The organism is Aliiglaciecola sp. M165, assembly GCF_007197995.1.
Taxonomy (GTDB): domain Bacteria; phylum Pseudomonadota; class Gammaproteobacteria; order Enterobacterales; family Alteromonadaceae; genus Aliiglaciecola.
In genome coordinates, this window is sequence record NZ_VKKH01000005.1 from 230,687 (window position 1) to 288,357 (window position 57,671).

Below are 57,671 nucleotides of genomic sequence, written 5' to 3' on the forward strand. Positions count from 1 at the left end.
CACTCATATTTAATTGATCCCTTGATTGGAGGCTAGATCAATCATCACTCTTGCGGTGACAGGAGACTCAACGGCTTCGACGAGTTGTCCAGGAACTAAACGTTGAGCACCGTTCACTATCATCCAATCTTCTGCACTGATAGCCCCACGAACAAAACTGTGGGTTTCGCCAGAATAAAGCACTTCAACAGAGCGAGACGTGACCGTCTTTTGACCTTTTCCGTTAACGGTAAAAAGTGTCCATAAACCACGAATGCCGCTGCTTAATGCTTGTTTAGGCACCCAAACTCCCTCTTCATTAACCTGTTTGCTGTAGGTTAATGCGACCAGATCACCAGGTAGTAAATGAAGACCGTTAGGCTCCAATGAAAAAATCACATCAATAGTACGAGTATCAAGCTGACGCGTGGTGGCGATGGATTTGATTCGACCACTTAACAATACGTCATTGGCGCTTAGGGTGTGTTGTTGACCGACGGCCAAATCTTTTATGTGATCACTTGATAGTGCAATTCGTGCATCATAAGCAGACTTTTGTTGTGCGACGAGAACCGCTTGTCCTGCAGACACGACTGTGCCTGCATCGACCGGACGCGACACTATGGTGCCATCAAAAGAAGCTCGTAATTGGGATTTGTCCAACTCCACTTTTAATGTGTTGATCCTGGCTTGAGTTTCTTCGACCAACGCCAGTGTAGCTTGTGCGCTTTCGTTAACTTCATCCAGGCGTTGTGTCGATTCTAATTTTTTCTCCACCAGCTCTTTGACTCTGTCTTGAGATTGCTTAGCTAGCCTGGCATCAGCTCGCGCACGCTGGAGTGCAGCTTCAAGCTCTTTCATACTGGCATCAATACGCTGTGTATCCAGACTTGCAACAAGTTGACCCGCAACGATAGTGTCACCTTCGTCTACAAGGATTGTCTGCAATTTACCGGATAATTCGAAGCCAAGATTTGACAAATTGGCCGCTTCGACTCGGCCATAGGCGAGTTGTTGCTGTTGATATGCTTGTTCGGGGGTAAGTTGAATAATCTCCACACGGTGCACTTTTGCATGACTAGGCGGCGTCGCCACTTGTCCTGATCCTGCAGCGACCATCAACCCAACCACGGCTAGCATGGGAATGATAATGGCGATAGCAATAACCGCAGGCCTTGATAAATTCGTATTCACAACCTTTTCCACTCTATAATGTTCAAAAAATAACGGCGTTATTTGTATTTGTTGATAGGTTAGTATATAAATACTGGACCGTCTAGTATGATAATGTAAATAATTATTAAAACGTGTTGTATAAGTGAAAAGATCAATGTCTGTTGAAAATAAGTTGTGTAGTAAAAATCAGCCTAAAGCTGGACGCCCAAAAAGCGAGGAAAAGCGCGCCAATATTCTGTTTGCGGCGAGTGAGATTTTTTTAAGTCAAGGGTTTTCCGCGACGTCAATGGACTTGGTGGCTAACCGTGCAGGGGTGTCAAAACAAACCGTCTATTCGCACTTCAGCAACAAAGATGCCCTATTTACGGCTGTCATTGATTATAAATGTGAGCAATATCAGCTCGATGAAGAGCATATGGGCAAGTTTACCGATCATCCGCGTAACGCAATGATCACCTTTGGTAATCAGATCATGAGTTTGCTTCAAGACGAACAAGCCATCGCCATGCACCGTGTAGTCATTGGTGAATTAGCCACAAACCCTCATGTTGCTGAACTATTTTACATTGCTGGCCCGCAAAACGGTATGCAGCTGTTCAGTCGATACTTACAAAGAAACACTCATCTGCAATTGAATGAAGAACAAGCCCAATACTGGTCGTGCGCGTTTTTCAATATGCTCAAAGGCGACTTCCATTTAAAAAGTTTATTGGGGCTACCGTACAGTATGTCTGAAGAAAAACAGCTGAATCTTGTCTCGAAGGTGACCGACCACGTACTAGCAATGATCGCGGTTGAGGCTAAGTAGCCTCAACTTTCGTGTTCTTTTAAGGGGCGATGTGTTTGCTTAAACCTTGACGATTCAAGCCTTAATCCCATACGAGTCGATATGCAGAAAGCGTGTTACCTACTCTAGGTAAAAACAATAAATTGCTCTGGGGCACAAAGTGCATGTCGATGCCTTTAACTTCATCCTCTGTTAATGGTTTTGGATTTGCGCCTTTTTTGAGGGACCACAACCTGTGATCGTCGATAAGAGAAACAATAAACCCGCCTGTTCCATCGGCCGTGATGCCATCAATATCAACTAACCCCTCGCCCATTTCAATGAGCGATTTGACAGGTCTCCTGGTTTCAAGATCAAATGCTGTCCACGCATTGCCACCGTGATAAAGGATGTTTTGATAGACTAACAGCCCATTGGCGGTTTTCAAAAGCTCATCGTCTTTGACCCAAACTTCCAGCTTATTCTCTACCAATTTGTATATTGTGCGACTGCGGCTACCGGAAACATACACATCACCATTTTCTGCCAATGCGACGTCATTCAATACAGGGATTTGCTCGGCGTCGACGGCGGGTGCTCGCATAATTATTTTGTTATTGTGTAGATCGATAACCACTAACGCATCATAGTCCACCGCATACAGCTTATCGCCTTTGACAGCCAAACCTGTTGGGCTGTGTAGCCCTGTCATCCACTCAACTTCGAGATGCTCGCCCCTTGCTGAGACTCGCGAGATAAAGCCGTTGCTGTCTTTAGCATATTCGTTGACATTGGACACATAAATCATCTGTCGTTGCGCATCATAGGCAGCAGATTCGGGCATGTTAAATTTGCCTTCTAGACGCCATAACTCTTGTAGTTTTGCGCTGGATGATGGTGCGCTGAACGTTGCAAGGGTTGGTACACTCAGCGCACATATGATTAAAAGCTGTTTTATGCTGGTTTTCATCGATTTAGCCTAATTGTCATGCCATCCTCAGCAAATTCGACCGGACCAGAATAACGGGCCCTAATATGTTTTAAGCTTAATTGCTGTGTTGGCAAAGTGCGTTGCATGAAATGAGATAGCAACAGCTTTCTAACTTGCGCACTATTAGCAATTTCGCCAATTTCTGAAGGTGTCATGTGCAAGTTTTTTGCAACCTCTCCTGCGGTTTCTGGTACGGCATTATTTGCAATCAACAAATCTGCCCCTTTGGCAAAAGTTGCCAAAACCTTTTTGTTATTACTCATGTCACCACTGAACACTAATGTACAACCTAAAACCTGAATCTTCCATGCGACTGCGGCAACTGGTCCATGGTGCACGGTGACTGCACTGGCGGTTATCTCCGCATCAATGTTTAACTGGTTCTCGTAGCCCGTTTTGTTTGAGTCTGATTTATCGATATCAACTACGTTAATCTTGTAGTCGGCATCAGTTGTCTTGTCGACATAGTCTTTTAGGTAGGCAAAGGCTCCTTTGGGTCCCATCAGTCGTTGCACGTAGTCTGAAGTAGAGGGCATCAGAGCGTTTTGAGTAGGGCCGGCGACAATCAAGACGTTTTGTCGCGGCGTGAAAAAGCTTCCTTTGATATAGGCTGGCAGATCTGAACTATGATCGACGTGTAAATGCGTGAGCAAAAGCGCACTAACATGTTCGAACTTACCTCCAGCCGCACCAAAGGCAACACTGGTTCCTGGCCCCGCATCGACAATCAGCTTACTGTTTCCATCCACCCAAATAATATACCCAGAAGAATTTCTTCCATCATCCAATTCGGGGCCACCTGACCCAAGCACCTGCAGGTTAACCCGCTGTGCGTCACAGGTTCGAGCAGCCGCTTCGATGGCGATAGTCACTGGCAAAAATGACATGGAAATAAAAAACAACAGCATATTATTTAAAGTAAAAAGTTTGTTCATTGTTTTTGGGGCCTGTTTATCTTTGTTGATGCTTATCTCGAGTTGAGGTTATTTATGCAACCTTTTTATGGTTTGCCACGTAAGATTTATACATGTGTACAAAAGGGAATGCCCCTAAATGGGAATTATTCATCTGCATTCAGTGTCTTATCAGTTAGCATAGACAAATATAAATTAATTCAAACTAATAAATTGGGCGATTTATGAAAATACTCAATCCGCTTCGCACCGCTATATTGCTCAGTTGCGTAAGCATCGCCAGCACTAACGCACTTGCAAATAATTCGCCGCTTTCGGAACCACTTTGGTTGCAACAAGCCAGCAAAAATGCCAGTTCAACCGGTTATTCGTCCAAACTCATAGCTGGTCAAAAAATGCTGGTCAACCCAGCGATGTTAGAAATTTTAATTACTAATGATTCAGCGCAGTTTGAAATTCCTGTGGCCTTTCCCGATGGCAATGAAAGCATTTTTTTGCTTAAGCAAGTGAAAGTCATGGACGAAGCGCTCGCCGCAAAATTTCCACAAATTCGCTCTTTTATCGGAATCGATACGCTAAATCCATCAAACAAAGGTCGATTCGACCTTTCGCCTGCCGGGTTGTCTGGCATGTTCAAATATCAGAATGAATGGGTTTTTCTCACATTCGACAAATTTAACGATAACCAATCCTATGTCAGTTACTTTGCGAAAGACGAAATCGTTCCAAAAGGGTTAATTGACCAACAACAAGACTACCTACGCATTCCCGAGAACCTAGTACCCACAAACTTAGATAATGGCAATGCGTTAGCTAAACCGCTGGCTGCGCGGCCCAACGGCGATTCAGTAACGACCTATCGACTGGCTGTTAGTACCAGTGCAGAATATACTCGAGAAAATGGTGGTGAAGCAGGGGCATTGGCAGAAATCGCCCGCTTGGTGAATCGAATGAATCAGGTTTTATTGGTAGATTTATCCATTCAGTTTGAATTGGTTGCCAACAACGACCGGTTGATTTTTACCAACGCTGAAACCGATCCTTTTATCAACGATTCAAGCGAAGATCTTGCTGCCAATCAAACCACTATCGACAATTTAATTGGCTCTGCCAATTACGATATTGGCCATTTGCTGAGCACCGACCCGGGAGGGTTAGCGACACTTAATAGTATCTGTTTTGATGGTTTTAAGGCACGTGGTTATTCTGGTAGCAGTCGCCCTTTTGGTGAAAACTTTTACATTCAACTGGTGATCCATGAATTTGGTCATCAATTGGCAGCCGATCATTCGTTTAATGCTTTGGGCACTGGCTCCTGCACAAGTGATCAGCGTAGTGATGACGCGTCGGTGGAACCCGGAAGTGGCACAACAATTATGTCTTATGCAGGCTTGTGCTCAAGTCAAGACGTCGAAAATACCGCAGATGCGTATTTTCACAGCTTTTCAGTTGAGCAAATTCAAGATCATTTGGCTAGTCTCAGTTGCGGTACAGTTGCGTCTAACGGCAACGCAATTCCTGTCATCAGTACGGCGGAGATTGCCCACACAATCCCAGCCAATACCCCATTTATGCTCACTGCAGCGGTGACTGATGCAGACAACGATGAGCTGACTTATATTTGGGATCAAGTCAACCCAGGCGGTATAGCTGGCGCAACAGGTTCCGCTGCAGAAATTCGTGCTGATAATGGCGCCAATCCACTTTTTCGGTCTTTTCCACCAACAAGTCAACCAACCCGTTACTTTCCGCAATTGAGTAACGTTTTAACTAATACCATTGATTTTGGTGAGGCGTACCCAACGACTGCCAGAACATTGAATTTTGAACTATTAGTCAGAGATGGCAATGGCGGTGCAAACACGCTTCAAGCCAGTCTGGATGTTGCACCTACCGGTGAAGTGTTTTCTGTAAGCGAACCTTTGGCATCGGTGCGCTGGTTAGGCGGTCAGAATCAGAGTGTTGTTTGGAATGTAGCCGGAACAGATCAAGCGCCGATTTCTTGTGCAAACGTAGATATTCTTCTCGACGCTGATGGCAATCAAACTTTCGAATCGACATTGCTTGCAAACACCCCCAACGATGGCCAACAAAATATATTGGCACCCAGTACCAACGCGTCATCGGCGCGTTTGATGGTGAAATGCAGTGATAATGTCTTTTTTGCGGTTAACTCTGGGTCTTTTGAAATTTTACCGGGAAACAATCCTGTTGCACCATTAATCACCGACCAGGATGCCAGAGCCGAAGCTGAGGACAGTACGTTTAATATCGATTTTACCGATTTGATTGTCGACGATCCTGATTCTGATTATCCGTCTAATTTTACCTTAAGTATTCAACCCGGTGCGAGCTACACGGCAACAGGCTCTACGGTGGTTCCCTCGGCAAATTTCGCGGGAACGTTACAAGTTAACGTGGTGGTAAATGATGGCATCAGTGACAGCAACATTTTTGCTTTTGAAGTGACTATTTTGCCGGTAAATGATGCCCCGGTGGCCGTCGATGACAATGAAACCGTTTTGCAAGGCGCAGGTACTAGTACATTTGACGTGTTAGCCAATGATTCAGATGTTGACCAAGATCAAATCAGCTTGGCTGAAATCACCTACCTTGGCAATGCGCAGGTAAGTATCGTAAACGGCCAAATAAGTTACACACCAGCAGCGAGTTTTTTTGGCACAGACACTGTGCAATACCGCATAGAAGACCCTTCATTTGAAACAGATACCGGCACCTTGACTATTGAAGTGACCCAAAGAGACCCCGATCCTGTGCCATTACCCACCCCACCAGTAACCACAGATTCAGGTGGCGGCAGTGCTGGATTTGGACTTTTGTTACTTGCGTTGTTGGGATTACGAAGTCGTTCAATTAGCAGGTCAGCACCTGAGGTACAGCAATGTTAAAGGTTCAATTACTAGGTTATTTTTTGGCTGCGTTTCTCTTAATGGGCTGCGAGAATCTAACCATTCGAGAGGCATCAGAGGTGAAGGCATCAGATGAACAAAACAGTGACGTCAAAGACGTCACCGAACAACAAGCACAAATTGATGCGCGCGAAGCAGTTGATAAGCAGGATTTCCGTTTGTTGGCTTTTGCCAATAAAGTGATTGCATTACCTGGAATTGGCACAACAGAACAATCATTAAAACTGCTTGAAAAACAGTGCGGATTTCGATTTTTGTCTGGCACAGGCGATACCGTCAATATAGGTGACGATTTGAGCCGCCGCAAAGCACTTAAGCGTTATGCAGAGGTTTATAATCCTATTGTATTAAAAGGTTGTCAGACGTTTCAAAAACAATATCAATAGACTGCACGTTTAGGCCTTTCTTTTTGTGTTCATCTTTGCTGTTTTTTTGATAGACTCTCTGGCCAGCAAATGGCGGGTTGTCTATCAATTTTGACAGCAATTAATTTCCCAGCATTCTCTTTCTTTGATACACACATAAGGGTGTACGATGAACTTTAAAGGTCAGCATATTCTTTCGGTTAATCAATTTGACCGAGACTCCATTCAGACGGTTTTTAATGTTGCCGATCAAATGACTCCTTATGCACTAAGGCAAAAACGCACCAAAGTGCTTGATGGCGCCATTTTAGGAAACTTGTTTTTTGAAGCCAGTACTCGTACCCGAGTCAGTTTTGGTACTGCATTTAATTTGTTAGGTGGCGAGGTTAGAGAAACAACCGGCATGTCGAGCTCCGCTTTGGCCAAAGGTGAATCCTTATTTGATACAGCCAGAGTATTGAGCGGTTATTCCGATATTATTGCCATGCGTCATCCCCACTCGGGCTCTGTTAGTGAGTTTGCCGAAGGAAGTCGGGTGCCGGTTATCAATGGTGGAGATGGTCCAAACGAACACCCAACCCAAGCACTTCTCGATTTGTACACGATAAATAAAGAACAACAATCATTGGGTGGGTCAATAGATGGGATCCACATTGCGATGATTGGCGATCTTAAATATGGTCGAACAGTACATTCGCTTTCCAAGTTATTAAGCCTGTTTAAAAATGTGCGCTTTACACTGATTTCACCAAAGGAATTGGCAATGCCCGATAGTGTATTAGACGTTATTGAGGACGCTGGGCACACTGTGATCCAAACAGACCAACTGGAAGGTAGCGTAGACGCCGATATTTGTTATCAGACAAGGATCCAGGAAGAGCGCTTTGAGTCACAAGAAGAAGCGAACAAGTATCGAGGAAAATTTCGACTCAATCAGCTCATTTATACCAAGCATTTTCAATCCAAAACCGTCATTATGCATCCCTTACCTCGTGATTCTCGAGCTGATGCAAACGAATTGGACAACGATTTAAATCTACACCCCAATTTGGCCATATTTAGACAAACAGACAATGGAGTACTAGTAAGAATGGCGTTATTCGCTTTAACGTTGGGCGTTGAAGAACTGGTCTCAAAATACGATCGTGACGTACATTGGTATAGTGCTAAACAATAAAGTGTGACGTCGACAATATTAGGCTCATACCAAACACTTCTAAAAGGTTTAAACTAAAAGAATTTCTATGCAAAAATCTGAACAACTCTTTGCTCAAGCTCAAAAACATATTCCTGGCGGCGTAAATTCTCCAGTCCGCGCGTTTAAAGCAGTGGGAGGTACACCACCATTTATCGTCAAGGCCGATGGTCCATATCTCTATGACGCTGATGGCAAGCAATACATTGATTATGTGCAATCTTGGGGTCCCATGGTACTGGGTCATAACAACCCGTTAATCCGACAGGCAGTGATCGATGCGGCGCAAAACGGCTTAAGTTTTGGTGCGCCGACAGAATCTGAAGTCACCATGGCAGAACTCGTCAACTCATTGGTTCCATCTATGGATATGTTGCGAATGGTTAATTCTGGAACCGAAGCAACCATGAGCGCGATTCGTTTAGCGCGAGGCGTGACAGGTAAAGACAAAATCTTAAAGTTTGAAGGCTGTTATCATGGCCATGCCGACGCCTTGTTAGTGAAAGCGGGTTCTGGAGCATTGACCTTAGGCGTGCCAAGCTCGCCTGGGATCCCAGAGGATTTTGCAAAACATACACTCACCATGGAATTTAACAACCTATCTAGTGTTGAACAGGCGTTTGAACAATTTGGTGATGATATTGCCTGCATTATCGTGGAGCCTGTAGCCGGCAATATGAATTGTATTCCCCCCGTAGATGGCTTTTTGCAAGGGTTAAGAGATATCTGCGACAAATATCAAAGCGTTTTAATCTTTGACGAAGTGATGACTGGATTCAGAGTAGCAAGAGGTGGTGCACAAGAGCATTATCAGGTTAAACCTGATTTGACTTGTCTTGGTAAGGTTATTGGCGGTGGTATGCCAGTTGGAGCGTTTGGCGGAAAAGCAGAGATCATGCAACAAATCGCTCCCAGCGGTCCAATTTACCAAGCTGGTACTTTATCTGGTAATCCCGTGGCCATGGCCGCAGGCATAGCCGCACTTAGTCAAATAAAAGCTCCGGGGTTATACGAACAGCTTTCTGAGACAACAAAAGCCATTGCTGAAGGTATCAAACAGCGGGCTATCGCTTGCGGGATCCCAATGACAGTAAATTATGCCGGCAGTATGTTTGGCATATTCTTTACGGACATCGAGCGGGTGACCAACTATCAACAGGCTATCAATTGCGATACAGAGACCTTTAACCGTTTTTATCATGGTATGTTAACCAATGGTGTTTATATGGCTCCAGCTTCCTATGAAGCAGGGTTCGTATCGGCAGCCCATGACGAAGCCATTGTGAGGAGAACTTTGGATATCGCAGAAAAAGTTTTATCTGAGATCGCCGGTAAATAAAGCATATTTTACCCATTCACATTAAGAAGTGATCAGTCGGAATGCGGATGGGTATGATTAACAAGACAAAAATGCCAGCAGCATAGGAATTTTTAGAATTCATTGTTAAGCTGTTGAAATAACAACATTAGCGAAAAGTAAAAGCGGCTGTAATGTTCGAACAATTGACACAACCCATCTCGCTCATCCTGCTAACGATTATTGTCGTTTTGGCGTTGGCGTTGGTGCGTATGAGTCAGCGATTGAAAAATCATCAACGACAACAGCTCGCTACGCGAGAACAAAGTCAAAGCGCTCTTGCACTTAGCGAGAGCGAAGATCAGGACAAACGCTTTCTCAGCAAGGCCGATGAAGCATTGCGGCTGACACAAACCTTTCAGAAATTTGTGCCGCGGCAATTTGTTGAGCACTTTGCCAAACACGGCTCCAATACGTTGGAGCTTGGTAGAGCAGATGAAGACGATGTGGCGATATTGTTTTGCGACATTCGAGGGTTCACCGGGTTATCTGAAAAAATGACTCCTCAGGAACTTATGAAATTTTTAAACTCGTATTTTCTGAGAATGAACGATCCGATTCACCAAAATAATGGGTTTATCGATAAGTTCATCGGTGACGCCATCATGGCCTTATTCGATCATCCAGATGGTACTGACCAAGACAAAGCCATCGATGCCATTAATGCAGCGATTGATTTGCGCTACGCCCTTAACATTTACAATCAGCACCGGAGCAACAGTGGCTACCCACCCGTTAATATCGGTGTAGGTGTGCACTTTGGACCAGTTATCATTGGAACTGTTGGCTCTGATGACAGAATGGATACGACGGTTATTGGTGACAGCGTAAACATTGCGTATCGCATTGAGTCACTTGCACCAAAACTAGGTGCAGACATTATTGTCAGCGCACAAACGCTTGATACCGTCGGCGATCCGGAAAAATATACCTATAGAATACTCGATTGGGTAAGAGTCAAAGGTCGAAATACCCCTTTAGAAGTTTACGAAATTCTTGATCATCTGCCTGAAGAAGAGCAAGAACTAAAATTAGCAACGGCTGAGCTGATAAACAAAGGTATAAAAATTAGGATAGAAAAAGACTGGGACGCAGCACTAGCGTTATTTCAGCAAGCACTTGTTATTAGTCCAGAGGATCCATTGATAATTCATCATATGGAACAATGTCATAGAGCCAGAGATGCCGATTATTCTCATGACTGGGATGGTGCTTTAACCCTGCAATAAGCATTCTGAAAATCCTTTTAAAAGGTACAAAATCCAATAACCTTCCAAAAAAGTTATACGTTGAGCGGCAATTTACATACCCAAAAGTGTCGCTAATTCGATGCATTCGACAAATCACTGACATATATTGAGGTTAAGTTTTTAACCAGGAAGTAATGTATGGTGCCTTTAGATTTCATCGTCCCTTTGGCCTTGATGCTGTTAGTACTAGTGGTACTTTGGAGGACCCAAGTCAGTGACATTGAGCAGCAGGACCGCAACACCCTTATCAAGTTGCGCAAAACTCGTGGAGCGCCGATGGAAAAGCAAATTGTTTTCCCCGATGTCAGCAAACTCCCGTCAGATCCAACGCCTGCTATAGATGTGACCAAGCTTGTCACTATCACCGATGAATTTAAATCCTTTAGACTTCATCACAAGTTAGATGAACAAAAGCAAATTCAGGCCGTGGAACGGGCGACAAAATTGCGTCGACCTCACCCAATGTTGTTGTCATTAACAAAGAATATCGTCGACCCTAAAGAGCTTTTTAATATTATCAGGACCGACCCAGAGCTCGTTGCTAAGGTCCTTAAAATTGTTAATTCTCCTCTTTTCGCACTACGAAAACCCATCACAACGATCAACCACGCAGTTATTTTTTTGGGCGTAAGCCAAGTAAAAAACATAGCTTTGCAGTTTATCTTGCAGCAAAACGCGCACTTTAGTAGTGAAAAGCAAAAGCTGGCCTATCAAAAAATATGGTCGGCGAGCTTTGTCGCAAGTTCGTTAAGTGTGTTGTTGGCAAAAGAGATGAAAATGCCCGATGTCGCTCAGATGTCGACGCTGTGTTTGCTACAATACCTTGGCGATATAGCCGTATTATCTGCACACCCTGAACTTGCGAAATTCTATTTGGATAGCTCATCTACTTACACTCGTGTAAAGGCCGTTCAGGAAAAAATCGGTACTCATCCTGCGAAATTGGGCGCATTGCTTGCGCAAAAGTGGCAATTACCCGGTGACATATCACAAAATATTAGTGAGAGTTTGCTGCCTATGACCAATCAGTTAGGGGAGCACTTATTAAACATGGACAAGAGCCAAGAAATGATCTTCTGCTATTACGCCTGCCGCTTGGCGGATTTACTCGTTTTTGAAGAAAACAGCGATATGCTCAATTTCGAAGGACTCAAGTTCGAACAAGTTGGCAAACTTGAGTTTTACTATGCACAGGAGCAAATTGAAAAGGTTCGCCTTGAAGCCTTGCATGATGCACTTTGCGCCCGCCAATTTAAACATAAAGCGGCGCAACTGATCGCCCAATTTGCCGCAACACAATGAACGAACGACGCCATTGCTAGGGTGGCCTACGACTCAAGTCTTATTGTGCGCCGACGTTTTTCTAGCCACACTGATCAATATTGTCAGAGAAACCAATTTAAGAACAAGTATTGTGGCGAGATACTGAGGCGCACTATGAACATCAAGATGAACATTCGTTTGGTCGGCATCCTAACCTATTTACTGGCCATGATAGCGCTACAGCAAGTTATTGTTATTCCACTTATTGCCTTGGCGCTGGTTATTGCCGTTTACAAGGCAAAATCAGATGTACTCAAGGCTCATGCAAAGTATATTCTTAGCGTTTTTGCAGCCGTAAGTGTGGTGATGCTAATCGTCAGTCGTGTTTTTGCACCAAGCGAGGCTGTCGTTGCCGCCACTTTCGCGGTTGCCGTTGCCTTTATGATGCTCGCCTACGGCGGACTAAAGGCATCTTTAGTTCGCAAGCCCTTCGCTTAATCTTTATTTCGTTTGATAAAAGTCAGTGATGGGGCAAAAAATGCTGCGCCGGTTTCAGGGACCGTATAATCTAAAAGCTTGTCGTACACTCCGTTTTCATCACCATACATCATACTTTTTAACATCAGTGTAAAAGGTTTAGGGCTTTTCGCAAAAGACAGAAACATCAAGCCTTTTACGGTCATATCACCATAAGGCATGCTTTGCCTTAGTATTTCTATACTGTTGCCATTTTCATCTTTAAGGCTTGAACGTTTAGTGTGTGCAAATGCGGCTTTGTCTTCACTGGCGTACTCCACATTGTCTTCTTTAGTACGCCCAATAATGTCTTCTTGCTGTTTGACTGGAACGCGCTGCCAGCGGTCCATGTTGGTGCGATAACGCTGCATGTGAATATAACTCCCACCAACAAAATCGGGGTCGTCATCACCAACAACAGCCACATCAAATTTATGCATCCCTTTAGGGTTTTCGGTTCCGTCGACAAAACCTATGAGATCACGCCCATCCAAATAGCGGAAGCCCTTAACTTCTTCAAACAATTCCACATGACCTTTGAGTAATTCGCACACTTCGCTGCCAATGGCAAAACACACGTCAGCGCGGTCGGCGCGGATTTGAATAAATATGTCGCATGGCGTTGCCGGAGCGTGTCGGTCATCACACTCCATATCAGGGAAAGGTGCCAATTCCATTGGAATTAGTCCCGGATATAAATCAGACCAATAGCTGCTGCCAATGGCAATAACGCCAGACACCATGGCTTCGTAATGCTCCTCATCATAATGTTCAAAAACATTGAGAATATGTGCGAGTTTGGCGCGGATCACCTGGGCGTCATCGTCAATAACATTAAACATTAAATACTGGGCGTGAAGATTTGGTTCTGCACAAATGCCTTTTTGAACTTGGGCCATGGTTAACCTGTCACCTTTTTATTTTTCAAACATAGCATCTGTTAATATCCAGATGCCTGACCGTCTTTGCGAGTCTCTGAGGCCCCAAAGTATACACCAGTTTTTAAGTCCCGCATGATGGCCTGATATCCACCGTAACTGCCTGAAACATCCCTTAATACATGGCCCATTTGTACCAATTGTCGGCGGGTTTCGTAATCGTATCCACTTTCTAAGCTCACAAAGCCACCATCGATCATGATCTCATCGGTTGGCTCGCTGGAACCAGTATGCAACATTCGTGGCGCGTCGCCGGCTTCTTGAAGGTTCATGCCAAAATCGATGAGATTAACAATTATCTGTGCATGCATTTGCGGCTGTGTACCACCACCCATGACGCCAAAACTCAACCAAGGTTTTCCACTGCGGGTAACAAAAGCCGGAATGATAGTATGAAATGGCCGTTTTTCCGGCGCATACACGTTAAAATGGCCTTCTTGTAGCGAAAACATCTCTCCACGGTCTTGCAAAATAAACCCTAACCCCGTGGGCGTCATGCCTGACCCCATTCCGCGATAATTGGACTGGATTAGAGACACCATATTCCCTTCTTTGTCGGCGGTTGTCAGATAAATGGTGTCGCCTTCATTAATACCCGCATCATAACGCTTAGCGGCTTTTTTCATGTCAATGAGCTTGGCCCGTTGCTGTGCGTACTCTTTTGAGATCAACCAGTCTACTGGGATCTCATTAAATTCAGGATCAGCATAATATTTAGCACGATCCTCAAAGGCTAGCTTTTTGGCTTCAACAAAGGTATGGATATATTCTGGAGAACCAAACCCCATCCCTTCGATATCATACTGCTCAAGAATGTTCAGGATCTGCAGTGCAGCAATACCCTGACCATTGGGAGGTAACTCCCAGACGTCGTACCCACGGTAGTTACTCGATACCGGTTCTACCCAGGTTGAGGTATGCTCTGCCAAGTCCTCATAGCTAAGGAAACCACCCTGCTCCTTCATGTATGCGGCGATTGTCCTTGCTATGTCACCTTTGTAAAAGGCATCTCGCCCACCTGTTGCGATTTTTTCTAGCGTCGCCGCCAGATTCTGATTAACAAAAATCTCGCCTTTTTTGGGTGTTGCGCCATTGGGCATATAGGTTTCTTTAAACCCATCAAATTTGCTCAAAATTGGCACACTACGATTCATATACCATGCGATTAGTTCTGAAACAGGAAAGCCTTTTTTCGCGTAGTCGATGGTAGGTGCAAGGATGTTAGTCATTGGAATTGAGCCGAACCTGTTGTGCAATTCAAACCAACCATCAACAGCGCCTGGCACTGAAACCGGGAGTGGGCCATGAGAAGGGATCTTGCTCATGCCCTGCTCTTTAAAATACGCTAAGGTTAACGATTTGGGAGAGCGGCCTGACGCATTCAATCCGTATAGCCGCTGGGTTTTGGCGTCCCAGACTATGGCAAATAAATCGCCACCGATTCCATTTCCTGTTGGCTCAACCAACCCTAGCATGGCATTGGCGGCTATTGCTGCATCAATGGCGTTGCCACCTTGTTTAAGAATATCCAGCCCCACTTGCGTTGCCAAAGGTTGACTAGTTGCCACCATACCGTTGGTGGCGATAACTTCTGAGCGCGATGCAAAGGGCTCGCCCGTTATACGGTCATAAGCATGACTACCAGAGCTAAATACAATTACAAGAAGACTTAAGTAAATTAAGCGCATGATTCTTTTCACCTTTTATGCAGATGGTTAAAGGATACGCTTTGCCAGAAGTGCTTTAAAGGAAAATCATTCACTCAATGGACGCTTTGTTGATTTGCCAAGAGTAATAGCAATCCACATACAGAACTGATCCAATAGAATGCGTCCCACGGTTAGGTATAAGGAAAGGCTTTGTGTTTCAGTGAGCCGCCACTCTATAATGATATTACGCTTTTTTGAACGAGAAGAGTCAGTACGTCACTCATGTCCAATGATATTCAAATCGGTATCCCCTGCGTTTACGAGGACTTATGTTTCTGGTTAGGTGTAGGGTTTGGTGTGCTGGTAATCGTTGCCATCGCAACGTTAGTTTGGTCTGTATGGCAAGACAAACGCAAGCAGGAAAAGCAGAGACAGATACGCAAAGAGAAAATACGCGCTAAGAGACGAGGCAAATTCCGGTAAACTTATTCGTCTATTATGAAGGTATAACGACCATTAGGGGTTTTACGGAACTTACCACTTGATAAATCTCCATCATCAATAATGAAGTCAAATTGAATAATTTCTTCCTCAGTCGCTGTGGGCCCGTCAATAGAGATACCCGCATAGGGATAGCCATTGGGTCCTTCCCAATTCCAATTCCCACCCAATACGGTTTCTTGTGTCCAATCGGCTTGGTTGATGGCTAAACCTACTGCATCAGGTGGCAATACCAAATGGCTGTCGTTTGGATATCTGCCATGAACTTGTTTCCAAAGTTCAAATCCCCGGGAAAACCGTCCCAGTTTTGCAGCCGTTTCCGTCAACTCTGAGCGCAAAATATAGTTCCGATAAGACGCCATGGCAACAGCAGCGAGCACGCCAATTATGGCGACAACAATCAGCAACTCAATTAAAGTAAACCCTTTTTGAGTATGCTGAAATTGACGGTTTAGATATCTTAGCTGTCGATTTCTTTGCAATTTTACACTCACATGCTCAGTGCTAGATTCTTTTGAATCAAGCAATCATAGTAGCCTGTCGCAAATTTAGCACATACTGGATGTGGCTAATATTATCAGCGTCTATACCCGAGTATTAAGGGTGTAAACTTTTATCAATTGCGGCGAGCAAATCTTCTATACGTTCACAGCCCACGCTCAATCTTACTAAGCCTTCAGGCACATCATCTGTTCCCCAGCGTGCACGACGTTCTGCCATGGTATGCACACCTCCAAAACTCGTTGCCTCAAAAATCAGTGCGCAAGACTGTAAAAATTGATCGGCCTGCGCCGGCGAGCCCAAGTCAAACGAAACAATAAATCCAAAATGATCCATCTGAGTTTTGGCAACATCGTATGAAGGATCAGTAGGTAATCCCGGATACCTCACCCATTTAACACTGGGGTGATTATGCAAAAACTCAGCTATCTGTTGGGCATTGCTGACCATTCTTTCCAAACGCACATCTAAGGTTGCCAATCCTCGATGCACCAACCAGCTTTCCATCGGGCCAGGAATATTTCCTGCCAGTTTTCGCCATAAGCGAACCCGCTCTAACAACACCGGGTCTTTGGCAGATACATGCCCATAAACAATGTCGCTATGCCCATTGAGCGCTTTAGTATCAGCTGACATGGAAAGATCAGCCCCCAACTCCAACGGTCGCTGCCCCATCACGGTCAGCGTTGTATTGTCGACTGCCAATAAACCGCCTGACGACTGTACTCGTTTGGCCAGTGCTTTTATGTCTACAACATCTAGCAATGGGTTGCTTGGCGACTCGATGAGCACCAAACGCACATCTGAGTAATCATATTTTAGTAATTCTGGGGTTGAAACCAAATTCACTTTCACACCGTTGGGAACGAGAAACTCCTCTGCGTAGGCCCTTGTCGCAAAATAGCCATCAGCAGGTAATACGATGATTTCTCCACATACAACCAAGCTACTCATAATCGCTGCAGCAGCCGCCATTCCTGACGGAAAGACCACTGTTTCACCGCCTTCAAGTTCACTTAACCCCGACTCTAATGCCTCCCAGGTGGGATTAGAAAAGCGACCATATTGAAAGTCTGCGTTGTCGGTATGACCAGATAAATGAAATGTACTGGCAAAGGTTGGACCTTCATTAAATGGACGACCTTGCTTTGCCTGTGGCAGTCCTGCATGCACAACACGGGTGCCTCGATGTGTTTTTTGGCTCATAAATCACTGTGATGAGATTTGGAATGTGCTGTCTATGTTAACCTGAACTGCACGCAACGTCATTTAATGGATATGGGTATGCAGCGCTGCCAATGAGGATTTTACTGCCATTTTACGGCGACGGCTAACGGGTACGCATTTACCTGACTTGAGCCGACTAAATGCCTGCCCGTCACTGTGGCTTTCAAAACACTCTACCGCCATCAGGTTGACCAGGTAGGAGCGATGTACACGGCAAAATTCATCAGGAAGTTTAGCTGCCAAGCTGCTTAGAGATTGTTTAAGCATCAGACGTTCGTTCGCACAATGGACAAAAACATAATTGTCATAGGCTTCAATGTATTCAATATCTTGACGGTCAACAACGCGTACCTGGTTGCCTTGCTCAAAGGTATAGGACTGCTCGCTTTCAGGTAACTTGAGATTTTTTTTATGCTGTTCAAGCAAGCTCAAGGACACCACGCAGGCTAGATAGGCCACCATTTCAACGGGCAACCAAAAAGCGACTTTTTTGGCAAAGGCCGACACGAAATTAAAGTCAAATGAGAACAGAAGGCCGAGCATAAAGGTATCAAACAAAATATGCAGCAAACTAATCAGGGCGGCGACGCTGCAGTGAATCAACAACCATTTAGGATGCTTTTCACTAAACAACGGAATGCGTAGACGCATCCAATTTGCAAACACGGCGATCACTAGCCAACTGCAATAACTAATGCCGACATTCAAAAAATACTGAAGCTGACTAATTTGCAGTTGCCGATCTGGACTGATACGCAGCCAGCTAGTGCTAGCGCTGGCAAACGCAATGATGCACAGCACCAACAACGCTAACGACAACCAACGCCAAGAAATGAGTGGCTGATTTTGCTGACTCGTATGCATCAAGCTTGTTGTCATTTATTTAGCCGTGCCTTAGTTTGCTAGTAACCATGTTCCAAAATTACCTTTGGTTTGCATTTTGATTGCATAGGGTTGATCGACACTCACCCAGATGATTTTCTCTCGGATCCCATGTGATTCAACTTTCCAGGTATCATAAGTTTGACCATTCACTTCGACCTCTTCGCGACCAAGTACCTTAATATTCGACCACAACATTTGTGAGCCGTTGTTTAGGTCAAATACTGGAATAGATGCCTCGAACCCTTCAGCCAATGGTAAGGCTTTGATTGCATAATTAATTACTGCTGGCTCAAAGGCACCATGAGGATAAGTTTTATTATATTTCACTGGGTTGAAATCTGAATCTGGTGCCGGAGTCAAATCACCGTGAAACAATCCATCCTCATACTTAACTTGTATCAGATACTTGGGTAATTCAAGTCTGCGCTCGACGAATGCCATGGTTTTCGGGTCGAGGTAAATCGTATCCGGTATGCTATCGGCTTGAGGGTTAAAATAAATCTGCAACTTGAGTAACGCTTTACCGTCTTTGTTCACCGGCTCCATTACATAACGCATTGTGCCGCCGGTTTTTTCGTACCTGATATCATGTGCCCAATTTTGAGTGTTCTCGGTTTCAATTTGTGCAGGCAGCATTTTTGGGTAGATGGGTTTTGCTGGCTCAGTATTACCACATGCACTGCAAGACATAATGGCCAGCGTCAGCCCAATTGTTTTTAGATATTTCATTGTTTCGCCTTATGGATGTTGTTTGCAAAGACAATGGCTCCTCTGCGAGCAACGAAAAAGGCTTTGTCCGTCAACGGCAGCTAAGTGTGGGTAAACGGTAAGTATCGATACCAAGGAGGTAGAGGCTAATATTTTCAAGCAAAAGAAAAGCGCCTACTTGAGGCGCTTCTAGTGAGTCTTTTAGTCAGGTTAGATGGGCATTGTTATTATTGTATTCCTATCAACTAGGGCCCACCGTCTCCCTGAAAATCGGTGAATTAAGAACGACCACCTGTGAAATCTGGGTAAGCTTCCAAACCACACTCGCTCATATCTACACCTTCGAACTCTTCTTCTTCGCTTACACGGATACCCATAATGGCTTTCAGTGCTAACCAAACCACTAGGCTTGTGACAAATACCCATACGAAGATAGTCAGTGCGCCAATTAACTGGCCAGAGAACGATGAACCGCCATCAGCAGTCAATGGATTTGTAACAGGCACAAGAAGAAGACCTAGCAGACCAACTGTACCGTGCACAGAGATAGCACCCACTGGATCATCAATCTTCAGCTTGTCTAGGGCAACGATGCTACCCACAACTAACAATCCACCGAGAGCACCAAATAGTGTTGCTTGCAAAGGTGTAGGAGTAGAAGGTTCTGCAGTGATAGCAACCAAGCCTGCCAACGCGCCATTCAGCGCCATGGTTAGGTCAGCCTTTCCGAACAAAATGCGCGCTAGGATTAAGGCAGCAACTAAACCACCCGCAGCGGCAGCATTAGTATTCATGAATACTACGGCTACACTGTTAGCACTTTCTACACTGGCAGTGGCCAAAACAGAACCACCATTGAAGCCAAACCATCCCATCCAAAGAATGAACGTACCTAAGGTTGCAAGTGGAAGGTTCGCACCAGGGATGGCGTTAACTTTGCCATCAGCACTGTATTTACCCTTACGAGAACCCAGCACTAATACACCGGCTAATGCTGCAGCAGCACCGGCCATATGTACGATACCAGAGCCAGCAAAGTCAGAGAAACCTAGGTCGCCTAGCGTGTACATACCAAATACTGCTTCGCCACCCCACGTCCAAGCGCCTTCCATAGGATAGATGAAACCTGTCAAGACAACGGCAAAGGCCAGGAATGCCCATAGTTTCATACGCTCAGCAACCGCACCTGAAACGATAGACATTGCCGTAGCAACGAAAACTACCTGGAAGAAGAAGTCAGCTGAAGGCGCATAGGTAGCAGGCTCTGCTTCACCTGTAGCACCGTCACCAGTGATCCCACTTAGGAACCAAGTGAAATCGTCTCCGCCATACATAATTGAATAACCGCAAACCATATACATGATACAAGCGATTGAATATAGGGCGACGTTTTTGGTCAGAATTTCTGTGGTGTTTTTTGCACGCACCAAACCCGCTTCGAGCATGGTGAAACCGGCAGCCATCCACATGACTAACGCGCCGCATATTAGAAAATAAAAGGTATCTAGTGCATACCCAAGTTCAAATGTGATTTCCATGATTATCTCCTGTACTACTTAGATGGCTTCGCCGTCAGTTTCACCTGTACGGATACGCACGGCATGCTCTAAGTCATACACAAATACTTTTCCGTCACCAATTTTGCCGGTTTTCGCTGCGCCAACAATGGCTTCAACTAAACGCTCGACATGATCGTCTTGAACCGCTACTTCAAGTTTCACTTTAGGTAAGAAATCCACTTGATACTCTGCACCGCGGTAGAGTTCTGTGTGACCTTTCTGACGGCCAAATCCTTTAACTTCGGTAACGGTTAGCCCGTCAATACCGATCTCGGAGATGGCTTCGCGAACGTCGTCAAGCTTAAAAGGCTTAACTATCGCTGTTACTAATTTCATTATGTTGCTCCCGGTGTTTGCTTTTTATTAAAATGCTAACCGAATAGAACAAGTCTCGTGCCATAAATATATATTCATATATTTCAATGAGTTACTGATTACTAGCGTTGTAAAACGACTCAAATTCGCACACTAATGGTGCGATTGCAGCTTTTTGCACCAAAATGATCCTATAAGGTTCAAAAAGACGAATGAATTGATAAAAATAAGCCATGGAACTTCTACTAATAAAAATCACTCTACTCACAGTCGTCTGCAGGGAATGAGTCCGTTTATTCGTGGAATTTGAAAGGCATAGGATCGAACAACAAGAGGTTAAAAAATCCTCATTACTCCCCATTATTGGCGCGTCGCTACTCGTCCATATAGCACTTGGCGCCTGGATATTTTATAGCCATACTGGACATAAAGCGCCACCCGTAAACGCAGAAACAAAACCCATTGAAGCGAAACTCGTTTTTGTTGATCTTGCGAAATTTCAACCTCCAACCAATAACAGTACGGAAGAGATTGACGAGCAACCTACGAATAAACTCCAAGAGGTCGTTGAGCCTTTGGCAGAAGTTGAAATCGATGAGCCTGCAGATCAAATACCAACAGAAGTTATTGAAAACGAGCCGGTTAAAACGATTGTTGAAGATCGCAGAGACAACTTGCCCGTGTTGGATATGCCCGAAGATATTGATCATGCTAAAAATCAAACTGATGACTTAATTTTTTCTGGTCAGGCTGGAAGCGGTATAAGTCGCGATTTGGCACGTCAACATTTGCAAAATTATCATTCACAAGCCGTTGAACAGCTGTCTTCGCAGCAAGCCAAACGCTATCAGCAAACAAAAACTTCACCGGATTTACAGCTCCCAGAATTTGACCCTTTTACCACTGAAGATGAAAAATATCGCAAAGAATTGAGTGTCAGAGTCGATTGCAGTTCGACCTTGAATAAATCGTTGTCAGTATTATCCGGGATTACTGGAGGTGGGCTTAAATGTAGCGATGGTGCAGATCTAACGCCCTTTTTAAAAAAACATCTGAACAAAGGCATCGAATCACCTGACGAATCAAATTGAAGGGCAAGACAACTCAACTAACCAAACAACCGCTCCCATAAGCTCTTTTTACGCTCCTGAATTTTCGGATTTTTCACATCACATTTATCAGGTCGTTTGGGCAGTGTTTCCAGAATTGCCGGTAAGCTCATGCTCGATTGACACCCGGCTTTTGTAGCGCGCCCTGATTTGGGATTGAAGTGTGCGATCCCCAATCCTGCAGGAAACCGCCTGACCAGAGACTTAGGCTCTTGTCGATCCTGATACCCCAGATACAATCTCAGTGCACCGTTTGCACCAGTCAATCCAGTGGGCGAATTATCGTCCTTACCAATCCATGTGGTGACCAGTATGTTTTTATCGAATCCGCTAAACCAGCTATCTCGGTAATCGTCAGTGGTTCCGGTTTTCCCTGCCATGTTAATAGACGGAAAACGACGACGAACCTGCTTTGCCGTGCCTTCTAAGGTGACTTTATGCAGTGCGTAATTCATTAAATAAACAACTTTTTCATCAAACTGTTGGATGGCGGGCTGCTCAAATGTCCACATTACTTGATCGTCGGCGGACAAAATCGCATTTACCGTATGCAGTGGGAGCTGCGCACCATTGTTAGCAATAGTCTGGTACATCTGATTGACCTGAAAGGGAGACAAATCAAGGGCCCCTAGCGTCAATGCTGGAAACCGAGTAATGGCTTCATCAACACCCAGTCGTTCAAGTGTCATTGCAATATTATCAATACCTAGTTCCAGGCCTAAACTGACCGTAGGCACATTTAAAGATTGAGTTAACGCGGTAAATAACGGCACTTGCCCGCGAAATTGTTTGTCAGCATTTTGTGGTTTCCAAGGCTTGCCACCATCGTCAGGCAACTCTATGGGTTCATCAAACAAAGGCGTCGCAAGGTGGTATTCTTCCGGACGTTCTAAGGCAGTCAAATACACTGCCGGTTTGACCAACGAGCCTATCGAGCGTCTGGCATCCAGCGCACGATTGAAACCTTTGAAACGGGTTTTTCTGTCCCCAACAATGGCACGTACCTCACCACTGTCAATATCAGTGATCACCATGGCACCTTGAAGATCAGAGAGGTTACGATCTGATTCAATCTCGTCAACACCTGAGGTTAAGGCTATTTCGGCTTTTCGCTGTGCATTGGAATCGAGTGAAGTAAACACTTTCACCCCGGATTGGCGAATGTCTGGATTGGCCAGAATAGTGCGGATTTCGCGTTGTACCTGATCCATAAATGCAGGGTGTTTTCCCTTCACCAAGGTTGCACCTGTGGCGACATTCACCGGTTCATCCAATAAACGTTCAAAAGTGGATTTACTGATTTTCCCGTCTTCAAACATGAGTCGCAGCACGAGATTACGTCGCTCAATAACCCGCTCTGGATGCCGCCTTGGATTGTAATATGATGGTCCTTTTATCATACCAACCAAGGTAGTCATTTCCGTCAGATTCAATTCATTCAAAGGGCGATCAAAGTAGAAAAAACTGGCCAAACCAAAGCCGTGCACCCCAGAATCGCCGTTTTGGCCGAGAAAAACTTCGTTCAAATAGGCTTCTAGAATTTGGTCTTTGCTGTAGCGAGCGTCGATCAAAATCGACATCAAAGCTTCTTTAGCCTTGCGGGAAATTGACTTTTCATTGGTCAAATACATATTTTTGACCAACTGCTGAGTCAAGGTACTGCCTCCTTGCACCGCGCGACCTGCTGAGATATTGGCTATCAGCGCACGTAATATCGACAGCGGCGCGATACCATGATGTTGATAAAAATCTCGGTCTTCAACGAGCACCAAAGCATCCAACAGTTCTGGTGGCACCTGGCCCAAAGACACCAACATACGGTCTTCTTTGCCTTCGCTCAACAGTCGAGTGACGAGCCAAGGCTCTAGGCGAAAGCTAGAAATATCCATTTGGCTGTTGAGGTTTGTAATACTATGTACTCGGCCAGCTTTAAGCGTCATGGCCAACGCCGTTTCCCCTTGAAAGCCATCGGGGAAATGGAATGCTCGACGATACACCACAAATCGCTGATTGCGATATTCGTATTCACCGGTGGTTTGGGCTCGACTCACCCGGCGATATCCAAGCAGTTCTAGTTCTTCGATAACTTCTTTAGCGGTGATCTCTTCTTTGAGCGAGAGCACTAATGGCCGAGCATAAATTTGCGCAGGGACTTGCCACTTATTACCGGAAAATTGCTGAGCGATGACCGCATCGAGATAAAACATGTAGGCGCCGAAGCCGACGATCGCCAGCAGTAGCAGCTTCCAAATATATCGACGAAACCAAGGTAGAGGATTGAGTTTTTGCGCAACAGACATGAATTTTTATTGTAATGCTTTTTTAAAATTTTCCGCGGCAGTGTAACAGCGCAAAGCGCTGCTCACAATTGGCGTGAACTGGAAACACTTGTTAATTAACCCCAATCCCGGATAAGCAACGCCTGTAAGCACCGCTATTTATCCCCCTATCTTCGTTGTTCATTATGCGTTTAGAGCGACTAGACAATATAATTCTCGCCTTGATAAGGGAATAAATCACGGCACTTACCTATAAAAAACCAATATCAAAATGACGATAACTTCTATGTCATTGATAAAGCTTTAAAAACTAAGCTATTCCGACATTTCTTATCCAGAATTGGGATTAATTAACCCCAATCTTACATATGTTTTTTAGTTTTAGAGGTGGCCTTAGCGTTGGCCGGGTCATCAGGCCAAAAGTGTTTTGGATAGCGACCTTTCATTTCTTTTTGCACATCTTTGTAAGAGCCTTGCCAAAAACCAGCAAGATCTGCGGTCTTTTGCAAAGGCCTTCCTGCGGGCGAAAGAAGGGACAACACCACAGCAATGCTGCCATTGGCAATGCGAGGAGATTGTTGCCAGCCATACACCTGTTGCATTTTCACCTGCAACTCGACTGTGCCATCATCGAGATACGTAAGCTTACAATCTTGTCCAGACGCCACCTTTAAATGCGTTGGCAATTCTTGCTGCAACACTTTTTGCTGGTTCCAATCCAACCTGTCGAGCAATATTTGTTGCCAATTCAGCGCCCGCAGTAATTTTTCACTGGTGACATCATCAAGATAAGGTATCAACCAATCGTCTAGGGTGTCTAGCAGCGTCTGTTCTGTAAAGTCAGGCCAATCCCCCGCCAACACCCTATGGGCTAATTTCAACCTGCCCAGTAACTGCACAATAGATTCATTCCACTGTAGACAGTTGAGGCCAGATTTGCGCACAAATCCCAGCACTGCTGCCATGCTGAGTGCGGGATCTATTTCACTAATTTGTCTTTCTTCAATAACAATTTCACCCAGTTTGGTGAGCTCTCTGGCCACGACACGTTTATGTTGAGTCGACCAAAGACAATGCTGCTCACATTGGAAAAACGCAGAAAATTGCTCATCAATAAATGTTCTATCTACTGGTAGCGCTAAGTTTATAATCGCATCCCCATGCTGATTAAAATTAAGCCTGCCAATAAGTAGCCAAGTTGGAGAACCGAGTTGATGAAAAGGCACTGGAGAATAAAAATCTGCGCCGCCGCCACTGAATAACTGGTAGCCACCGGACGCTCTAAGCTTGCCAAGAAACTCTGGGAAACACCAAGCTAAAAGCGAAGGTAGATGTGACATTGAACGGTTAATTTGCTCAGCTTTGAGGGTGATTGACAATCGTTTCGCCCAACGTTTTGCCTCAAACCACAACGGGTGTTTAGGTTGACTTAAAACCACATTTAAATGCACTTCGACACTCGGCTCTTCGCGCAACTCGGCAATGGGACGCCCTTCCAAAACGGCAACCAACAAGCAGGCAAGCTGACTGGCGCTATCTCCAAGTAGTTCACTTTTAGCTAAAACCTTGGCAAACCTTGGATGACAGCCAAATTGGTTGCATTGATGCCCCAGAGCGGTAACTTTCCCGGCGGCATCAATGATCCCAAGCCAGTGCAGCAAGTTTTTTGCATGGCTAATTTGAGCCTCGCTAGGTTGTTCTGGTAGCTGTAATTCATGAAACTCGCTACCCCAAATTAATGACTCGAGATAAAACTGGCTCAGATCAGATTCATGGATTTGCGCGGGCCGTTGTTCGATTAATCGTTGTTGCGTTTCGTTTGACCAGAGGCGATAACAATGACCAGCACTGAGTCGTCCGGCTCGTCCCGCACGCTGTGTTGCCGAGGCTTTGGAAATTTGCGTCATCGATAGCTGCGAGATCCCTTTCGTTAAATTGAAACTCGACACATTCTCTTTGCCCGAGTCGATAACAATGGTGATCCCATCGATCGTTAAGCTAGTCTCGGCAATATTGGTGGCCAATACAATTTTCCGCTGTCCTTGCACAGAAGGCAGCACTGCTTGCTGTTGCTGTTTTTTGTCCAACATGCCATAGAGTGGGAACACCTTGATGTCGGCACTAAAAGTTTGGTTGCATTGCGCCGCGACTAGCTGAATTTGTCTGGCTCCAGGTAAAAACACCAGCATATCGCCATTGTGTTGCTCCAAGGCTTCTTGAATAACCTGAAAAACATGTGTTTCGAGTTTTTGACGATTCAGTGCAGGGCGATACAATAGATCAACAGGAAAACTTCTCCCTTCACTGTGAACCTGTTTGGCGTCTGGTAGGGTTTTGCTGAGCAACTGCGGATCCAACGTTGCCGACATGACCAACACGCGAAGATCTTCGCGTAACCCAGCTTGTGCATCCAAACACAATGCCAAAGCAAAATCCGCATGCAAGTTTCTTTCATGGAACTCATCAAAAATCACTAAGCCAACTCCGTTTAGCTCAGGGTCGTTCTGTAAGGTCCGCGTTAACAACCCCTCGGTGACAATTTCAAGCCGTGTATTAGCGCTTACACGACGCTCTCCTCGCATTCGATAGCCTATAGTTTGTCCGACATCCTCGTTGATTTGCTCAGCAAGGTACTGTGCAATGGATCTGACCGCGATTTGACGTGGTTGCAGCATGATAATTTTTTTGTCTGAAAAGCAAGGCAACTGCAACAGTTTTAAAGGCAAAAACGTCGATTTCCCTGCACCAGGCGGTGCACTGAGGATCACATCATGCTCGATGATCTGTTTTGCCAATTCAGGCCAACATGTTTCTACGGGTAACAACAGGTAAACTCAAAATGTTTTATAATCGGGCTAGTTTAACGCGAAGAGAAAATGATGCGCTATTTTTTAGGATTTGATTTGTCCGCGAAAGATAAATTGGCTATTGAACATTGGCGTTCGATTTCGTTGCCCCATTTTGAACGCAGTATTCCGGCAAAAAACTTTCATGTAACCAGTGTATTTCTTGGTCAGGTGACGACGACTCAATTGGATTTATTGACCCAGTCTATTGAGCACTGCCACGAAAACTTCAAGCCCTTTGAATTGCATCTTGACCAATACGGTTATTGGTCAAAACCTAAGATTTTATGGCTGGGTTGCTCTGGAAATATTCAAGCAGCAACTCAGATTCATGGGCGTTTAAAAGAATTATCTCAACAGGCTGGAATTGTGGTCTCCACTAAGCCCTACGTACCCCATGTTTCCATTGTTAGAAAAGCTCCGAACGACCCACCATCCTCATTAATTGCAGCGGATTTTAAAGTTAACTTCGATCAACTGCACTTGTTTGAGTCCGTCTCTGGTAAATCAGGAGTGCAATACCCAATACGTCAAAGTTGGCGACTAAACCCGTTTGCACGCCCTCAGCCGGGCAAGCGGTGATGAGTTATGCAAATAAGTGCTTTACCCTCAGTGCCTTGGATCGCACAATACGCGACAATTGCGTGTTAATGTTTCCAGGGAATGCCTTATGCAACAAACTTTTCGATTAGTCATTGATTGTCCTGACCAGGTGGGTTTGGTCGCTGCAGTCAGTCAGTTTTTGGCTGAGCATCAGGCGACCATAGTCGAAGCCAGCCATCATACCGATACTCAGCTCGGGCGCTTTTTTATGCGTCATGAGATTGAAGCTGATTCGTTAAATCTCAGTTTAGATAGTTTTAAGCAGGCATTTGCGCCCTTGGCTGAGACGTTTTCGATGAACTGGAAAGTCAGTGATTCACATCAAAAACAAAAAGTAGCATTACTTGCCAGCCATGAGTCTCATTGTTTGATCGATATATTGCATCGCTGGCATACCAATGAATTGGATTGTGACATTCCGTGTATTATCGCCAATCACCCACAAATGAAACAATTTGCTGACTGGTATAAGGTGCCATTTCATTGGGTGGACTTTAAAAACCAGGACAAAGCCAGTGCCTTTGCTCAGGTCGAAGCCCTGCTTGACGAGTATCAAGCTGACTTGACGGTGCTTGCGCGTTTTATGCAAATCGTACCGGATTCCTTGTGTCAAAAATTAGCCGGCAAAGCCATCAACATTCATCACAGTTTTTTACCTTCTTTCGCAGGCGCAAAGCCTTATCAACAAGCTTATGATAGAGGGGTGAAACTTATTGGGGCGACCTGTCATTATGTGACTAAAGACTTGGATGAAGGCCCGATAATTGAACAAGAAGTGATCAGAATCAGTCACAGTGATTCGGCAGCTGACATGGTGCGAAAAGGAAAAAACTGTGAAAAAGCCGCCCTTGCTAATGGTGTACGTTATCACTTGCAAGATCGCGTGATTATTCATCAACATAAAACCGTTGTATTTGCCTAGATTACTGATGTCATGACAGTTTATTGGGTGCGACACGGACAAACTGATAGCAATCGCGAGCGCGTAGTACAAACACCTGATACGCCTTTGTCGTCATTAGGTCATCAACAAGCACAGCTGCTTGCCAACGCTTATAAGAATGCAGATATTGGATTAATTCTTTGCAGCGATCATATGCGCACCCAACAAACAGCTGCACCACTTCACGAGGCGCTCAACTGTCAAATCGAATACACCGAGCTTTTGCAAGAAAGAAGTTTTGGTTCACTGCGCGGTCAACCTTATGACAGTATTCAAGAGGATTTTTTTGCCAAGGATTATCATCCCCCCCAAGGTGAAAGCCATCCTCAGTTTGTAAAAAGAGTTTTTGACGCATGGGACTTGGTACTAAATAAATCGACAAAGACGCAAAGCGACGTGTTAGTTATGACACATGGTTTGGTATTGCGCGTGATATTCGCAGAGATATTTGGCTTGAAAGAAACTGAAATACAAAGACTTGGTTTCGAGAATACGTGCGTGACAAGTATTTCCAAAACGTCACCCTGGCAGACAAGATTGTTATGTAATGTCGATCATTTGGATTGTCTTTCCGACCCAGAAAGTGTCGAGCAAGGAGCCGTATAATTTAAAAGTATGCAGAGTAACTAACGTTAACTTTGTTATCGATAAAGCCATTGTCGAACAAACTACCTAGTTCGCCCGTAGACTCCCAACGATGGCTACTAAATTCCAGGTCGACATGATGATCTTCACGAACACCTTTAAATCGACTAGTGATCATGTATATACGGCTTTCGGGAAGTTCGAATTGCACGCCTTGAGAAGATTTAAACTCAGGGGCTGATTGTAAAACCATTCCAGCGCTGACGCTTACATAATGATTTACTTCGTATCTTGGCATCACTGAATAGCGTTTTAAGCTGATTTTCTGGTTGTTAATACCCCAGCTCAACTGACCCTTTGCATAAGTTAATCCGCCTTCAAAGGAGAAGTTTTCGGTAAAAGGCTGGGTAAGTTTCAGTTCATACTCGCGGTGTTTACAACCGTTAAATTTGATACGTGATTTATTAAACTCAACATTGACGGTGTCGGGTAAGCTTGATTTAAGCCAATTGACACTTTGCGAAACAAAGTTGTCTTGTGCTTGGCAGGTAGTGCCAACTAGTGTCATCAACAAACAAAGATATTTGACCATGAACTTCACTCACAAGGTGCGTTTAACATGGTCAAATAGTACGCAATTTTTTTAAGGTTTAACGTACGCCTATCAACAATAGGTATATGTAAAAATACCTTAACTTGGCGGACCTGATTCTGTCTATTTAATATTCAATGACTTAGCAACAACTATTGAAAATTTTATCTTGTTACTTTTTTCGTTTATCAACAGGCTCTGCACATTTAAATACGTTTTGATGTTTGACTTTGCCAATCTCGCTTCCTTCGCCTTTGGCATATTGAGAGTTCCACAAGTCTTTCATTTCTGGCTTTTTGCCTTCAGCCGCCCACTGTTGTTCCGCCTCTTTTTGTTTTTGGTAATTGCGCTGGCGGTTCTGATCCCATTCCTGAACCTTTTGCATGAAAACTGGGTCTTCGCCCAAATCATGAAGCTCCATTTGCATATCATTGAGCAAGGCGAGCGGGTAAGGCATGATCCGGCAAATAGGCTCTCCTGCAGCAAATTTAACGGTCTTTTGTGCCTCGGTAAAACGCCAGTTCATGGTAAATGGAAAGGGTACCCAGTCAGTTCGCACAAAAGCATCGAGTGGCGTGAGTGCTGATTTGTCATGATTGGCTGGTCCAGATATTAACAAGCCATATTCCGGAGGGGTTCGAAACAAAAAAGGTAAATACCAAGTCACAGTGCCTGAGCCAAAGTGCGGTAGTGGCGCAAAGGGATCTTGCTTTGCCGGTCGAATGTCTAAGCGATCTCCATTTTCCATACCGCTCCAGCTAATTTCCACGTCGACCGGATTCAAAAGCTCCCAGCCCATGGTGTTTGCAGCCGTTAACGGAATACACCGATATGCATAACGGGCGGGCGTATTGTCCATCCATTCACGAGTCGCTTTGCAAGGTCTTATCATTGCCGACACATCCCGCTTCACACCAGGGATTACATAGGCATGAATAAGATTGTTTGGGATAGTATTTGGCTGCATTGACTGACTCATTGGGTTCTCACTTATCATTTATTTGAATAGGTTAAATCTGCTGATTCATTGTTAGACTTTTTGAGCTAGAAAACCTATTCGCATTTCTTTTTTAATTAAATTTGTTTATGTTCTAAACACAAAATGACACAACAAGGCCATTTATGGGTACGCACCAGTACGCGGATGATCCGCGCAATCAGACCATACTAATCAATATTAATGACGAACTCTATCCTCGTAATGAAGCAAAGATCTCTGTGTTTGATAGTGGGTTTATTTTGGGCGATGGTGTTTGGGAAGGAATTCGTCTGCATCAGGGCAAACTAGCCTTTATCGAGCAACACATGAAACGTTTGTACGATGGCGCAAAGGCGCTGGACATGGATATAGGGTTGAGCAAAGAAAAATTGGTTGAACGCATCCTCAATACCTGTCAGGCAAATCATATGGAAGACGGCGTGCATATTCGATTAATGGTCACCCGTGGCATAAAGGCTACCCCATATCAGGATCCCAGAGTTACGATTTCACCTGCAACCATAGTGATCATTCCAGAGTTTAAAACACCTTTACAACCCAATGAAAATGGCGTGGCACTTTTTACCACTCATGTTCGACGTGGCTATCCAGATGTTCAAGATCCCAAGCTCAATACGCATTCCAAATTAAACTGCATATTCGCTTGTATACAAGCTGCCAAAGCAGGCGTAGATGAAGCCTTGATGCTTGATCCTCACGGATTTGTTGCTACCTGTAACTCAACCCACTTTTTCATTGTCACCCAGGGTGAAGTCTGGACGTCCACAGGAGATTTTTGCCTGGATGGGATAACGCGTCGTAATGTCATTCAACTTTGTCAGGCCAACAATATTCCTGTTTACGAAAAGAACTTCACTTTGTCGGATGTTTACGCCGCCGATGAAGCGTTTATCACGGGTACCTTTGCCGGACTAACCCCGGTATCCGAGGTGGATGGGCGTATGATTGGTCACCCGGAAAATCCGATGATCGCAACGTTGCAACAACATTATATTGATTTAATTGAATCTCTGGGAGCTCCAAATATATGACGCTACGAATCGCCATGTGGTCAGGGCCACGTAATATCTCCACAGCAATGATGCGTAGTTGGGAGAATCGTTCTGATTGCAGTGTTGTTGATGAGCCCTTTTATTCGTTTTATTTAAACAAAACACAAAGCCCCCATCCACTTTTTGAAGAGGTTATCGCTTCACAAAGTAGCGACTATGATACCGTCACTCGGGCGCTGGTAAATGGGCCTTGTTCGACACCGCTGCAGTACCAAAAACATATGACTCATCACATGCTGGATAACGTTGACTTGAGGTGGACAGAAGGGTTAAAACACTGCTTTTTAATTCGCGATCCTCATCAAGTGGTTAACTCCTATTTTAATAGCCGAGGTGTGTGCACAGCAGAAGATATTGGCATTATTCGCCAGGCAGAATTGTTTCAGGATATTTCTGCTATCACCGGGCAAAACATCCCGGTAGTGGATTCAAATGCAGTGTTGAATGATCCACACAAGATCATTTCTGCACTTTGTGACGCGCTGGAAGTTTCATTTGACCCAAATATGTTGGCTTGGCCACAAGGCACCCGAGAAAGTGACGGTGTGTGGGCAAAGCATTGGTACCACTCAGTAAATCTTTCAACCGGTTTTGCACAGCCGCAAAACATAACCTTAAATTTAAATGATGAGCAAATGCGTATTGTCGAAGAGGTTATGCCTGCCTACTTATTACTTAAAGAATTTGCCATTGGTTGATCTGTAAGCTTTAAAATACGGTAAACAACTCTGCACTGAGACTGTTGGACTTGTAGTTTCGGGCGCAGTCATTAGTATTGATTTGCTTGAGCGGTGCACATGACGTCGCTCTTATAATTATAAAGACAGAAAAAATCTCCAAACATAACTGGAATCATACATGAATAAATTTGCCCTGACCCTAACCAGCGCCGCTATGATCGCGACACTGGCTGGTTGTTCGAAACCCTCGACAGACACCCAAACAGCTGCAGAAAAACCGGCTATGGAAGCAACTCAACAAGCAGACAATCCGTTGTTAGCTGAATACGCTGGCCCTTACGGTGGTGTGCCTGCATTTGACAAAATGGATTTGGCCGACCTTAAACCTGCTCTTGAAAAAGGCATGGAAATCAATCTGGCGGAAGTAGACGCAATCGTTAATAACCCAGATGCTCCAACATTCGAAAACACCATCGCGGCACTGGAACGATCCGGTGCGGAACTCAACAGAGTATTCCGCTATTGGGGCATTTGGAGTTCAAATATGAACAGCCCTGAGTTTCGTGAAATACAGGCTGAGATGGTACCTAAGATCTCCGCGTTCAGTTCCAAAATCAATCAAAACGAGGCTCTTTTTGCCCGAGTCAAAGCGGTTTATGAAGGCGAAGAGTTTAAAACCCTGACACCAGAGCAACAACGGGTTACATGGTTAAATTACAATGGGTTTGCGCGAAACGGCGCGACATTGGAAGGTGAAGCCAAAGCTCGCTATGCTGAAATCAATCAAGAACTTGCTACTCTTCAAACCAAATTTGCCAATAACGTATTGGCCGATGAAGAAAATTATGTTCTGTACATCACTGAAGACCAGCTCTCTGGACTACCTGAATCATTTGTCACTGCGGCAGCTTCAGCGGCTGCAAGCCGTGATCAGGAAGGTAAGTATGCAATTACTAACACCCGGTCTTCAATGGACCCTTTCCTGACGTACTCGGATGAACGTGAATTACGCAAGAAGGTCTGGGAAACCTACTACAGCCGTGGCAACAATGGCGATGAGTACGATAATAATGAATTGATCAAGCAGATTTTGGCGCTTCGCCACGAGCGTATTAAGTTGTTAGGCTACGACAACTATTCAGCTTGGCGCTTAGAAGACCGCATGGCGAAAAACCCACAAAATGCCATGGACTTAATGGAAAAAGTCTGGCCCGCAGCCATTGCTCGTGTGGAAGAAGAAGTTAAAGACATGCAGGCGGTTGCAGATGCCGAAGGCGCAGACATTACCATAAAACCTTGGGATTATCGGTATTATGCTGAAAAAGTTCGTAAAGAAAAATACGACCTAGATTCAGATGAAGTGAAGCAATATTTGCAGTTAGACAAACTAAGAGAAGCGATGTTTTACGTTGCGGGTCGTTTGTTCAATTTCAAATTCTCACCTGTTCCTGAAGGTTCGGTGCCGGTATTCCACGAAGACGTTAAAGTATGGGATGTTACCGACCTCACCACCGGAGAGCATATTGGTTTGTGGTATCTTGACCCGTTCGCTCGCAAAGGCAAACGCTCTGGCGCTTGGGCAACAACTTACCGCAGTCACACGACCTTTGATGGTAAGAAAACGGTACTGTCTTCCAACAACTCAAACTTTGTGAAAGGCCCTGAAGGTGAACCCACGCTTATCTCTTTTGATGATGCTGAAACCTACTTCCATGAGTTCGGTCATGCACTGCACTTCTTGGCAGCAACAGTAGCCTATCCTACGTCACATTCTGGCGTTCGTGATTACACCGAATTCCAATCTCAGTTATTGGAGCGTTGGTTGACCACAGACGAAGTGATCGACAACTATTTGGTGCACTACAAAACCGGCGAGCCGATTCCAGAAGAGCTCGTTGCGAAAATCAAAAAAGCGTCGACCTTCAACGAAGGATTCAAAACCACAGAGTATATGGCATCTGCCATTATGGATTTGCTGTATCACACAACCGATCCTGCTCAGATTGATCCACAAACATTTGAAAAAGAGCAGTTGACTAAACTGGGTATGCCAGAAGAAATTGTCATGCGTCATCGCAGCACACACTTTGGACATATCTTTAGTAGCGAAGGCTATGCGTCGAGCTACTATGGCTACATGTGGGCAGAGGTCCTCACCTCAGATGCCGCAGAAGCATTTGCTGAAGCACCTGGCGGATTCTACGACAAAGAAGTCGGCGAACGTTTGGTAAAACACCTATTTGCTATTCGTAATGCGATGGACCCAGCAGAAGCTTATCGTCTGTTTCGTGGCCGAGATGCAAAAGTTGAAGCACTCATGCGTGATCGCGGCTTTCCTGTTGAGTAGAACATCAGTTTACTGAATAAATATACGTACACAAAACGCCCTTCGGGGCGTTTTTTTATGCCTTCCTTTTTTGATGCCCATTAAATACCAAACTGCACGAAGAAATAGATTGGTATAACTTTAAACTGCATCCAATGTCCGTCTTGAGCCGTTTGCTTAATTACTAGAAATAATGCAAGGAACAAGACAGGTGCAAACTCAACCCTTTCGATTATGGACATCTACATCAACAATCTTTTCAATCTGTCTTGTGACGGGAGTGCATGCCGCTGTAGACATTGAACGATTAACCGTTAGCACATCTCGCGCTAACCTAGTAGGCGCAGCGATCTCTGCGTCCCAAGGTGTGGTTTCTGAACAAGAGTTTCAATTCAGACCCTTGTTGCGAAATGGTGAACTATTGGAGCTTATTCCCGGCATGATCGCCACACAGCACAGCGGCAGTGGCAAGGCGAACCAGCTTTTTTTAAGGGGATTCAATCTGGATCATGGCACTGACTTCGCTACCTTTTTAGATGGTATGCCTGTCAATATTCGTTCTCATGGTCATGGGCAAGGATACACAGATTTGAATTTTATTATTGCCGAAACCGTGGGACAAATAGACTTTAAAAAGGGGCCCTATTACGCCGATGTTGGGGATTTTTCTGGCGCGGGAAGTGCTGCATTCATTAGCCATGAGAAGTTAAAACAGAACTTTGCTGCGGTCACTGTCGGTCAGCACAATTACCTGCGTTCGGTGGCCGCCACACAACTCGATTTGCAGCAAAACACGTCACTTTGGGCGGCAGCAGAGTTACAGACTTATGATGGTCCATGGACAGATATAAATGAAGATGTTCAGAAGAAGAACGTATTTGTTAAGGCTCGCCACAAAACCTCTTCAGGCAGCTGGGCACTGTCATTCATGGCGTATGACAATCAATGGAACGGTGCAGATCAAATTCCTCAGCGCGCAGTAGAGCAAGGTTTGCTCGATAGGCTCGGCTCTTTGGACACGACGACCGGTGGGAATTCAAGCCGGTACAGTGCAAACTTGCAGTGGAACAGTGAAAAAATGTCGTTCAACGCATTTGCCATCGACTATCAACTACAGTTGTACTCTAATTTCACCTATATTCTCGATAACCCGGAATCCTCAGACCAATTTGAGCAGCTAGACAACCGACTAGTGTATGGCTTTAATTTTCACAGACACTTTGAGCATCACAATGCGCGCACGACCTTTGGTATCAGCGGACAATATGACGACATCATGGATGTCGGCCTGTTTGCTACACACAATAGGCAACGTCAAGGCGCTATTCGATTAGACAAGGTTGAGCAACAAAATCTCTCGGCTTACGTTGATCACCGATTTACCTTATCAGATCGGCTCTACGGACATATTGGTGGTCGATACGACTATTTCCAAAGTGATGTCCATAGTCAACTCACGCGCAATATAAACGGAGTAGAATTAGCTGACAATTCGGGTAGTAAACATGATGGATTGAGTTCCCTCAAAGCCGGTTTGGTATTTGAAGTAAATGAACAGGCCGATGTGTATTTGTCTGCCGGACAAGGCTTCCATTCTAACGATGCGCGGGGCACAGTTTCAACTGTCGATCCCATTGATGGGAGTGCGATTCGCCCAGTTGATCCTTTAGTCCGTTCTCAAGGCAGCGAAATTGGACTGCGCTGGTCTAATAATGACACGTTCAATGCATCGATCGCCTTATGGCAGCTTTCTCTAGACAGTGAATTATTGTTTGTAGGTGATGCTGGCAATACTGAACCAAGTTTAGCCAGTCGCCGTTCTGGCATTGAAATGACAGCATATTGGCGAATCAGTGATTTGATAACATTTGATGCCGAGTATGCTCAATCAAACGCGCGCTTTACAGGTGTTTCAAAAGAAAACTCTCGAGTTCCCGGCGCTATTGACCGAGTCGCGCAATTGGGCGTTTCGGCTCACTGGGACAATGGGCTAACAGGATCGCTGCGTATTCGTCATTTTGGTCCGCGAGTCCTGGAAGAAAGCGGTCAAGTGCGCTCTCAACCTTCAACTACTGTGAATGCGTTGGCCGCGTATCGTTGGCGTGATCTTGAGGTAAAAGTGGAAATCCTCAATCTGTTAAATAGCAAAGACCATGATATCGATTACTTCTATTCATCCCGTTTAGCCACAGAGCCAGAATCAGGTGTTGAAGATATACATTTTCATCCTTTAGCCCCGCGCAATGTCAGATTGTCACTGCGTTATACATTTTAACCCCGTTATTACAGCAATTAGTGCATCCAACAAGGTGTCAAAGCCGTTATTTAACCTAAATTCTGGATATCAGGTCCTATAAGCCATGACAACTTCCGCGCAGCTTAATGCTCGTTATCGACAGTCTATTTTTCGCCAATTGCAGGTGCTATCGGTGGTTATTTGCATAGTGCTAGGACATTTTTTGTACCTAGAAGACAAAGCAACTTTTGGCAACACGCTTGTGCTACTCATCAGTGCACTAGCATTTTTTGTGATCTTAATTGCCAGTTATGCCCCCATCAAAGAGACTTGGCTATACCAGTGTGGATGCTGGTTGACGGTATTTCTAATCGGCTTTTTTCTTTTTGACTATGGCGTAGTCTCTTCTCCAGCCTTACCCTGGATCGGAGCCGTACCTTCGCTGCTAATTTTTTTTATGGGCGACAGGCAGGCAAAACGCACCGCTTCATTTGTGACCTTGGGTATCGTCGCTGTTATCCTCATTTCTCTAAACAAAAATGAGATGGCGAGCACGCACACGCCACAGCGCGATACGCTTTTGCTTGTATCATCCTTGTGCGCCTTTAGCTACGCTTTTTTTATATCCTTTGCATTATGGAATCTAAACCGTAAAGAAAAGATCGCTTTGTTCAGTCAAAGCGAAATGGATGAACTAACTGGGGTTATGAACAGGCGCGCGTTTAATCGACGTTTAGATCGTCGGCTTTCTCAATCGCGCACTGAAGCAAGTGGCCTGGGGATCGCCATTCTTGACATCGACAATTTTAAAAGTATTAACGATAACTTTGGTCACGTCGTTGGAGATGAAATCCTTAAATTAGTGAGCCAGGCAATACGCCAAGCAGTAAGAGAGACAGACGTCGTCGCCCGATACGGTGGAGAGGAATTCATTATACTGCTTAATGTCAACTCGAACGACGAAATCAGTTCTTTGAGCGAGCGAGTTCTGTCTAACGTCAGAAACATTCAATACACCGCCAACGGTAATACCATACAGGTGACCCTAAGTGGTGGTGCCGTATTTGATACCCGTCCACAACGTGCACACATTAAAGACATGGTTGAGGCTGCTGACAAAAACCTCTATCGCGCCAAGCGTTCAGGCAAAGATCAGTTTGTGTTTTGCACTGAATAGCGCGGAGTCGATGACGACCACAACAAAACATAAAAGCAAACGAATCCCCCTTAACGCTGCACATCGAAATTGCTTATCCAAGAAATATTAAAAATAGTTTAAAAAATTGCATCCAGTCTGCAAATGGGAGCGTTAAGAGAGATTAGAAGGACAACAAACAGGTTCGAAGTAGTGAACTAAACAAAAGCGTGTTGAATGTTGCTGTACAAATTATGTTCGACAGGCTCTAGTAGATACAATTAGCGAGAGTAGCTGACGTGGTTCATAATCAAACACACTTTAAGCAAATCAAACACGACATGAATAAACGGCTTCACGCAGACGATATTCTTCAGGAAAAACTATTCTTACTCATCTGTTCAATTCAGCAATCGGATGAACAGGCTTTTTCTGATTTTTACGATCTCACTGTTGACCGGGTCTATAGCCTAGTATTCAGAATATTGGGAGATAAAAACGATACTGAAGAAGTGGTTTGTGACGTTTTTGCTCAAATCTGGCAACAAGCAACAAAGTATTACAGTGAACGCGGGAGTGTAATTGGCTGGTGCTTGCTAATTGCGCGATGTCGAGCGTTAGACCTTTATCGTAAGCGTAAGACCTTTATCGTAAGCGTAAGACCTTCAAAGAAATGATGAAAGATGCGATGGAATGCTTCGATGAATTTTCAGATGGTAGCTATGAACCAGAAAAAGTCATTATGCTCAATAGCGATAACAATGAAACCCAAAAAGCGCTTGAACAATTGTCCATGGTACAAAAACAATTGTTGTCGCTCGCTTTTTATAAAGGGCTAAGTCATTCAGAAATTTCCCAAGCGATCGATATGCCATTAGGATCCGTAAAATCTAACATCCGTCGCGCACTTGAAACCCTAAATATCAAACTTAAAAATCGAGATCTGCAATGAATCATAATGATAATGAAGAAGTATTGTCACAACATGAATTAATGCTGTTAGCAGAGAACTCCGCAGCTACCACAATTGATTCCTCGCTGAAACAACGCATGCGAGGCGCGATTAAAAAGCGTATTGACGGAGAGTGTCCTGATGGCGGGATGACGAATCGAGCGAACCTGCAAGAATGGTTTGAATTAGATGAAAACATATCAATAAAAATACTCCATCAAGATCATAACAAAAAGATTCAAACCGCCCTGTGGAGGCTGAAACCAGGCGCCATTATAACCGGACACCGTCACAATAACGACGAAGAATGCTTAGTCCTTGAGGGTAGTGTTAGAGTGGGGAATCATGTATTGAATGAAGGGGATTTTCACACCATGGAACAAGGCAGTTACCATTCAGACCTAGTCAGTGAAACTGGAGCCTTGCTATATTTAAAACACGACATGCATGAGCGATTGATGGGCCCTGCCCATTCATAAAATAATGAGTTGATAGGTTGCTGTTTAGACAGCCTATCTTTTTCAGGGGACAGAAAATCTGCGACGCTTATGAAGTACGCCGATAAAAACCGATTTGATTTACTCAGTGCCGAATACACATTCAACATTATGCGCGGCAAGGCGAGGATCAGATATTTAAAGTTACTTCTTAGATACCCAGTTCTTCGACCTTCGCTTTGGCGTTGGGAAAAAGTGATGCTGGATTTTACTTCCCATTGCCCGGCTTGCCACCCAAGCTCAGCCTCAAAAAGGCAGATTTTTTTGCGCGTGCAAGATAAAATCTCTGACAATCAACAGCGTTTATAACCTCCGAACATTAAGGGGGAAATCAAAATAAACCGCCTACTATTCCATTCGGAATTGTTGCTAGTTATCCTAATTAAACGTTGACTTCCTTCAAAAATATGCAAATATTCACATATGTATATTTTCACATATATTAAAAATGAACCCATGTAATTTTTTTAAATGTTTGGCCGACGATGCACGTCTGAAGTTGTTACTGCTCATATCTGAAGTAGGAGAAGCCTGCGTGTGTGATTTGGTCTCGGCTTTAGATATTGATCAACCCAAAACGTCACGTAATTTAGCCAAGCTAAGAGAAAGTCAGATTTTGCAGGGAGAGCGAAAAGGAAAATGGATGTTTTATCGTCTTCACCCAGAACTTCCTGATTGGGCGAAGAATGTCATCCGTGAAACTGCAGACAAAAATCACCGCTACTTGGGTGAGTCCTTGAGCCACCTGGTTTGTTGTCGACAAAACCGGGCGCATAACTGTTAAGGAATAGAATGAAAATTTTATATATTTGTACCCATAATCGTTGCCGAAGCATATTGTCAGAGGCGATCACCAACCATTTTGCGCAAGGTGTAATCGAAGCCAAGAGTGCCGGCAGCCAACCTGTTGGCGAAGTACACCCTCTATCACTCACTTATTTAAAAGAAGCCGGTATCTCAACACAAGGTTTACAAAGCCAATCTTGGGATGAATTTGAAGACTTCGCAGCGGATATAGTGATCACGGTCTGCGACTCGGCCGCAGCGGAAACCTGTCCGGTCTGGTTTGGAAATTCGTTAAAAATCCATTGGGGCTTGAGCGACCCTTCCAAATTAGACGGTTCTGATGAAGAAAAAGCTGACGCGTTTCGCGCCTGTATTGAACAAATTAAGCAAAGAGTTCTGAATTTGAAAACGTTGGCAGCAAAAAAACTGAGCACAGCAGAGTTAAAAGCAGAATTGGAAGCATTAGGAGCCAAATGAAAATGTTAAACGATTTGTCTTTACCCAACATTGATGAAACACAACTTGATGTACCGACTTTGGAAAAATGCCAACAAGCTCCGGCCATTCATAAACCTAGAATTTTGTTGTTGTACGGCTCTCTACGTGAGCGTTCTTTCAGTCGTCTTGTTATTGAAGAGTGTGCAAGGTTATTAAATCGCTTTGGAGCCGAAGCCAAGGTGTTTAATCCACATGGCTTACCACAAACCGACACCGCAGACGAACATCACCCTAAAGTAAAAGAACTTCGAGAATTGATGATGTGGTCCGAAGGACAAGTATGGTGCTCACCGGAAAGGCACGGCTCTATGACCAGCATTTTTAAAAGCCAGATAGACTGGGTTCCATTAAACATCGGTGGCGTGCGCCCTACACAGGGTAAAACACTGGCGGTAATGCAAGTCTGTGGAGGCTCACAATCGTTCAATTCGGTCAATCAGATGCGCGTCTTGGGACGTTGGATGAGAATGGTGACCATCCCCAATCAATCTTCCATACCTAAAGCCTTTTTAGAGTTTGATGAAAACGATCGGATGAAGCCTTCGCCTTATTACAATCGCATTGTTGATGTAATGGAAGAATTGATGAAGTTCACCATACTCTTACGTGACAACAAACACTATTTTGTTGATCGTTATTCCGAACGGGTCGAATCTGCAGAACAAGTTAGTCAGCGCGTTAACCAACGTTCACTTTGAAAAAGGATCTAGAAATGGGATTGTTTGAAAGGTACTTATCCGTCTGGGTTGGTTTGGCGATTCTTCTGGGTATCGGACTCGGTTCAGTGGCACCCGATGCTTTCGCAGCAATTGCTCAGCTAGAGTTTGCCCACGTTAATATCGTGATTGCTGTGCTGATTTGGATAATGATTTATCCAATGATGGTACAAGTCGACTTTTCATCGCTAAAAGATGTTGGGAAAAAGCCACAAGGGCTAATACTGACACTGGTCATTAATTGGTTGGTGAAACCTTTCACCATGGCATTGCTAGGCTGGTTGTTTTTCAAAGGATTATTTGCGCAATGGGTGGACCCTCAAACAGCCACTGAGTATATCGCGGGTATGATTTTGTTGGGTGTTGCCCCCTGTACTGCGATGGTCTTTGTCTGGAGTCAGTTAACCAAGGGTGACGCTAACTACACCCTTGTTCAGGTCTCAATCAACGACGTCATTATGATTTTTGCTTTTGCACCGATTGCCGGATTGTTGTTAGGGATCACCGACATTACCGTGCCTTGGGACACCCTACTGTTGTCCGTCGTGCTCTATGTATTAATCCCGCTATTGGCTGGTGTATTGACTCGGAAAAAGTTGGATAGAAACCATGACCATACGCGGCTCGAAAAATTTCTTGGGACATTGAAACCTTGGTCGATTGTGGGTCTTTTGGCGACGGTTGTTTTACTGTTCGGCTTTCAATCAGAAACGATTATTGCTAAGCCTGAAGCGATCCTTTTAATTGCCATTCCACTTATGATCCAGACCTATGGTATTTTTGCCATCGCCTATTTTTCTGCCAAGAAAATGAAGCTACCCCATAATGTAGCAGCCCCAGCCTGTATGATTGGTACGTCAAACTTTTTTGAACTCGCCGTTGCCGTTGCCATATCTTTGTTTGGTCTGCACTCAGGTGCTGCGTTGGCGACTGTGGTTGGCGTGCTGGTCGAAGTACCCGTTATGTTGTCTTTGGTTTGGTTTGCCAATCGAACAAAGCACTGGTTCAGCTAATAACTAACCCCAATTCTGGATAAGAAATGTCGGAATAGCTTAGTTTTTAAAGCTTTATCAATGACATAGAAGCTATTGCCATTTTTATGTCGGTTTTTAATAGGTAAGTGCCGTGATTTGTTCCCTTATCGAGGCGAGAATTATGTTGTCTAGTCGCTCTAAACGCATAATGAACAACGAAGATAGGGGGATAAATAGCGGTGCTTACAGGCGTTGCTTATCCGGGATTGGGGTTAATTAACCCCAATTCTGGATAAGAAATGTCGGAATAGCTTAGTTTTTAAAGCTTTATCAATGACATAGAAGCTATTGTCATTTTTATATTGGTTTTTAATAGGTAAGTGCCGTGATTTATTCTCTTATCGAGGCGAGAATTATGTTGTCTAGTCGCTCTAAACGCATAATGAACAACGAAGATAGGGGGATAAATAGCGGTGCTTACAGGCGTTGCTTATCCGGGATTGGGGTTAACTAGCTAACGGTGCTCAGCGAGTTGCTTCTCGAGATATTTAGCCAATTCTAACATCGCAAAACGTTGGACTTTGGTTTCCGCATCTGAATTATAATTAGTGTTGGTGTTGACATCATAAGCATAAACATTGCCGTCGCCATCACTAATGGCCTCGATCCCTGCAACCAGAATATTGTTGTCTTGTAGGAATGATTCGTAGCGATCAATAAAATCAGGATGATAGTTCTCAAGAATTTCAAATTTCGCTTTGACTTGCCTGTCTGAATCAGCGGTTGGACAAAACATATCATCGATTGAACAAGCATCTGCGGGGCACAATTCAAAACCTTCAGAGGTATCCACTTTGACGCCATAGAGGAATTTACCGCCAATGAATTCATGCCGAATTATGTAGGGTTCTGGGGCTTTGATGTACTGCTGAATGAGTGTGATGCCATCAACAGGTGGATCAAAATTAGGACTTTCAACATAGTCCTCCAGTGCCGAGATAGAATGAAACAATTGCACGCCTTGTCCTTTGCCTGCTCGGTTGTGTTTAGTAATGAAAGATTCTTGTCCTAAGGCTTTAGCTGCCTCAATAATGTTCTTCTTACCCACAGCAACAAGGGTTTTTGGCGTGGCAATTCCAGCATTTTCCAAGGCCATATATTGATTAACTTTACTCACTTCCAAGCGCAGGGCTCGAGTTCCATTGATCACGGTGCGACCATGTCGCTCTATCCATGCCAATACAGCTTCAGTATACTCAGGAGCATACCTGTGATCTCGGGTATGAGAAGATGCGCTAATTCGATTATAAAAAACACCTTCAGGCGGTTCTATCGAAAGGTCAATCATTCCTTGATCTAGATGCCACAATTCGTAAGGAAGATTGAGCTCGTCCAATCGAAGTTTTAGATGATCCGTCCATTCATTATTTTCGTGCAACACATATATTTTAGGCATAGGTCGTAATCTCTCACACTCAAAGGCATAAGCATGCTTTCAATCGTTTTAATGAATCGAGAGTTTAAAGTTCGCCACGGCGATTGACCAGCGCTTCCTTAATTTCGTGTGCCCGCTCTTCGTCAATGTCATAGGTCCACATTACCCATATGGCAAAGCTTGCAGTAACCACTGGTATCAAAATGTCGGCTAGGCGCAAGTTAGTCATGGTTTCAGCCGTTTGAAGCGGTGCACCTGCATCAAACCCAACGAGTTTAAGTACGGCTCCTCCCAGTATCAACGCAAGAGCCATCCCAAGTTTGACCATTAACCAGTAAATCGCGGCAAAGGTCCCTTCTTTGCGTGGCATGCCGTTTTTCAATTCATCCAGATCACACACATCTGCTGTCATGCTCATCATTAAGGTAAACAGGCCACCGATACCAAACGACATCAAGGGAATGGGCATAAAGATTAACCAAGGGTTGTCTGGATTAAAGCCATACCATTTAAGCCCATAACCTACAATTGAGATGAGTGTGGAGATAATAAATGCGTTTCGTTTTCCCCAGCGATTGGCCATCATGCTTACAACCGGGATGACAAGAAATGCCGTGACCATAGCACTAGCAGTGGAGAACCATGCCGGCCAGGTGCCCGCAGCACCATAGTCACCATCAAACATGTGAAAAACAATTATAAAATAGCTGAAGGAAGCAACAAGTTGGAAACCATTGAAGACTAAGAATGTTGCGCCGCAAAGTTTCACAAAAGCGGTGTTTTTAAATGCCTGCAAGATGCTTTTGCCGACTCCCACTAAGTTACTGGCCATGGTTCTAAACGAAATTTCTGCACAATTTTCAATATGTGAGCTGTCGATACCTTTACAGAACAGTCCAGGCAGTAACCCCAGAATCATACAACCCGCTGCAACCACTAAAGACAGCGTTCTTACGCCTTCAGCTTGGCTTTCAAAAAGATCAGGGTCAGCGATTAATACCCAGAACCAAGGAACAATCATCCAGGCAATCTGGCCCATGAATTGGGAAAATGCCATCAAGCGTGTTCGTTCATTGTAGTCCGAGGTGATTTCGTAGCCCAATCCCACAAAGGGTGTCGCGTACATGGTATTACCAATCGTAAACGCCAAAGAGAACAACAAAAAATACCAGAATATATAATCTTGGGAGGTTTCAGGGTTAAGTTGCCACATTAACGCAAAACAGACACCGCTTAATATTGCGCCGACTACGATATAGGGACGCCGCCTACCCCATTTTGAACGAGTATTGTCGGTGATAAAACCCATAATCGGATCGGTTAACGCATCAAATAGCCTCGGCAATCCAGACAGCAAACCCGCTAACAACGGATCTACACCAAATCCAGTAATTAAGAAAAAGGCAAATACACCCAGCGCGGCAGGAAGTAGATTTAGCACCAAGGTGCCGGTGCCATACGCAGCTTTTTGGCCTAAGGGAACAATATCCTTTGCAGCAGTTTCATAATGCGACATAACAGTGTTACCAAGATCCCGATTGTAAACAAAAGGTTAATGTAAGGTATTTACAAGCAATTGTAACACCTGAATGTCGAGAATGAGGTGACAAGTCTTTTTTGCGCGACGACATGGACTCACAAACATTAATCACACAAGTTGATTCAGCGTATCCATAATTTCAAAAAAAAGGGCACGTATCCAACACGTGCCCTTCACTTCAATAAGCTTAAAACTTATTTGATGAACAGATCATCCAATACATCATCAGACTCGATGTCTTCCACCACTTCAATTGCGTTGATGAACCTTGGTTCATCATCAGCACCAGTATTTGACAAATCTTGTATCATCACCGTTGCTGAAACAGCGTTAGCCAACACGTCAATGTCGAACGATTGCTGGGCGACATTTTGCGCCTGGTCTGTTGCTGTTACATTGATACTCGCAGTCCCAACACTGTCTTTAGTAGGGGTTACAGACAAGGTCACACCACTAGCATCATATGAGAGCTGTAAGCCCTCTTCAGCGATAAGTGCTGGGTTTAATGAATTAACCGTAACACTGATATCGCCACTGGCAGTTTGATTGTCAGAGACACTAATCGTCACCAGATTTGCCTGTGAATCGGCCAAGATTTCCTGTTTACCAGCGGTAATCGTAGGCGCTTGCCGATCCACTTCTGTAGCGGGATCGTCGTTGTCACTTCCGCACGCCACGAGTACGCCCGATACTGCCATCAAACAGGCGTATTGACACAATTGCTTAAATGCTTTCATATATGACTCCTAGTTTTTAGGGGTAGGAATGGGTGCATCAGTTGGAGACCCAGGATAAGGCGTCAACAAATACGGGAAGGTATTGTCAAAGTCTTTTGCTGAGATAGGCGCGCCATCAGTTAGTGCCGCACCTCCTACGGGTGCATCCTCTGGTGCACAAAGGCCCAAATTGATCAGTGCGCCACCTTCACCCAATGGAACGTCATGACACAATGCACCCATCACTACACGCAAGGCAATATCTACCGCGTCATCACCAGGTCGGCGACCATTTGGGAATCCTGCCACATCACCCGCGGCAACGCCCAGTGGATGCTGTGCCTCACGGGGAACCGCATCAAAGTTTGTGTTCAAGCGTAGCATTTCACTTGGTGTAACCGTTGCAAGCTGATTCACACCCGGGAACCCCGTCAAGAAACCTGTCACCAAATCTTGTCTGGGTACATTAGACGGCGCAAGGTTATCAATTGATGTTCCCAATGTGGCATTAACTGGCCCGTTGAATAGCGAGTCAATAATTTCGGGGAGCACCGGGTGAGTTACATAGTCTAGGAACCGCCCATCACCATTTGGCTCGCTAGAATTGAATCGGTCTTTATCCGGGAAACCAATCACTAATTCATTGACCAGGAAGTTACCCAAGCGAGAAACCTGCGTCCAACCGCCTAAGCCGATCTCAGGACGTGCCAGAGTAGGTCTGCGGTTCAAAATGGTTGCCTGACGTAAACTAGACGTGGTCCAGCCACCAATTACGCCGTTTCCGTCTCCGGTCAGACAGTCTTTATGCACTTCAATCGCAATAGTAGTGACGTTATTTTTAGCTAAAATATTGCGGTTTTCGTCTTGTGTAACACCACCATTGAATCCACCGCCATCTCCTGCGCCTGGAGCACTGTCACCTTCGATAGGTACAAAATTCACTAGGTCAAACACTTCACCCAATGCGATTTTGAAGCCTTCGGAACGCTGACCGACAAATACTCTGCCAGGTGCGTCGCAGCCCGGAATTTGGGTGTCGTGGACAAAGCTATCCGCATAAGCAGTGTATTGGCCTGGGCCACCAAAGGTTTTAGTCCCCGAATAATCAAAAGGTTTTCTAAACGAATCTTGGCCGGAGTTTGCGTCGACAACCTTACGTTTGTTTCCACGTCGACGATCGCCATCTACACGAGTCATGGTGTAGCTTTCGATTTGATTGAGTCCAGTTTCATCTGCAGCCGACAACTCACCGACATTTTTTAATGAGGCAGATATCATTTTTTGGTTTTCACCTGATCCCACTGGCAGCTTGACTGTTCCACCAGACACTTCTTCATTGGAAAATCGGAATTGGAAGGTAAGATCTTCTTCTGCATCACCGTCATTATCGATATGAATTTCATACAATCCTGCACTGTCTAGCGGAAAGTAGTTCGGGCCACCATAAGCGGCTTGCACAGGGTTGTAGTTAGCTAAAATAGTGACATAGTCTTCACGCCCAGGCTCATAGCTTTTGAACATGTAGAAGTCTGTACCGTCTAGCTGAGGATATTTACCGATATAAGGTGCCTCTCTGTGACTTGAGGCAAAGGCTGCGCCTGCGCACATTGCGGCAACGACACCACAAGTCAGCAGACTTTTATTAAATTTGTTTCGCATGAGACGTTCTCCTGAAAGTTATGTTTGTTTTCATCACAAATGGCCATTGCCTGTTCGTGACTTGTAACAACTAACGCTTCAGTTTCCGCTGTAGATGCAAACTATATTTTTTATTTTTTTGCATCCAAAAACGTCTTTCATACGTGGGCTCTTCAGAGTTTTTCGCTTTTTAAGCCACAATATTTAGTTTGCATCCGGAAACGATTTTAATCCGTTTTGTTCAATACCTGCTCTGACAATTCCGATAATAAAAACAATAAGGTGTAACCGTTGAATTTACTTGATCCCCAATTAATAGCACCGCAAATTAATGAAATCATCCCGTCGGTCATGACCACGCCTTTGATGTTGAACGTGCTGATATTCGCGGTATTGGCCGCGATCCCCGTCACCTTGAGTTTTGACCTTCAAGGATGGGAACGGGAAGACTCGGTTATCCGCATTCGTAAGCGTGTAGTCAAACTCTTGCTATACCAGAGTATTGCGTGTGCTGTCGCTTTTGTGATTTTCATTTTTCAGCTATTCCCTGCCAACCAGATGATATTTGCCGTTGCATTGACTTTGCTGGCAATGAAAATTGCTTTAAATAATATTCTTCCGTTTACACAACATATTGGCTTGGTTTGGTTTTTGTGGGGGCTGATGCTTAATTTGTGGGTTTACCATGTAATGCATTGCTTTGGTCATTCTGTGTTATTGGTATACGGGACCTTTTTTAATCTGTTTCTTCTTATGCTGGTCAGTGCAATCTTGATTTTTTTCGTGATGCTTTTTCATCGATTGAACCAATACAGGTTCTTCGTCAACTACGGAATTCAAATTCTCTCAGCTGTCGTTTTTTACGTGTTGATCTATTGGTTTTCAGGTTTGCTGTAATTCCATTGGCTAATCAATTCTCGTTTTAATCCTGAGCTTTTCGCGTAACAGTTCCTTGGATTGGTTGGCGGAGCTATCCTCTTTGCTCCGCCATTTTTTTATCCATCGCTGTTTCTTTTAAAGGCGCTCTATCGTCCATACTAACGCGATTGCACCAATAAATACTGAACCACCTTTAAGTAACAAACCTTGATATAGCGGCTGATGTCGAAGGAAAAACAACGCTGGTAATATCAAAGCCAAAATAGCCAGTTGTCCAACCTCGACACCAACGTTAAACGCTAATATAGACACAACTTGGTGCTGAGTTGATAAACCAAGCTCAGTCAAAACGCTGGCAAATCCCATTCCATGCAAAAGACCAAAAGCAAAGGTTATCCACCCTAGTCGGATAACGACTGGCCAAATATTATTAAGAGCAGTGAGTAGAACAGATAAAGCGATCCCGGCTTCTACCCAACGACTGTCTGGTGAAATCCATCCTAATGCAGTCGATGTCAGGGTAATCGAGTGTGCTGCGGTGAATGCAGTCACAATCCAAGCGGCCGTTTTGAAAACACGAGTGAATTTGTGTTGAGCATACCACTTACCGTGCTCTCTATAGAGCACACAGGTCATCATGAGCACAAGTAGAAACAGGATATGATCGATACCAATGAAAATGTGCACAATGCCTTGATACAAATAGGTGACAAAGGTTTGCGCAACATAACTTTTGGCTGGGTCAAACTGCATGTTTTGATTTGTTTTGTCGAGTACAGCACTTAACGCTGAAGTTTCCTCTTGACCAAAACCCAGGATATTAACGACAACTTTATGATTTGGGTCTTGTTCAAATAAACCTGAATAGGTTAGGCCAAGAGGCTTTGCAGCGATGTTTTCAGAACATGAAGCGGTAAAATCTATGACTAAGTACCCTTCATCAAAATGGTCATCCACTTTTAAATCGTTGCTTAGGTTCATGCCACATCGTTGCTGATCAGTCTGTATGGTCAGGTGAGACGATACATAATCATTAATATTGCTTTGTCTTTGCAGCACTTCGTTCCATCGAAGCTGGCCATCCAAATCGCCATCTAAACCCAAAGCATTCTCTAAATCATAGAAACGAAGCTGGAGCTGTCCATCCCACTGGTTAGCCTCAGGTGAGGCTTCCAATGTGAGATAGGCGGTACTCAATTGATGTCCCAAGGCAGAAAAACCAACAGAACAACAGGCTAGAACCAGCAAACAATTAAACAAGTAAAGCCCCTTCATGATTGACCTCCCTTGTCAGACTCAGACTGAGCTAAACCCATTGATTTGGCCTGTTCAACTAGCGCTTTGTCCTCTGGCATTTTAGCCAGTTGATAGTTTTTCTGCGCCCAAAAGTAAGCTTTTTCAGCATTGGGCTCAACATGGAGATAAAAACGAGCCAGATCTGCGGCATGATAGACATCTTGCCTGGCGACTCTCAATTTTACACGATTAAAGGCAAGCGCTTTCCATTGCTTATTTGAGGAGCTGTCGTTAACAGAAGCTTCAGCCATCGCCAAACGCATGAGCAACGCATCGTCTTTGTATGGTGCCTGGCTCACGATTTCTCCCAAGGTTGCCAGAATTTGTTGGTATTCACCTAGCTGGTGCATTACATCCGCCCACAACACCAAATAGCTCACTGGCATTTGGGTCAAATCAAAATATTGAAGCCATTTTTGGGCGTCTTGAGGATTATCCATACGGAGGGTCATGTCTGCAGCCATTTGCAGTAACCAGATGAGTTGTATTTTGGTCTCACCTTGTGCTGAAGACGCGCCTTTAAGGTTAAAGCGATTTAAAAGTAGCGATAGTTTTTGATAGCTTTTTTCCAAATGCTCAGGTTGATAGCTATTGACCTCCAATATGCACGCCGATGCCACAAAGATATCTGTTTTCCCAAACAATGCCTTACATTGGTTTGATGCAGCGTTATGTTGCGCCGTGATAAGTAGAACGCTCGCTTTGAGTAGACGTGCATTAACATGATTAGGATCCGCTTTTAAAAGCTGTTCAAGCAGCGCAAGCGCCGACTCAAAATCGTGTTGATGTTGTTTGAGGCGGGCCATGAAATAAAGATAGAATTGCGCATCTCTGGATGTCGACTGTGTTGCTAGGATTTTAGACGCCTGTGCTAAATGGGTATTTTCCAAACCCGGATATTGTGCCCGTTCAAAATGCCAACTAAGTCGTTGCTCAATCGAAGCGTTACCTTGCGGTAGTTCCGCTAATGTCCAATTTGCAACAATGTCCTCTTTTGAGGGTTGTCGCGGTGCAGCGTAAGTTATAAAAGTGACAAATATCAAGTAAAGCACAAGTAGAATTGCTATCGTCAATCGACTGGGCCGATTTTTTATGGGTTGCAAAAGGGATCGCATTGGAAAGGCAGAGCCATTCTTTTTAGTCATAGTCTTGTCTCGTGTTAATGCCAGACGTTCCGTTAAGTACCAAAATGGCTGTCGGAAAATCTCACTCTTCGTTAAAAAAACAAACGAAGCAACAGCGAGGTTAGATGCAAATAAATTAGAGCAGCGCTAAAACACTGCTCTAATTAAATGTAAAATTCAGAGTGAAAAGTTGACTAACTTGGCTATAGCAATGCCAGCGGCGAAATATACAAGACTTGAGTTGGCGAGCCAGTCACAGAGCCACCTAGCGGTTCAATACTGACGGCCAACGCCGCAATCTCTGTAGTATCGAAACGATTATGCTTGACTAAACTTCGTATCCCTTCTTGTGGCAACAAACCTAGAGAGATTGGCGCTGTACCGTCTTTGGGTACCATCCACAGTTCGTAGTCCTTAGCTGTTTCTTTAACAACGTTTTGTGTAGCCTGTGTATCAATTCTTGTATTAAAGATTTCAATTAACCAAAGGGGCTGGTTGTCTTCAGATTGAACGACTGTGATTTGATTCGGCAACGGCTCAAGAGATTCTGGTTGTGAGAATAGAAGAAATGCCAACACCAAAACGGCGGCTGTAGCAAAGCCAGTGATACTTTGCCAAATACGCACTGAATGGGTTTTAAAGTCGACGACATTCTGCTGGGTGTTGATGTCTCTTTCAAGCAGCGTTTGTTCAATTCTTTGCCACACCAATTCACTTGGCGGTTGTGGTGTAAGTTTTTCCGCGAGTCCATTAAAATGCCATTCCCAATCTTGAATAGCGCGTTCGATTTCAATGTGCTCAACACGAAGTTGTTCCAAGCGTCTTCTTGCTCGAATACTTAATGTACCCAATACGTATTCAGCAGCTAATACATGACGTAAGTTTTCGTTTAAGTAATTCATAACCCCAAACACCTCTTTAATGCTTGTACTCCGCGCCGAATCAAGCTTTTACTTGTGCCTAGCGGGCTATCAATATGGTAGGCAATCTCTTGATGGGTCAGACCATCGAAGAAAGCCAGATGTATCGCTTGCTTTTGTTGAATGCCTAATTGTTCAATGCAATGATCAAGTTGATTTTTGTTGGTGAATTGGAACGAATCTGTTGGGCTGTCTGACACAAGTTCTTGTTCAGATAAACCGTTACCTTTTCTGACTTTCTGAAACCGCAACATATCTATGGCGCGATACCGAACAATACTTGTCATCCAGGTCAGAACACGTCCCTTGCCCTGAGAATATTCTTTGGCGTTGTCCCAGATTTTAATAAAACCCTCTTGCAATACGTCTTCGGCTAACTCGTTGTTTTTTAAAATACTCATACAAATCGCATACAAATGACCGCTTGTAGCCTTGTAAAGAAGCTCAAAAGCTTTTCGATCGCCGCTTGCCACGCGGTTAAGTAATCTAAGATGTTCTTCGTTATCCATGTGACCTCAAAATATAATGGGCTTTGTGTACTAAACGCTTTACCTGTCTCATTGGATGCATAAACTTTTTTAGCTCAGACTTAACGTTTCTAGGATTGAGGGTTAATTACAAAAAATAGACGCATTGTGTGTTTAAATCGACAAAATAGTTTTTGAATACAGTATATTGCTGCTTAGTTCGTTATTGTGACTGGAGTTAGAATGAATAGACACATTGGATTTGGATTAAATATCATCGCATTAGGGCTTTTTTTCCCCGGTATTTTATTGCCCATGTTTTCATTGAATATGGAAATGTCTGCTGCATTAAGTGGCTCATCGTTGACATCTGCTTTGGTGGATAAGGAGTTATCGATTATGGCGACAATCGACGAACTGTTTCACGATGAACGATTACTGGTCGCATTTTTGATTTTTTTATTCTCGGTGATTATTCCCCTGACTAAAACAGCGTTGGTCAGCATTGCCTATTTTCAGCCTGGCACGCGGCTGGAATCAAAGTTATTTGGATTCGTCGCGAATATTGGCAAATGGTCAATGGCTGATGTGTTTGTTGTAGCAGTATTTCTTGCCATATTATCCACTAACCATGCGGAAACTTCTGAATCCCATGAATTTGTTGTCTTTGGGTTCAGGTTGGCCCTTGATGTGAGCACCCAGACCTTATCTAACGCCGGTCAAGGATTCTATTTTTTTACTGCTTATTGTCTGGTGTCGTTATTAGGAACACACTTGGCGATGTCTGCAGTGAAAAAATTGAATGTCGATGCGGCTACCGCGTGAGATGTTTAAAAGGTTTAATTGATTAGGAGATCCCGGCCCAAGAGCGCTGCCGGGACGACGTTTTTTCCGAAACATCCAACTACATATTTCCCGAAACATCCAACCACATATTTCCCGAAACACCCAACCACGTCTTTTCCGAAACGCGCTACCACGTCATTCCCGAGACGCTTTTGATCGGGAACCTCTTACACCACGCCACCATTCAATTCGTCTAACTTTAATTTGTATTTACGGCTGACTTTTACTTCATCACCGCTAGACAGCTTAGCAATGTATTCACCATTAGAGTTGGGGGTTAGGCGTGTGACTTTACTCAAATTCACGATTGTTGAGCGATTAATCCTTGGGAACGCGGATTTATCTAATTCTTGTTCAAACTGACGTAACGTTTTTCGCACGATATGTGTACCTTCGTGGGTATGAACACACATGTAATCACCCGCCGCTTCAATCCAACTAATGCTATCTATTTTTATACGCAACCATTCAGAACCACTTTTCAGGGAAATGGTATGTTGCAAATCATTTAAATTTGATTGGGGCCCTTGTTCGAGACTTTGCATGAATCCGTCTAAGGATTTTCCCGTTTTACGACTTAGCAGTTGATTCAATCTATCTTGCTTGTCTAGTGCATCGTGTTGCAAAAATGCATGACGCAGGTTATCCAAACAGGTTCTTAGACGTTGCTCCGATAGAGGCTTTAACAAATAATCAAAGGCTTTATATTCAAATGCTTTTACCGCGAAATCTTTGAAGGCTGTGACAAATACCACTTTAGGTACGGAGTCTGAATTTTTATGCAAAAGTGCCATCAATTCAATGCCACTTAATCCTGGCATTTCAATATCTAAAAACATCACATCAGGTTGAAACTGGGTAATTGCCTCTAAGGCACGCTGTCCATTCTCACATTGTGCCATAACCTTAAAATCTGCTACTTCTTTGAGCCGCAACGCTAACCCTTCCCGTGCTAGTGGCTCATCGTCGACAATTATGACTGTGATAGTGTCCATCAGTACTCCTTTGCGGGCATTCCAGTTCGCTGGACCAATATGGTTGTTGTAGGCAACAGGTAGCTGCACGTTGTCTAATCATGATTGCTCAGCGCACTTGTTCAACATTGAGATGTAACAATTTATTGAACACGGGAATATCGAAATCATTAGTAGCAAGTTGTCTGACGCCGACTTGAACTGACCCTAACCAACTTGCAAAGGGATATAACTTTTAATTTCGTACTATCATCGTGTTTTACGGTTCGAAGCTCCTTTTAATAGAGAACCTTAACTTAAACATTCAATCCACATAACGTTGAGACACTGCTTGGGGGCAGACATATTTGTTAACATATAGATAACCCCAATCCTGGATAAGCAATCATCTTTCGTCTTACTTCGCTTTTTGTTAACTCACGTATTTGAATAGGTGTTAAGAGCACAATTTCCATTAACCAAAGCGTGGGCACTCACTTAGCATATAAAATTTCTTTCTTTTTAAAATAATACAAATCAGCAACTTATGGCTTTTTTAGCCAATATGATGACTTTTTTGCATCCACTTTCTGCAACTTTATAAAAATGACTGGCGTACATGGCGTTGAGAACGATGAAACCTAATTTTGGAGAAACCCATGAAAGCCACTTCGATTAAAACGCCCCTATCTCTATTAGCCCTAGCACTCAGTACCGCGATCCTTTCTGGTTGTGGTAGTGATTCAGAATCTATTCCAGATCCCGTAGCACCACCACCTCCTCCACCGCCACCAGCAGCAACAGATTTTCCTGCTCAGCAAGCCAGTCCAGCACGTTTTGTTGACGGTGATGTGGGAGAAGTCTTCACTACAGAGACTGGATTGACCCTCTATTACTTCTTAAATGATGAAGCTGGCAGTTCAAACTGTAATGGAGTCGAAGGTGATGCACCTGGGTCTACAACTGACGAAACAAGCTGCGCAGGTGTTTGGCCGCCATTATTGGCTGCAACAGGCGCTCAACCTACAGGTTCATTTTCAACCGTCGAGCGAGATGACGGCACCCTGCAATGGGCTTACAGAGACTTCCCACTTTATACGTTCAGCAATGACAGTGCCCAAGGTGACACCAATGGTGAAGGAATTAATGACGTATGGTTTGTCTCACGTCCTGGTCCTTCAAAAATTGCAGATGTCAATTCAGTACCTAGCTATGTTGGCAACGGAACTATCAGTAGTGTGACGTCAACAGCAGAAGTGTTGGAAAGCGTCCGACTCGACAAAGAAGGATTTTCTTTGTACATCTTCGACAACGACGGTCTCGATCAGTCAGCATGTTACGGGTTAAACGGTGACGGATGCATCACCGCATGGCCTCCACTTATCGCTGACAATGCAGCAAAACCTGCTGCGCCACTTTCAGTCGTAGAACTGGACAATGGTCAAATGCAATGGGCCTATCGTGGCAAACCCCTGTACTTTTTTGCCAGTGATACCCAAGCCGGTGACTTCAACGGTGACGGGGTTGGAGGTGTGTGGCATTTGGCTTCGCAGCTGCCAGCTATTCAACGTGAAGTGAATGCGCAATCTAGACTTTCTGCCACAGGTCGCGTTTATGCGTTGTTACCCAATACAGATAACAACAACGAGCTAGAAAGTCAGCAAGTTGATAAAGACCAATTCACGGTTTATACCTTCGACAATGATACCGCAGGTACATCAAATTGTAATGGCGACTGCGCGGTTGCATGGCCTCCGTTCTTAGCTCCAGATGCTGAACCAGCGGTGGGCAACTTCAGTAAAATTGAACGTACAGACGGCGCCATACAATGGGCATACAATGATTCGCCGCTGTATTTCTTCTCAGGTGATAATGCTAAAACCGACTTAAATGGTGATGGTGTAGGGGGTGTTTGGCATATCGTTGAACCACCTGCTGCTCCTGTGGTGAGCCCAACGTCCATTTCGGCATTGTCTAACTCATTGGGGCAAACCATCAAAGTAGACGGTGAAGTGTTAGCTCTGATTACAGATAATCAAGGAAACAGCGAAGCTGTCACCGAAGATCGCACCGATTTCCAACTCTATACCTTTGATAATGACGGTGATGAGCTGTCTAACTGCACCAGCACAGGATGTATGCAGAACTGGCCTGCATTGCTGGCTAATGAAGCTGATACAGCAACTGCTCCGTTTAGCATTTTTGAACGGGCAGATGGTCACAACCAATGGGCATTTAATGGTCAACCCTTGTACTTCTTTACTGGTGACACGTCTGCTGGCACCACAAACGGTGAAGGTGTAGGAGACGTATGGTTTGTCGCTCGTCCCGCTCCGGTGAGAGTATTTAATTCCACAGACGATGGCTTAATGATCGTAGCCAATGATCTGGTGCTAGCGAGTCAGGGGAAAACGGCTGAACAGCTAAATGACTTGACGCTTTACACCTTCGATGACGACACGGCTAACTCGGGCGAATCGACCTGTTTTGGTGGATGTGCAGTGACCTGGCCTCCGCTTTATGCAACCTCTGCGGATCAAGCGTTTGGTGAATACGAAATCATTTCTCGTACCGAGTCTGACAGCTCACAAACCTTGCAATGGACTTATAAAGGACTGCCTCTGTACTTCTTCATTTCAGACTCTGAATTGGGTGACACTGGCGGAGACTACCCAACGTGGGAAATCGCACGTCCTTAATCTTTCGATAAGCGTTAATTTCCCTCATTCAATGATGGATGAGGGAAATGTTTAAGCTAACCCAAACATTCTCGGAGATCCCCATGAAAACGTTCTATTTACTGCTGGTCAGTGCGCTGTTGACTGCGTGCAACGCTGGTAGCGGAGAAGGATTGGACGACAATGGTCAGCCGATTTCGTCTGCTCCCGACGTACCTGCACCACCCACAACGCCTGAAACACCTGAAGAGCCCGCAGGATTGCAAGCCAACTTGGAGTCAATCCAAAATGAAGTGTTAACCCCTATTTGCACCCAATGCCATGCAGGTGGCAATGCGCCACTTGGATTGCGAATGGATGATTTGGAGACCTCGGCAGCTAATCT

General features: G+C 44.5%; 55 protein-coding genes (2 of these 55 running past the window's edge). 30 read left to right on the forward strand and 25 right to left on the reverse strand.

The features are described from left to right. Together FM019_RS11150 and FM019_RS11155 are read right to left on the reverse strand one after the other, a co-directional pair. On the reverse strand, nt 1-7 hold the 5' end (the start) of the coding sequence (locus tag FM019_RS11150) for an efflux RND transporter permease subunit (protein ID WP_143836015.1). Its footprint begins 3,149 nt before the window's first position; the window shows 7 of its 3,156 coding nt (coding positions 1-7); its start codon is at nt 5-7; its stop codon lies off the left edge, out of view. 2 nt (nt 8-9) lie between these two features. Then, nucleotides 10-1,173 (reverse strand): efflux RND transporter periplasmic adaptor subunit, encoded by a 1,164-nt coding sequence (locus FM019_RS11155; RefSeq protein WP_143836016.1) that lies wholly within the window; start codon nt 1,171-1,173, stop codon nt 10-12. A 136-nt stretch (nt 1,174-1,309) separates the two neighbouring features. Between FM019_RS11155 and FM019_RS11160 the strand changes: the two genes are divergently transcribed. Continuing rightward, the gene (locus tag FM019_RS11160) at nt 1,310-1,963 is read left to right on the forward strand and encodes a TetR/AcrR family transcriptional regulator (protein ID WP_143836017.1); all 654 of its coding nucleotides are present in this window, start codon (nt 1,310-1,312) and stop codon (nt 1,961-1,963) included. A gap of 61 nt (nt 1,964-2,024) precedes the next feature. Here FM019_RS11160 and FM019_RS11165 read toward each other — a convergent pair whose 3' ends face one another. Next, on the reverse strand, nt 2,025-2,891 hold the full coding sequence (locus FM019_RS11165) for an SMP-30/gluconolactonase/LRE family protein (protein ID WP_143836018.1): 867 nt from the start codon (nt 2,889-2,891) through the stop codon (nt 2,025-2,027). Continuing rightward, the gene (locus tag FM019_RS11170; RefSeq protein WP_260681603.1) at nt 2,888-3,847 is read right to left on the reverse strand and encodes an MBL fold metallo-hydrolase; all 960 of its coding nucleotides are present in this window, start codon (nt 3,845-3,847) and stop codon (nt 2,888-2,890) included. The genes FM019_RS11165 and FM019_RS11170 overlap by 4 nt, the downstream gene beginning before the upstream one ends. Nucleotides 3,848-4,050: 203 nt before the next feature. On the opposite strand from FM019_RS11170, the gene FM019_RS11175 reads away from it, so the two are divergent. The 7 genes from FM019_RS11175 (at nt 4,051) to FM019_RS11205 (ending at nt 12,684) form a co-directional block, all read left to right on the forward strand. Further along, nucleotides 4,051-6,735, forward strand: a complete 2,685-nt coding sequence (locus tag FM019_RS11175) for a reprolysin-like metallopeptidase (protein WP_143836019.1) — start codon at nt 4,051-4,053, stop codon at nt 6,733-6,735. Further along, nucleotides 6,729-7,142 (forward strand): hypothetical protein, encoded by a 414-nt coding sequence (locus tag FM019_RS11180; RefSeq protein ID WP_143836020.1) that lies wholly within the window; start codon nt 6,729-6,731, stop codon nt 7,140-7,142. The genes FM019_RS11175 and FM019_RS11180 overlap by 7 nt, the downstream gene beginning before the upstream one ends. Before the next feature lie 148 nt (nt 7,143-7,290). Continuing rightward, entirely contained in the window at nt 7,291-8,298 is a 1,008-nt protein-coding gene (locus FM019_RS11185; protein WP_143836021.1) for an aspartate carbamoyltransferase, read from the forward strand. A 67-nt stretch (nt 8,299-8,365) separates the two neighbouring features. Beyond that, entirely contained in the window at nt 8,366-9,655 is a 1,290-nt protein-coding gene (gene hemL / locus FM019_RS11190; RefSeq protein ID WP_143836022.1) for a glutamate-1-semialdehyde 2,1-aminomutase, read from the forward strand. 152 nt (nt 9,656-9,807) lie between these two features. After that, nucleotides 9,808-10,902, forward strand: a complete 1,095-nt coding sequence (locus FM019_RS11195; RefSeq protein WP_143836023.1) for an adenylate/guanylate cyclase domain-containing protein — start codon at nt 9,808-9,810, stop codon at nt 10,900-10,902. 159 nt (nt 10,903-11,061) lie between these two features. Further along, nucleotides 11,062-12,225: an HDOD domain-containing protein gene (locus tag FM019_RS11200; protein WP_143836024.1), complete on the forward strand. Its 1,164-nt coding sequence runs from the start codon at nt 11,062-11,064 to the stop codon at nt 12,223-12,225. Nucleotides 12,226-12,360: 135 nt separating this feature from the next. Continuing rightward, nucleotides 12,361-12,684, forward strand: a complete 324-nt coding sequence (locus FM019_RS11205; RefSeq protein ID WP_143836025.1) for a hypothetical protein — start codon at nt 12,361-12,363, stop codon at nt 12,682-12,684. Here the strand turns inward: FM019_RS11205 and FM019_RS11210 are convergent. Beyond that, complete coding sequence (locus FM019_RS11210) at nt 12,681-13,601, reverse strand: Dyp-type peroxidase (RefSeq protein ID WP_143836026.1); 921 nt, start codon at nt 13,599-13,601, stop codon at nt 12,681-12,683. The two genes, FM019_RS11205 and FM019_RS11210, sit on opposite strands and share 4 nt — an antisense overlap. Before the next feature lie 41 nt (nt 13,602-13,642). After that, complete coding sequence (gene ggt / locus FM019_RS11215; protein ID WP_185969259.1) at nt 13,643-15,328, reverse strand: gamma-glutamyltransferase; 1,686 nt, start codon at nt 15,326-15,328, stop codon at nt 13,643-13,645. Nucleotides 15,329-15,571: 243 nt separating this feature from the next. On the opposite strand from ggt, the gene FM019_RS11220 reads away from it, so the two are divergent. Beyond that, nucleotides 15,572-15,772 carry a hypothetical protein gene (locus FM019_RS11220; RefSeq protein WP_143836028.1) on the forward strand — a complete coding sequence of 67 codons (201 nt, stop codon included), beginning with the start codon at nt 15,572-15,574 and terminating at the stop codon, nt 15,770-15,772. 2 nt (nt 15,773-15,774) lie between these two features. Here FM019_RS11220 and FM019_RS21085 read toward each other — a convergent pair whose 3' ends face one another. The 6 genes from FM019_RS21085 to glnK form a co-directional block, all read right to left on the reverse strand. Continuing rightward, entirely contained in the window at nt 15,775-16,317 is a 543-nt protein-coding gene (locus FM019_RS21085) for a type IV pilin protein (RefSeq protein WP_409553372.1), read from the reverse strand. Between the two features lie 70 nt (nt 16,318-16,387). Further along, nucleotides 16,388-17,497: a cystathionine gamma-lyase gene (locus FM019_RS11230; RefSeq protein WP_143836029.1), complete on the reverse strand. Its 1,110-nt coding sequence runs from the start codon at nt 17,495-17,497 to the stop codon at nt 16,388-16,390. A gap of 63 nt (nt 17,498-17,560) precedes the next feature. After that, nucleotides 17,561-18,397: a LytR/AlgR family response regulator transcription factor gene (locus FM019_RS11235; protein ID WP_143836030.1), complete on the reverse strand. Its 837-nt coding sequence runs from the start codon at nt 18,395-18,397 to the stop codon at nt 17,561-17,563. 15 nt (nt 18,398-18,412) lie between these two features. Continuing rightward, nucleotides 18,413-19,132, reverse strand: a complete 720-nt coding sequence (locus FM019_RS11240) for a DUF3108 domain-containing protein (protein ID WP_143836031.1) — start codon at nt 19,130-19,132, stop codon at nt 18,413-18,415. 257 nt (nt 19,133-19,389) lie between these two features. Further along, nucleotides 19,390-20,649, reverse strand: a complete 1,260-nt coding sequence (locus FM019_RS11245; protein WP_143836032.1) for an ammonium transporter — start codon at nt 20,647-20,649, stop codon at nt 19,390-19,392. Nucleotides 20,650-20,667: 18 nt separating this feature from the next. Then, nucleotides 20,668-21,006, reverse strand: a complete 339-nt coding sequence (gene glnK / locus FM019_RS11250) for a P-II family nitrogen regulator (RefSeq protein WP_143836033.1) — start codon at nt 21,004-21,006, stop codon at nt 20,668-20,670. 278 nt (nt 21,007-21,284) lie between these two features. Between glnK and FM019_RS11255 the strand changes: the two genes are divergently transcribed. Further along, complete coding sequence (locus FM019_RS11255) at nt 21,285-22,076, forward strand: hypothetical protein (RefSeq protein WP_143836034.1); 792 nt, start codon at nt 21,285-21,287, stop codon at nt 22,074-22,076. Between the two features lie 17 nt (nt 22,077-22,093). On the opposite strand, the gene mrcB is transcribed toward FM019_RS11255, so the two are convergent. Beyond that, nucleotides 22,094-24,394 carry a penicillin-binding protein 1B gene (gene mrcB, locus FM019_RS11260; RefSeq protein ID WP_143836035.1) on the reverse strand — a complete coding sequence of 767 codons (2,301 nt, stop codon included), beginning with the start codon at nt 24,392-24,394 and terminating at the stop codon, nt 22,094-22,096. A 341-nt stretch (nt 24,395-24,735) separates the two neighbouring features. Beyond that, nucleotides 24,736-27,198, reverse strand: coding sequence for an ATP-dependent helicase HrpB (gene hrpB / locus FM019_RS11265; RefSeq protein ID WP_260681604.1), 2,463 nt, complete (start codon nt 27,196-27,198; stop codon nt 24,736-24,738). 54 nt (nt 27,199-27,252) lie between these two features. Between hrpB and thpR the strand changes: the two genes are divergently transcribed. The 3 genes from thpR (at nt 27,253) to FM019_RS11280 (ending at nt 29,371) form a co-directional block, all read left to right on the forward strand. After that, entirely contained in the window at nt 27,253-27,801 is a 549-nt protein-coding gene (gene thpR / locus FM019_RS11270) for an RNA 2',3'-cyclic phosphodiesterase (RefSeq protein WP_185969261.1), read from the forward strand. Between the two features lie 88 nt (nt 27,802-27,889). Then, the gene (gene purU / locus FM019_RS11275; RefSeq protein WP_143836038.1) at nt 27,890-28,744 is read left to right on the forward strand and encodes a formyltetrahydrofolate deformylase; all 855 of its coding nucleotides are present in this window, start codon (nt 27,890-27,892) and stop codon (nt 28,742-28,744) included. Between the two features lie 12 nt (nt 28,745-28,756). Then, entirely contained in the window at nt 28,757-29,371 is a 615-nt protein-coding gene (locus FM019_RS11280; RefSeq protein ID WP_143836039.1) for a histidine phosphatase family protein, read from the forward strand. Between the two features lies 1 nt (nt 29,372). On the opposite strand, the gene FM019_RS11285 is transcribed toward FM019_RS11280, so the two are convergent. Together FM019_RS11285 and FM019_RS11290 are read right to left on the reverse strand one after the other, a co-directional pair. Beyond that, nucleotides 29,373-29,942, reverse strand: a complete 570-nt coding sequence (locus FM019_RS11285; RefSeq protein ID WP_143836040.1) for a hypothetical protein — start codon at nt 29,940-29,942, stop codon at nt 29,373-29,375. 172 nt (nt 29,943-30,114) lie between these two features. Continuing rightward, nucleotides 30,115-30,921 carry a DUF6065 family protein gene (locus tag FM019_RS11290; RefSeq protein WP_143836041.1) on the reverse strand — a complete coding sequence of 269 codons (807 nt, stop codon included), beginning with the start codon at nt 30,919-30,921 and terminating at the stop codon, nt 30,115-30,117. 143 nt (nt 30,922-31,064) lie between these two features. On the opposite strand from FM019_RS11290, the gene FM019_RS11295 reads away from it, so the two are divergent. From FM019_RS11295 to arsB, 13 genes are all read left to right on the forward strand, one after another. Then, on the forward strand, nt 31,065-31,973 hold the full coding sequence (locus FM019_RS11295) for an aminotransferase class IV (protein ID WP_143836042.1): 909 nt from the start codon (nt 31,065-31,067) through the stop codon (nt 31,971-31,973). After that, nucleotides 31,970-32,692, forward strand: coding sequence for a hypothetical protein (locus tag FM019_RS11300; RefSeq protein ID WP_143836043.1), 723 nt, complete (start codon nt 31,970-31,972; stop codon nt 32,690-32,692). The genes FM019_RS11295 and FM019_RS11300 overlap by 4 nt, the downstream gene beginning before the upstream one ends. Before the next feature lie 160 nt (nt 32,693-32,852). Next, nucleotides 32,853-35,021, forward strand: a complete 2,169-nt coding sequence (locus FM019_RS11305) for a M3 family metallopeptidase (RefSeq protein WP_143836044.1) — start codon at nt 32,853-32,855, stop codon at nt 35,019-35,021. A gap of 190 nt (nt 35,022-35,211) precedes the next feature. Further along, entirely contained in the window at nt 35,212-37,275 is a 2,064-nt protein-coding gene (locus FM019_RS11310) for a TonB-dependent receptor (protein ID WP_260681605.1), read from the forward strand. Between the two features lie 85 nt (nt 37,276-37,360). Further along, nucleotides 37,361-38,413, forward strand: coding sequence for a GGDEF domain-containing protein (locus FM019_RS11315; protein ID WP_143836046.1), 1,053 nt, complete (start codon nt 37,361-37,363; stop codon nt 38,411-38,413). Nucleotides 38,414-38,712: 299 nt separating this feature from the next. Next, nucleotides 38,713-39,048, forward strand: coding sequence for a sigma factor (locus tag FM019_RS11320; RefSeq protein WP_143836047.1), 336 nt, complete (start codon nt 38,713-38,715; stop codon nt 39,046-39,048). Next, the gene (locus FM019_RS11325; protein WP_143836048.1) at nt 39,045-39,323 is read left to right on the forward strand and encodes a sigma factor-like helix-turn-helix DNA-binding protein; all 279 of its coding nucleotides are present in this window, start codon (nt 39,045-39,047) and stop codon (nt 39,321-39,323) included. The genes FM019_RS11320 and FM019_RS11325 overlap by 4 nt, the downstream gene beginning before the upstream one ends. Further along, nucleotides 39,320-39,802, forward strand: coding sequence for a cupin domain-containing protein (locus FM019_RS11330; protein ID WP_143836049.1), 483 nt, complete (start codon nt 39,320-39,322; stop codon nt 39,800-39,802). Before FM019_RS11325 ends, FM019_RS11330 begins: the two co-directional genes overlap by 4 nt. A 69-nt stretch (nt 39,803-39,871) precedes the next feature. Beyond that, nucleotides 39,872-40,129, forward strand: a complete 258-nt coding sequence (locus tag FM019_RS11335; protein ID WP_143836050.1) for a hypothetical protein — start codon at nt 39,872-39,874, stop codon at nt 40,127-40,129. Nucleotides 40,130-40,268: 139 nt separating this feature from the next. Further along, nucleotides 40,269-40,604 (forward strand): metalloregulator ArsR/SmtB family transcription factor, encoded by a 336-nt coding sequence (locus tag FM019_RS11340; RefSeq protein WP_143836051.1) that lies wholly within the window; start codon nt 40,269-40,271, stop codon nt 40,602-40,604. Nucleotides 40,605-40,612: 8 nt separating this feature from the next. Then, nucleotides 40,613-41,083: an arsenate reductase ArsC gene (locus FM019_RS11345; RefSeq protein WP_143836052.1), complete on the forward strand. Its 471-nt coding sequence runs from the start codon at nt 40,613-40,615 to the stop codon at nt 41,081-41,083. Nucleotides 41,084-41,085: 2 nt separating this feature from the next. Next, nucleotides 41,086-41,802 carry an arsenical resistance protein ArsH gene (gene arsH / locus FM019_RS11350; RefSeq protein ID WP_143836149.1) on the forward strand — a complete coding sequence of 239 codons (717 nt, stop codon included), beginning with the start codon at nt 41,086-41,088 and terminating at the stop codon, nt 41,800-41,802. 14 nt (nt 41,803-41,816) lie between these two features. Further along, nucleotides 41,817-42,833: an ACR3 family arsenite efflux transporter gene (arsB, locus tag FM019_RS11355; protein WP_143836053.1), complete on the forward strand. Its 1,017-nt coding sequence runs from the start codon at nt 41,817-41,819 to the stop codon at nt 42,831-42,833. 475 nt (nt 42,834-43,308) lie between these two features. Here arsB and FM019_RS11360 read toward each other — a convergent pair whose 3' ends face one another. The 4 genes from FM019_RS11360 to FM019_RS11375 form a co-directional block, all read right to left on the reverse strand. Further along, nucleotides 43,309-44,250, reverse strand: a complete 942-nt coding sequence (locus tag FM019_RS11360) for a RimK family alpha-L-glutamate ligase (protein WP_143836054.1) — start codon at nt 44,248-44,250, stop codon at nt 43,309-43,311. Between the two features lie 64 nt (nt 44,251-44,314). Continuing rightward, entirely contained in the window at nt 44,315-45,745 is a 1,431-nt protein-coding gene (locus FM019_RS11365; RefSeq protein ID WP_143836055.1) for an MFS transporter, read from the reverse strand. A gap of 218 nt (nt 45,746-45,963) precedes the next feature. Next, nucleotides 45,964-46,506 (reverse strand): hypothetical protein, encoded by a 543-nt coding sequence (locus FM019_RS11370; RefSeq protein ID WP_143836056.1) that lies wholly within the window; start codon nt 46,504-46,506, stop codon nt 45,964-45,966. Between the two features lie 9 nt (nt 46,507-46,515). Next, nucleotides 46,516-48,144, reverse strand: a complete 1,629-nt coding sequence (locus FM019_RS11375) for a DUF4331 domain-containing protein (protein WP_143836057.1) — start codon at nt 48,142-48,144, stop codon at nt 46,516-46,518. Between the two features lie 270 nt (nt 48,145-48,414). Between FM019_RS11375 and FM019_RS11380 the strand changes: the two genes are divergently transcribed. Further along, complete coding sequence (locus FM019_RS11380; RefSeq protein ID WP_143836058.1) at nt 48,415-49,020, forward strand: hypothetical protein; 606 nt, start codon at nt 48,415-48,417, stop codon at nt 49,018-49,020. Between the two features lie 117 nt (nt 49,021-49,137). Here the strand turns inward: FM019_RS11380 and FM019_RS11385 are convergent, their stop codons facing one another. The 4 genes from FM019_RS11385 to FM019_RS11400 all read right to left on the reverse strand — a co-directional run bounded on the left by FM019_RS11385 (nt 49,138) and on the right by FM019_RS11400 (nt 52,851). Beyond that, a complete protein-coding gene (locus FM019_RS11385; protein ID WP_143836059.1) occupies nt 49,138-50,277 on the reverse strand; it encodes a HupE/UreJ family protein in 1,140 nt (379 codons plus the stop codon). Further along, the gene (locus FM019_RS11390) at nt 50,274-51,443 is read right to left on the reverse strand and encodes a tetratricopeptide repeat protein (protein WP_143836060.1); all 1,170 of its coding nucleotides are present in this window, start codon (nt 51,441-51,443) and stop codon (nt 50,274-50,276) included. The genes FM019_RS11385 and FM019_RS11390 overlap by 4 nt, the downstream gene beginning before the upstream one ends. Nucleotides 51,444-51,625: 182 nt before the next feature. After that, nucleotides 51,626-52,324: an anti-sigma factor domain-containing protein gene (locus FM019_RS11395; protein ID WP_143836061.1), complete on the reverse strand. Its 699-nt coding sequence runs from the start codon at nt 52,322-52,324 to the stop codon at nt 51,626-51,628. Then, nucleotides 52,321-52,851, reverse strand: a complete 531-nt coding sequence (locus FM019_RS11400) for an RNA polymerase sigma factor (protein ID WP_143836062.1) — start codon at nt 52,849-52,851, stop codon at nt 52,321-52,323. The genes FM019_RS11395 and FM019_RS11400 overlap by 4 nt, the downstream gene beginning before the upstream one ends. 201 nt (nt 52,852-53,052) lie before the next feature. Between FM019_RS11400 and FM019_RS11405 the strand changes: the two genes are divergently transcribed. Then, nucleotides 53,053-53,634: a paraquat-inducible protein A gene (locus tag FM019_RS11405; protein ID WP_143836063.1), complete on the forward strand. Its 582-nt coding sequence runs from the start codon at nt 53,053-53,055 to the stop codon at nt 53,632-53,634. 188 nt (nt 53,635-53,822) lie between these two features. Here the strand turns inward: FM019_RS11405 and FM019_RS11410 are convergent, their stop codons facing one another. Further along, nucleotides 53,823-54,650, reverse strand: a complete 828-nt coding sequence (locus FM019_RS11410) for a LytR/AlgR family response regulator transcription factor (protein WP_143836064.1) — start codon at nt 54,648-54,650, stop codon at nt 53,823-53,825. A gap of 617 nt (nt 54,651-55,267) precedes the next feature. On the opposite strand from FM019_RS11410, the gene FM019_RS11415 reads away from it, so the two are divergent. After that, nucleotides 55,268-57,307, forward strand: coding sequence for a hypothetical protein (locus FM019_RS11415; protein ID WP_143836065.1), 2,040 nt, complete (start codon nt 55,268-55,270; stop codon nt 57,305-57,307). 83 nt (nt 57,308-57,390) lie between these two features. Then, a protein-coding gene (locus tag FM019_RS11420; protein WP_143836066.1) for a hypothetical protein crosses the window boundary here: on the forward strand, nt 57,391-57,671 show its 5' portion. Its footprint extends 541 nt past the window's final position; the window shows 281 of its 822 coding nt (coding positions 1-281); the start codon lies at nt 57,391-57,393; the stop codon falls past the right edge of the window.

What these genes read in the sequence shown, in the direction of transcription:
- FM019_RS11160 (WP_143836017.1), top strand. Translation starts at nt 1,310, where the DNA reads ATGTCTGTTGAAAATAAGTTGTGTAGTAAAAATCAGCCTAAAGCTGGA.
- FM019_RS11165 (WP_143836018.1), bottom strand. Translation starts at nt 2,891, where the DNA reads ATGAAAACCAGCATAAAACAGCTTTTAATCATATGTGCGCTGAGTGTA.
- FM019_RS11170 (WP_260681603.1), bottom strand. Translation starts at nt 3,847, where the DNA reads ATGAACAAACTTTTTACTTTAAATAATATGCTGTTGTTTTTTATTTCC.
- FM019_RS11175 (WP_143836019.1), top strand. Translation starts at nt 4,051, where the DNA reads ATGAAAATACTCAATCCGCTTCGCACCGCTATATTGCTCAGTTGCGTA.
- FM019_RS11180 (WP_143836020.1), top strand. Translation starts at nt 6,729, where the DNA reads ATGTTAAAGGTTCAATTACTAGGTTATTTTTTGGCTGCGTTTCTCTTA.
- FM019_RS11185 (WP_143836021.1), top strand. Translation starts at nt 7,291, where the DNA reads ATGAACTTTAAAGGTCAGCATATTCTTTCGGTTAATCAATTTGACCGA.
- hemL (WP_143836022.1), top strand. Translation starts at nt 8,366, where the DNA reads ATGCAAAAATCTGAACAACTCTTTGCTCAAGCTCAAAAACATATTCCT.
- FM019_RS11195 (WP_143836023.1), top strand. Translation starts at nt 9,808, where the DNA reads ATGTTCGAACAATTGACACAACCCATCTCGCTCATCCTGCTAACGATT.
- FM019_RS11200 (WP_143836024.1), top strand. Translation starts at nt 11,062, where the DNA reads ATGGTGCCTTTAGATTTCATCGTCCCTTTGGCCTTGATGCTGTTAGTA.
- FM019_RS11205 (WP_143836025.1), top strand. Translation starts at nt 12,361, where the DNA reads ATGAACATCAAGATGAACATTCGTTTGGTCGGCATCCTAACCTATTTA.
- FM019_RS11210 (WP_143836026.1), bottom strand. Translation starts at nt 13,601, where the DNA reads ATGGCCCAAGTTCAAAAAGGCATTTGTGCAGAACCAAATCTTCACGCC.
- ggt (WP_185969259.1), bottom strand. Translation starts at nt 15,328, where the DNA reads ATGCGCTTAATTTACTTAAGTCTTCTTGTAATTGTATTTAGCTCTGGT.
- FM019_RS11220 (WP_143836028.1), top strand. Translation starts at nt 15,572, where the DNA reads ATGTCCAATGATATTCAAATCGGTATCCCCTGCGTTTACGAGGACTTA.
- FM019_RS11230 (WP_143836029.1), bottom strand. Translation starts at nt 17,497, where the DNA reads ATGAGCCAAAAAACACATCGAGGCACCCGTGTTGTGCATGCAGGACTG.
- FM019_RS11235 (WP_143836030.1), bottom strand. Translation starts at nt 18,397, where the DNA reads ATGACAACAAGCTTGATGCATACGAGTCAGCAAAATCAGCCACTCATT.
- FM019_RS11240 (WP_143836031.1), bottom strand. Translation starts at nt 19,132, where the DNA reads ATGAAATATCTAAAAACAATTGGGCTGACGCTGGCCATTATGTCTTGC.
- FM019_RS11245 (WP_143836032.1), bottom strand. Translation starts at nt 20,649, where the DNA reads ATGGAAATCACATTTGAACTTGGGTATGCACTAGATACCTTTTATTTT.
- glnK (WP_143836033.1), bottom strand. Translation starts at nt 21,006, where the DNA reads ATGAAATTAGTAACAGCGATAGTTAAGCCTTTTAAGCTTGACGACGTT.
- mrcB (WP_143836035.1), bottom strand. Translation starts at nt 24,394, where the DNA reads ATGTCTGTTGCGCAAAAACTCAATCCTCTACCTTGGTTTCGTCGATAT.
- thpR (WP_185969261.1), top strand. Translation starts at nt 27,253, where the DNA reads ATGCGCTATTTTTTAGGATTTGATTTGTCCGCGAAAGATAAATTGGCT.
- purU (WP_143836038.1), top strand. Translation starts at nt 27,890, where the DNA reads ATGCAACAAACTTTTCGATTAGTCATTGATTGTCCTGACCAGGTGGGT.
- FM019_RS11280 (WP_143836039.1), top strand. Translation starts at nt 28,757, where the DNA reads ATGACAGTTTATTGGGTGCGACACGGACAAACTGATAGCAATCGCGAG.
- FM019_RS11285 (WP_143836040.1), bottom strand. Translation starts at nt 29,942, where the DNA reads ATGGTCAAATATCTTTGTTTGTTGATGACACTAGTTGGCACTACCTGC.
- FM019_RS11290 (WP_143836041.1), bottom strand. Translation starts at nt 30,921, where the DNA reads ATGAGTCAGTCAATGCAGCCAAATACTATCCCAAACAATCTTATTCAT.
- FM019_RS11295 (WP_143836042.1), top strand. Translation starts at nt 31,065, where the DNA reads ATGGGTACGCACCAGTACGCGGATGATCCGCGCAATCAGACCATACTA.
- FM019_RS11300 (WP_143836043.1), top strand. Translation starts at nt 31,970, where the DNA reads ATGACGCTACGAATCGCCATGTGGTCAGGGCCACGTAATATCTCCACA.
- FM019_RS11305 (WP_143836044.1), top strand. Translation starts at nt 32,853, where the DNA reads ATGAATAAATTTGCCCTGACCCTAACCAGCGCCGCTATGATCGCGACA.
- FM019_RS11315 (WP_143836046.1), top strand. Translation starts at nt 37,361, where the DNA reads ATGACAACTTCCGCGCAGCTTAATGCTCGTTATCGACAGTCTATTTTT.
- FM019_RS11320 (WP_143836047.1), top strand. Translation starts at nt 38,713, where the DNA reads ATGAATAAACGGCTTCACGCAGACGATATTCTTCAGGAAAAACTATTC.
- FM019_RS11325 (WP_143836048.1), top strand. Translation starts at nt 39,045, where the DNA reads ATGATGAAAGATGCGATGGAATGCTTCGATGAATTTTCAGATGGTAGC.
- FM019_RS11330 (WP_143836049.1), top strand. Translation starts at nt 39,320, where the DNA reads ATGAATCATAATGATAATGAAGAAGTATTGTCACAACATGAATTAATG.
- FM019_RS11335 (WP_143836050.1), top strand. Translation starts at nt 39,872, where the DNA reads ATGAAGTACGCCGATAAAAACCGATTTGATTTACTCAGTGCCGAATAC.
- FM019_RS11340 (WP_143836051.1), top strand. Translation starts at nt 40,269, where the DNA reads ATGAACCCATGTAATTTTTTTAAATGTTTGGCCGACGATGCACGTCTG.
- FM019_RS11345 (WP_143836052.1), top strand. Translation starts at nt 40,613, where the DNA reads ATGAAAATTTTATATATTTGTACCCATAATCGTTGCCGAAGCATATTG.
- arsH (WP_143836149.1), top strand. Translation starts at nt 41,086, where the DNA reads ATGTTAAACGATTTGTCTTTACCCAACATTGATGAAACACAACTTGAT.
- arsB (WP_143836053.1), top strand. Translation starts at nt 41,817, where the DNA reads ATGGGATTGTTTGAAAGGTACTTATCCGTCTGGGTTGGTTTGGCGATT.
- FM019_RS11360 (WP_143836054.1), bottom strand. Translation starts at nt 44,250, where the DNA reads ATGCCTAAAATATATGTGTTGCACGAAAATAATGAATGGACGGATCAT.
- FM019_RS11365 (WP_143836055.1), bottom strand. Translation starts at nt 45,745, where the DNA reads ATGTCGCATTATGAAACTGCTGCAAAGGATATTGTTCCCTTAGGCCAA.
- FM019_RS11370 (WP_143836056.1), bottom strand. Translation starts at nt 46,506, where the DNA reads ATGAAAGCATTTAAGCAATTGTGTCAATACGCCTGTTTGATGGCAGTA.
- FM019_RS11375 (WP_143836057.1), bottom strand. Translation starts at nt 48,144, where the DNA reads ATGCGAAACAAATTTAATAAAAGTCTGCTGACTTGTGGTGTCGTTGCC.
- FM019_RS11385 (WP_143836059.1), bottom strand. Translation starts at nt 50,277, where the DNA reads ATGAAGGGGCTTTACTTGTTTAATTGTTTGCTGGTTCTAGCCTGTTGT.
- FM019_RS11390 (WP_143836060.1), bottom strand. Translation starts at nt 51,443, where the DNA reads ATGACTAAAAAGAATGGCTCTGCCTTTCCAATGCGATCCCTTTTGCAA.
- FM019_RS11395 (WP_143836061.1), bottom strand. Translation starts at nt 52,324, where the DNA reads ATGAATTACTTAAACGAAAACTTACGTCATGTATTAGCTGCTGAATAC.
- FM019_RS11400 (WP_143836062.1), bottom strand. Translation starts at nt 52,851, where the DNA reads ATGGATAACGAAGAACATCTTAGATTACTTAACCGCGTGGCAAGCGGC.
- FM019_RS11405 (WP_143836063.1), top strand. Translation starts at nt 53,053, where the DNA reads ATGAATAGACACATTGGATTTGGATTAAATATCATCGCATTAGGGCTT.
- FM019_RS11410 (WP_143836064.1), bottom strand. Translation starts at nt 54,650, where the DNA reads ATGGACACTATCACAGTCATAATTGTCGACGATGAGCCACTAGCACGG.
- FM019_RS11415 (WP_143836065.1), top strand. Translation starts at nt 55,268, where the DNA reads ATGAAAGCCACTTCGATTAAAACGCCCCTATCTCTATTAGCCCTAGCA.